This is a genomic window from Endozoicomonas sp. 4G, assembly GCF_023822025.1.
In the GTDB taxonomy this organism is placed as follows: Bacteria; Pseudomonadota; Gammaproteobacteria; order Pseudomonadales; family Endozoicomonadaceae; genus Endozoicomonas_A.
In genome coordinates this window covers 2668934-2726604 of sequence record NZ_CP082909.1, presented here as the reverse complement: position 1 = coordinate 2726604, position 57671 = coordinate 2668934, and the positions used below count along the sequence as shown (strand labels likewise).

Here is a 57671-nt window from a genome sequence, read left to right as displayed (position 1 = left end):
GTCGGGCTTCAGAGGGCGTCTTTTTGTCCGGTCCCCCCGGTTCTACGATATAAGTGACTTGAATGCCCAGGTCGGCTTTGGCCCCCGGAATAAGCAGTGTGTGAAGTCCGGTATCTTGATCCCTGACCAGGGTATATTGTAAACCAGTGTCTTCTAAACCAGTGTCTTCTAAACCAGTGTCTTCTAAACCAGTCTCTTCTAAACCAGTCTCTTCTAAACCAGTCTCTATGCGCAGGGCAACAATGTAGTCATCAGGGGTCAGGCTGGGTAATTCATATCGACCATTTTTTGATGATATAGAAAGGTTCGCCAGTGTTTGGTTGCTGGCTAATGTCAACTCCTGGTCAGGCCCCGGCAACCGGTCAGGCGTAAGGACTTTGCCGTTGCGAATCTGTTCATAATCAAGATTGATCTCCCAGATATCGCCCTCAGCAGTCACATAAGTATCCATTGCCCTGCGGCGATACATCAAGGACGGAGGTTTCTCGGTATTAAAAATCTTATAGTCGAAACAATGTCGCTTCTGATCTTTATAGTTTATGCACCGATCTAATATCGAACCTCCACGCCATTGTGCTTGAGGGCTGTATTGTCCAGAATCGCCAGCCTTATGGGGCAGCTGACTACTGATCTGATGCCAAAACGCTTGCCCGCGTTGAACGTCATGGGCGTTCCACGCCTGTATCTGCTTATCAGCCTCCTTAAGATAAGGCTGGTAAGCCGACATTCTCAGCGTTTGTTCCTGTTCTTTCGTCAGGGGAAATACACTATTAGCTTCCACTTCCGGACGGCCAAACACTTGAGTAAACCAGCGTTGTTGCCAGCGTCGGTATAGTGTTTGGGTGAGAATATGGTTCGACTTATCTGGCTCCAGGGCAAGACCGGATGCCTGCCATTGGCTCTGAGCTACTCTTTTGATGATTTCCGCCTTGGCTTCCTCCTGATCCGGACGATCCTTAACACGAATTTCATGGTTTTTTTCATCAATACTGTCGAAATGGCTGCGTCGTATCGACCAGGGACGATCCATGCCGGATACTGTTTGGTTCAACCAATGGCACAGTTCAGGATCAAAGGCTCCTCTATTTATGGCAGGAGTCGATGAATCGAGCAGTTTCTCCAGTGATGTTTCGGCGGCCATCAGATAGAGCCGATAGTGCTGATTGAAACATTGATGAAGGCTTTCTTCGCCATTGATAACCGCCCTGGCGACATTTTGTAAATCAAGGCTGGTGGGCAGTAACGGCAGTTTTTTCCGTTCCAGGTCAGCCCTCAATTCACAATGCAGCCGGGTCAGCTGTTCAGCCAGGCTTTTCCCATTCGGGGTCTTGGCCAACACTTTTTCAGCAATGGCCTGCAACTCTGTCGGGTTGTACTGGCGGATGGGCAAATGTCGAAAACGCCCTTTCAGTGCTGGTGACAAGGGTTTTCGCCCGCTGTATTCCGGTGGGTTGATGGTGGCAAACAGGTGAAAACCCGGATGGGCATCACCGGCCAGACTATTGTTTAACTCACCTTCCAGATGCTGGCTGTTGATCAGGTTCAGTTCTGAAATGACGACGATGCCGCCTTTGGTTTTTGCCTTCTGGATTGTTTTACACACTTCGTCCCAGGAGCAATCACAGGCATTCAGGTAAAAGACTTTCGGCATGGATTCCTGCCGTTCATCAGCCTCCTGTCTGATACTTTTAATCATCAGGTCCAGCGTGACATCCTTACCTCGTCCGGCGGGGCCTTCAATCAGTGTCGCCTGTCGTCCGCCGTGTTTTGTATCGTGATGATAAGCCTGCTGGGCACGGCTTAAATCCTGCCCAATCCTTTGCGCCAGCTCACAGACGGCTGAGCCGGAGGTATCAAAGTCAGGCCGGTTGCCTTTGGTGACTGCTCTGAAGGTCTCCTGAATAGCGGGCAGGGCATGGTTATGCACTTTGTCTCTCAGGGTGTTGTCTGGCTCATAACGGACAGCAAACCAGATATTCAGTGCGGACAGGGCATCCTGATGAAACTCGCTGACTTCGGGTCCCAGCAGATCCTGAAAACTTTGTTGGATCAAACCGTCCATTTGCCCGCAGGTCACCTTGTCACCGGGGGATAACGAACGATCCAGGTACCAACCCACCCAACTGCAGATATCCGTTAAATCCCTTGGGGTAAACTCATGTTCGGGTAACAGTTCCTGATAATGTTGCCAGAGTGTCATCACACTGTTGGTGGCACTGCGGGCAATGTCGTTTATTTGCGGCTCTCCTAGTTGAGACTCCGGCAGCTGACGTTGTTGTAATTGTTGTAACTGATTGACCAGAGCCGGTGTCACAACCATGTCCCTGAGGAATGCCTGATCTAACCGTGGGTAGTAAGCCCTGGGCAGTTTCTCTTTCAGGGTGGGATCCAGCTGGCGTCCGGCGTAATGATCCGGGTTACCGGTAAGAATCACCCGATGTTTTTTGCTGATCGGGACAGGATGGCCATCCACATAGATGCAGGGTTCCGGTTCCCATAAACCATTCAAAGACGCCAGCAAGCCGGTTTGAGCCAGGTTGGCTTCATCCAGCACCAGTGTGACGAATTCTCCATCTTTGTCGTGTGAAGTGTTGGCCCATTTCATCAGCATTCGGTCTTGCTGCTCCATAGAGCGGTCACCATCGGCCTGCTGCTTCCATTGCCAGCGTTTCATCAGGGTTTGTTCGCTGTCAGAAGGTCCGAGTGAAATGACCGCAGCCAATCCTGAAGCCCTTGCCATTTTGGCAGAGAAGTAACTCTTCCCGGTGCCGGTTTCCCCTTGCAGGAAGATAACGGGAGAGTCTGCAAGCCGGTCATGGAGTCGGGATAACCGACGGCTTTCACGATCCTGCTGGCTTATTTCACCGTGATAAAGATCGTGAGCCAGTGCTGACAAAGGCTCATCAGCGGAACCCGTCCATACCAGTGATTCAGACAGTCGATGTTTTATACGTTCAATGCCTTCTGTTTGAGAATTCGCTGTTCTGGCGATGTAAAAACAATCGCTGGCCAGCGTGTGAAGGGCATCGTATCGGATCTGCCCCAATGGCGAAGCTAACTGCCAGCCAGAAGCTAATGCATCCTGCAAACGCTTAACCTGCCTGACTGGCCTGATGGCTAAGGATTGACAGAACTCTGTTGCCGCCGGATCGACTCCCAGCTGAGAGGCCATTGCCTGTCGTTGTGCTTCAGGGCTGTGGGCCACGATCATGGCACAGAGCCTGTCCAGAATTTCGTCTTCATTCCACGGTAGCAATGGGTTTTTATAGGACAGTTGTAGTTTTCCGTTAAAGAACGCCGGGTCAAAGGCTCTGGCCAGTGGCCACAGGTGCTTCTTCACACACTTTCTGTCCCATCGCGGGAAGCTGTTGATGGTGGCCGTTAAACGATCCTGGTCTACCGAAGGGGGTTGATCTGGCTTTTCATAAGCATCCGGCAGTAACTGCCAACAAGCCATTTTCATAAAATCATGCACCGACGGATTTTGTCGGGTGCCATGGATAAACACGCTATTGATGGCCTTGCGCCAGTGGCGGGGTAAAAGTTGCGGGGACTGGTCAACCTGCTGTGCCCGCAGGGCAGTCAGTACCAGGTTATTCAACAACCCTTCGGTCAGTTCAGGCAAGGGGTTACAAAGGTGGGTAGGTACGGTTTTAAACGCCTGGTAAAGTTTATTAACTGCCTGTTCTGGCAGTTCAGTCCGGGGGATATCATGCTTGTCGCCACTGATATCCCAGAGATCAATCTCGGGACACGGGTTACCTTTGGCGACTATCGAACGCCACACTGGCGAGGTGCTTTTTCCGGATTCAGGCCAGAGTATTGTCACCTGGGCTTGTGGGTAGGCCTGTAATTGACCATTCACTGGCAAAGGTTGACCCACCGCCAGAGGTTCCAGAAGTTGTGCAAGCGTTGGATTGGTTTCCAGTCCCTGCAATACCACGGGCTCGCCAGCGGTTAATGCTGTCTGCAACCTGCTCTGACTTCGTCCAAAATGCGCCTTTTGTTCCGAGGTGATATAGATATTATCAAATAGCTGATTGAGACTGGTCTGTTCGTTGATCTGGATAACCAGAGGTGCTTGATGCTGATTGATCCAGTAACTGGCCTGGGCTGGTTGCTGATAAGTGAAGACATGAAAGGCAGAGTCATTTCTGACCGACAAAGGAAGTTCATCGTTTTCTGCCAATCTCAGGACTTGGGGCTGTTGTTGCGAACAAGCCACTTGCAGTCGGGGCTCCAGACCGGTGGTTTCGCGAATAATTTGCAGTGAACCCAGCAAATGAAACCAGAGCGCCTCAGAGAGGGGAGAGGTTACGGTGACGACACCCCCCGCCTGAATTTGTTCCAGCAGACTGGTGTTAGGAACTGCATAGCCTTCCGGGGCAATGGCAATCGGGTTCAGCCATTGGCTGATATTACTCTCGTTGATGATGATCGGGTTTTGCCCTTTATCAGGCCCTTTGTCACTGGCGCGGCACAGGGTTTGAAACAGTGAATGAAGCTCATCCTCCGCCACCGGCATTTGATAAAACTGAACATCGTCGGGTAACGGACAGAGCTTTCCGTTGCTTTCAAAGCAGTGTTGCGCCAGCATCTGGCGAATCGTCTGTTCAAAGGCCAGGTCCTGCCAGTCGGCGCCTTTCAGAATCACCCGTTGTCCGGCCCTCACTAATTCAAGCCTGCCGGGAATGTGCCGGATTCGCCCCTGTTGATCGACACCGGGGCTGCCCAGCAGCAATTGTCGCCAGTTGCTGTGCAGGTGGCAGTCAATAACAAGGGTATTACCGTCGTCCATAGCACTTTCGGCAGGGGGGAGTTCAGCCAGTAATGGTGGAACCTCATCCGTATCCATCGACGGGGCGTTGTGGGTCTGTGCGTCAAACTGCCAGGTATTGTCCGGTCGATTAATGCGCCGCCAGAAATCAGCACCGGGGGCATCTTCACGCTGGCCAACCGATGTCAGCTGATCAGGGGCTGCCAAAACCAACAGTGAAACATGCTCGCCCAGAGGGCGTTTCTCTTGGCTGACTTTGTCGTATAAACAGGGGTTATCGGGATCCAGCAGATCGTTAAATTTCGGCAGCTCCTCGCCGGTGAGCTTGCGGATATCGATCACCATGGTCAATGGCTGTGAGCCTTCAAACAGCTTGCCTGAACTGAGCGTATGGCGACCCTCTTGGGAAATACTCAACCGGCTTAACAGGTTGGCCTGTGAGAGGTCATCGGGGTGGGAAATAACCGTGACATCCTGATGCTCATCGCAGGTGCGGGCCGCTAAAAGCTGTCGAACCTCATCATCACTGGCGACAAAACGGAAATCGAAAGCATGAGATGACTTTTGGCACGAGGTGTCTGTTGAGGATACTGTTCTTGGTTTGCCAGGGGGTGTCACTGAAGGTGGCGATATCCTCAGCCTGGACACTGCTTGAGAGCAGGCTTTTATTTTCTTTGAATCCCTATTTAGTGATAAATCCAGCCTTGCTCTCTTAGCTGGTGCACTCTTGGCTGGCACACCATCACTGTCAGGCATGTCACGCTTAACAAGGGGTTCGTTTATGTTTCCACCAACCTTACCATCCATAGTCAATCTCTCTCCTGTTATCTGAAGGACTGCATTGAAATTGTTTAATGGTATGACCTTCAGAAAGGAGGAAAGTTCTAGACACCCAACAAAGTTCTAGGCACCCAACGACTCAGACATCGAATTCAAATTCACGCTACCCAAAAACTCTTCGAAAATTTCTGTTATATCATCGGATGTGAGTATCAGGGCATTACTGGCGCCGAGTGCCTGTCGTAAGTCTGCATTGCTAACAGATTCCTCAAATAAATTAGAGCTACCTGTCATACCAGACAACAGGGCACACAGCTCTTCTGGCGAAGAGGGATCATGAGCGCCATAATTGCCAAAATAGTTGGTTTGCCAGGATTTTGCATCAGCCCAACAATAGGTTAAGCCACCGCCTTGCGAGTGTGTCAATTCATACAGATAATGACTGAAGGCCAGTAGAATCGCTCGCTCGCATTTGTTTCTTAAATCATCCAAACGTGTTTGCTCCTCATCTGACATCTCAATAGACTTCTTGGCGGATTGGCTTTCGGCTTGGAACCTCTTAGTTTGTTCCTTTAATTGCAGCAGCACTTCTGTTTGATTTGAGGAGGCACCGGATGCATCGAATGCATACAGCTGGTCGAAGGCCTTAAAGATTATTTGCTCAGTTTGGAACCGTTCTTGTTTTTTGATTGCCGAATATTGGTTAATTTTTTCTAATAACTGGTTCATTTCCGGACTATTCTCAGCTATTTGTTGAAACAGGACTTCGGTTTTATCGTCAAGACTTGTCTGACTAGGGGCAACGTTAGGGTACCTCAGGAGAATCACCGGACGGTGGTTCGCCTTGCTTGCGGTTAACTGCACAAAGGCAGGATTGCGCACCAGCAGCCGTTCTATATTGGGAACGCCATCAGGTTGGTCCGTCCAGGAGGGCTGTAAAGATGTCTCGGCAACTTTACCATTGAGAGATGACGAAACCCCACCATGACTATGAGTGATGCAGGTACGGATATCATCATTTTGCTTTCGAAAGCCTTTATAATACGACTGCCATTCTCGGTTATTTTTTCCCCTGAACAAAAGTGTCTGGTACCACTGTTTCAGGCGATAGCTGGCTTCAACCCTGAGTTCATCAATGTCTCCCAGACTCAGCAATCTCTGATGAAGCAGCATAGCCTGGTTAGGATATTTCTTATCCTCTGGCGGTAGGTCCAGCCAACCCAATTCCATGGTTTCACGGAAAAATTGAATCACTGCCGGTTTGTTTGAGTCACCGCCCTTAAATAATAACTGCTTCCATATATCCATCATTAAAGACAACCACTGGTGAGGAGTTGCTCCGACCTGACCCATCATTTTTGAATGGAGTGACTTGAGTCGTTCAGTGACCTGTTCGTTATCACTGTTAGACAATATGTGTTTGATGGCTTGGGACATCGGTTTAGATGCCTCCTTTAAATAGCCCGATGCTTCTCGCCCCAGCGACTCCATTATTGAGATGCCCATGGAAAAACCGGTAAAATCTTTTCTCTCCCAAAGATTCCTCATGACACTCGAGATACTTGGATTCTCTGCTGCCGATTCGCTATTTGTATCAAGCACTTTGTTCAGCCTCTCCAGGCTCATACCACAGGCTTTAGCCAGAACTTGTTGTTGTGCTGAATCGGCATCTTGCAGGAGGTCTTTCAGGAGTCCCCTGGTTTTCTTCAACACAGTGCTGGAATCCCTTCCCTTCCTGGTAGGCTGGAAGGCAGACAGGATTTCTGTTGTCTGCACAGCGGCCCCTCCCAAATCCACCGACTTCCAGGTTTGCCCGCCATCTTCGGAATACTCGGCAAAACTGTGGGTAAAGCTGTTTATTTCCCGACATGGAATCCCGAAGTATTGACAAAAAGCGACAAAAACAGGCACACGATGACGGCAGCTACCCTGCCGCTGTGTTACCAGGAAGCGAAAGAAATTTTCACTATTCTCCGGCTGAGTCTTACCGGAAAACTGTTCGCAATAGTCCGTGATCGCCTGAATTCGTTGTGTCGTGTCTTCGGCGTCCAGTATGTCCTGCAAAGGCTCTTGTATTTCGGAGGGTTGGTCTTCAATCCTGCTGAACAGTTCCCCCAGTACCTTTTTTGCACCTTGTGAACAGCGGCTTCTATAAGGTGTTGATGGTTCTGGTCGGGCTTCTTCAGAGGGGCTCTTTTTGTCCGGTTCCCCGGGTTCTACGATATAAGCGAATTGAATGCTCTGGTCGGGTTTGGCTTCTGGAATAAATAGTGTGTGAAGCCCGGTATATTGATCCCTGACCAGGGTATATTCCAAACCAGTGTCTTTTAAATCAGTGTCTTCTAAACCAGTGTCTTCTGAATCATTGTATTCTGAATCATTGTATTCTGAATCATTGTATTCTGAATCATTGTATTCTGAATCATTGTATTCTGAATCATTGTATTCTGAATCATTGTATTCTGAATCAGTGCCTTCTAAATCAGTGCCTTCTGAATCAGTGTCTTCTAAATCAGTGTCTTCCAAACCAGTATCTATGCGCAGGGCAACGATGTAGTCATCAGGGGTCAGGCTGGGTAATTCATATTGACCATTTTTTGAGGCTATAGAAATAGTCGCCAGTGTTTGGTTGCTGGCTAATGTCAATTCCTGGTCAGGCCCCGGCAACTGGTCAGGCATAAGGATTTCGCCCCTGCGAATCTGTTCGTCATTAAGATTGATCTCCTGGATATCCCCCTTGGCAGTCACATAAATATCCATTGCCTCGAGGCGATACATGCTGGACGAAGGGTTCTCGGTATTAAAAGCCTTATAGTCGGTACATTCTAACTGCCCCTGAGCCTCATAGTTTGTGCACCGATCCAATGTCGAACCTCCACGCCACTCTGCTTCTGATATGTCCCGTTCAGAATCGTCAACCCAATGGATCTGCTGACCACTGATCTGATACCAAAACCCGGGCCACGAATGAACGACATTGGCTTTCCATGTGCTTATCTGCTGATCAGCTTCTTGAAAATAAGGCTGGTTAGCCGGTATTTCCAGTGTTTGTTGTTCTTCTTCTGTCAGGGGAAAGACGCTGTCAGGATCCACGCCCGTCGAACCAAACTCACGAGCAAACCAGCGTTGTTGCCAGAGTCGATAAAGTGTTTGGGTGAGAATATCGTCCGACTCATCTGGCTCCAGGGCAAGACCGGATGCCTGCCATTGGCTCTGAGCCACTTGCTTGATGATTTCCGCTTTGGCTTCCTCCTGATCTGGACGATCCTTAATACGAATTTCATGGTTTTTTTCATCAATACTGTCGAAATGGCTGCGTCGTATCGACCAGGGACGATCTATGCCGGATACCGTTTGGTTCAACCAATGGCACAGTCCAGGATCAAAGGCTCCTCTATCTGTGGCAAGAGTCGATGAACCGGACAGTTTTTCCACCGATGTTTTGGCAGCCATCAGATAAAGCCGGTAGTGCTGATTGAAACATTGATGAAGGCTTTCTTCGCCATTGATAACTGCCCTGGCGACATTTTGTAAATCAAGGCTGGTGGGCAGTAACGGCAGTTTTTTCCGTTCCAGGTCAGCCCTCAATTCACAATGCAGCTGGGTCAGCTGTTCAGCCAGGCTTTTCCCATTCGGGGTCTCGGCCAACACTTTCTCAGCAATGGCCTGCAACTCTGTCGGGTTGTACTGGCGGATGGGCAAATGTCGAAAACGCCCTTTCAGCGCCGGTGAAAAAGGTTTTCGCCCGCTGTATTCTGGTGGGTTGATGGTGGCAAACAGATGAAAACCCGGATGGGCATCACCGGCCAGACTATCGTTTAACTCACCTTCCAGATGCTGGCTGTGGATCAGGTTCAGTTCTGAAATGACGACGATGCCGCCTTTGGCTTTTGCCTCCTGGATTGTTTTACACACTTCGTCCCAAGAGCAGTCACTGGCATTCAGGTAAAAGACTTCCGGCATGGATTCCTGCCGTTTCTCAGCCTCCTTTCTGATACTTTTAATCATCAGGTCCAGCGTGACATCCTTACCTCGTCCGGCGGGGCCTTCAATCAGTGTCGCCTGTCGTCCGCCGTGTTTTGTATCGTGATGATAAGCCTGCTGGGCACGGCTTAAATCCTGTCCAATTCTTTGCGCCAGCTCACAGACGGCTGAGCCGGAGGTATCAAAGTCAGGCCGGTTGCCTTTGGTGACTGCTCTGAAGGTCTCCTGAATAGCGGGCAGGGTATAGTTATGCACTTTGTCTCTCAGGGTGTTGTCCGTTTCATAGCGGACAGCAAACCAGATATTCAGTGCGGACAGGGCATCCTGATGAAACTCGCTGACTTCGGGCCCCAGCAGATCCTGAAAACTTTGTTGGATCAAACCGTCCATTTGCCCGCAGGTCACCTTGTTACCGGGGGATAACGAACGATCCAGATACCAACCCACCCAACTGCAGATATCCGTTAAATCCCTTGGGGTAAACTCATGTTCGGGTAACAGTTCCTGATAATGTTGCCAGAGTGTCATCACACTGTTGGTGGCACTGCGGGCAATGTCGTTTATTTGCAGCTCTCCTGGTTGAGACTCCGGCAGCTGACGTTGTTGTAATTGTTGTAACTGATTAACCAGAGCCGGTGTCACCACCATGTCCCTGAGGAATGCCTGATCTAACCGTGGGTAGTAAGCCCTGGGCAGTTTCTCTTTCAGGGTCGGGTCCAACTGGCGTCCGGCGTAATGATCCGGGTTACCGGTAAGAATCACCCGATGTTTTTTGCTGACCAGGACAGGATGACCATCCACATAGATGCAGGGTTCCGGTTCCCATAAACCATTCAAAGACGCCAGCAATCCGGTTTGGGTCAGGTTGGCTTCATCCAGCACCAGGGTGACGAATTCTCCATCTTTGTCGTGTGAAGTGTTGGCCCATTTCATTAGCATCCGGTCTTGCTGCTCCATAGAGCGGTCACCATCGGCCTGCTGCTTCCATTGCCAGCGTTTCATCAGGGTTTGTTCAGTGTCAGAAGGGCCAAGGGAAATCACCTCTGCCGGTCCTGAAGCCTTTGCCATTTTGTCGGAAAAGTAGCTTTTCCCGGTGCCGGTTTCCCCTTGCAGGAAGATAACGGGAGAGTCTGCAAGCCGGTCATGGAGTCGGGATAACCGACGGCTTTCACGATCCTGCTGGTTTATTTCACCGTGATAAAGATCGTGAGCCAGTGCTGACAAAGGCTCATTAGCGGAACCCGTCCATGCCAGTGATTCAGACAGTTGATGTTTTATACGTTCAATGCCTTCTGTTTGAGAATTTGCTGTTCTGGCGATGTAAAAACAATCGCTGGCCAGCGTGTGAAGGGCATCGTATCGGATCTGCCCCAATGGCGAAGCTAACTGCCAGCCAGAAGCTAATGCATCCTGCAAACGCTTAATCTGTCTGACTGGCCTGATGGCCAAGGATTGACAGAACTCTGTTGCCGCCGGATCGACTCCCAGCTGAGAGGCCATTGCCTGTCGTTGTGCTTCAGGGGTGTGGGCCACGATCATGGCACAGAGCCTGTCCAGAATTTCGTCTTCATTCCACGGTAGCAATGGGTTTTTATAGGACAGTTGTAGTTTTCCATTAAAGAATGCCGGGTCAAAGGCTCTGGCCAGTGGCCACAGGTGCTTCTTCACACACTTTCTGTCCCATCGCGGGAAGCTGTTGATGGTGGCCGTTAAACGATCCGGGTCTACCGAAGGGGTTTGATCTGGCTTTTCATGAGGAGCATCCGGCTTTTCATGGGCATCCGGCTTTTCATGAGCATCCGGCAGCAGTTGCCAACAAGCCATTTTCATAAAATCATGCACGGACGGATTTTGTCGGGTGCCATGGATAAACACGCTATTGATGGCCTTGCGCCAGTGGCGGGGTAAAAGTTGGGGGGACTGGTCAACCTGTTGTGCCCGCAGGGCTGCCAGTACCAGGTTATTCAACAACCCTTCGGTCAGTTCAGGCAAGGGGTTACAAAGGTGGGCAGGTACGGTTTTAAACGCCTGGTAAAGTTTATTAACTGCCTGTTCTGGCAGTTCAGTCCGGGGGATATCATACTTGTCGCCACTGAAATCCCAGAGATCAATCTCGGGACACGGGTTACCTTTGGCGACTATCGAACGCCACACTGGCGAGGCGCTTTTTCCAGATTCAGGCCAGAGTATTGTCACCTGGGCTTGTGGGTAGGCCTGTAATTGGCCATTCACTGGCAAAGGTTGACCCACTGCCAGAGGTTCCAGAAGTTGTGCAAGCGTTGGATTAGTTTCCAGTCCCTGCAATACCACTGGCCCGCCAGTGGTTAATGCTGTCTGCAAGCCACTCTGACTTCGTCCAAAATGCGCCTTTTGTTCCGAGGTGATATAGATATCATCAAATAGCTGATTGAGACTGGTCTGTTCGTTGATCTGGATAACCAGAGGTGTTTGCTGCTGATTGATCCAGTAACTGGCCTGGGCTGGTTGCTGATAAGTGAAGACATCAAAGGCAGAGTCATCTCTGACGGACAAAGGGAACTCATTGTTTTCTGCCAATCCCAGGGCCTGGGGCTGCTGATGCGAGTATGCGACTTGCAGTCGGGGCTTCAGACCGGTGGTTTCGCGTATAGTCTGAAGTGAACCCAGCAAATGGTACCAGAGCGCCTCAGAGAGAGGAGAGGTTACGGTGACGACACCCCCCGCCCGAACCTGTTCCAGCAGACTGGTGTTAGGAACTGCATAGCCTTCCGGGGCAATGGCAATCGGGTTCAGCCATTGGCTGATATTACTCTGGTTGATGATGATCGGTTTTTGTGGTGCCTGCCCTTTACCATGCCCTTTGTCACTGGCGCGGCACAGGGTTTGAAACAGTGAATGAAGCTCATCCTCCGCCACCGGCATTTGATAAAACTGAACCTCGTCGGGTAACGGACAGAGCTTTCCGTTGCTTTCAAAGCAGTGTTGCGCCAGCATCTGACGAATTGTCTGTTCAAAGGCTAGGTCCTGCCAGTTGGCGCCTTTCAGAATCACCCGTTGTCCTGCCCTCACTGATTCAAGCCTGCCGGGAATGTGCCGGATTCGCCCCTGTTGATCGACACCGGGGCTGCCCAGCAGCAACTGTCGCCAGTTGCTGTGCAGGTGGCAGTCAATAACAACGGTATTACCGTCGTCCATAGCACTTTCGGCAGGGGGGAGTTCAGCCAGTAATGGTGGAACCTCATCCATATCCATCGACAGGGCATTGCCCGTCTGAGCCTGAAACTGCCAGGTATTGTCCGGTCGATTAATGCGCCGCCAGAAATCAGCACCGGGGGCATCTTCACGCTGGCCAACCGATGTCAGCTGATCAGGGTCTGCCAAAACCAACAGTGAAACATGCTCGCCCAGAGGGCGTTTCTCTTGGCTGACTTTGTCGTATAAACAGGGGTTATCGGGATCCAGCAGATCGTTAAATTTCGGCAGCTCCTCGCCGGTGAGCTTGCGGATATCGATCACCAGGGTCAATGGCTGTGAGCCTTCAAACAGCTTGCCTGAACTCAGCGTATGGCGACCCTCTTGGGAAATACTCAACCGGCTTAACAGGTTGGCCTGTAAGAGGTCATCGGGGTGGGAAATAACCGTGACATCCTGATGCTCATCGCAGATGCGGGCCGCTAAAAGCTGCCGAACCTCATCATCACTGGCAACGAAACGGAAATCGAAAGCATGGGATGACTTCTGGCACGAGATGTCTGTTGAGGATACTGTTCTTGGTTTGCCAGGGGGCGTCACTGAAGATGGCGGTATCTTCAGTTTGGACACTACTTGAGAGCAGGCTTCTACTTTCTTTGCCTTCTCATTTGACGAGAAATCCACCCTTGCTCTCTTGGCTGGTGCTCTCTTGGCTGGCACACCACTATCAGGCATGTCACGCTTAGCAGGGCGGTTGTTTATGTTCCCACCAATCTGACCATCCATAGCCAATCTCTCTCCTGTTATCTGAAGGACTGCATTGAAATTGTTTAATGGTATGACCTTCAGAAAGGGAAAAAGTTCTACACATCCAATGACTCGTAAATCGAGTTCAAATCAACGGTGGCCGCAAACTCGTCGGCTATTTGGATCAGCTGATGGGATTTGAGCACCAGGGCGTTACTGGCGTTATGCGCATGCTTTAAGTAGGCATCTTTAAGATGCTGCTCAAACCCAGCGAGGCCATCAAAGGCAGACATCATCGTATAGAGCTCTTCTGGTGAGGATGGAACATGAGAACCAAATTGACCTTTTGCGGTAAAGCCCCTGATGGCAGCATTGACCCAACAATACGTCAGGTGACCGCCTTTTGAGTTAGCCACTCTATAAAGGTAGTGACTGAAAGCCTGCAGAATCGCCTGCTTGTATTTGTCTTTTAAACCATCCAGAAGATCTTGCTCTATCGATGACAACCGAAGGGACTTTATAATGGGGGCGTAGGTGCTTTTGATATCACGTCTTTTTTCTTCGTCTTCTTGAGCTTGTTCATCAGCAGGCATTGATGAGTCATAGCTTGCACATCCACTGTTATCCTCTAAGTCCTCCAGATCTAATTCCTCCAGACCTGGTGCCTCCAGACCTGATTCCAACAGAGCCTTTCGGTATCGTTCTAACACTGCATTAAAGTTATTGCTTTTTTCTAACAATGGCTTCAGGTTCGGGCTACTCTCACTTTTTCGCTGAAGCAGTTCTGCGACCTTGTCATCAATGACTCCAACGCGGCGGATAGGATTGTTCCCCAGGATAATCAACGGACGGTGACCCGTCTTGGCCGAAGTTAACGTCGGGAACGCAGGATGATTCACCAGTATTCGTTCTACATTCGGAGTACCCTCAGGTTGATCCGTCCAGCCAGCCTGTGATGATTGGCAGATCATTTGCGCTTCAAAGGATTTCGAAAACCCCTCATAGCACTGAGTGACAAACGGGGTGTCCTTTTCTTTCTTTTGGAGTTCTTCATAAGCTAACCGCCATATTTGGCTATTTTTTTCCCTGGACAAAAAATCCTGGTACCACTTTTTCAGGTAATGGTCAGCTTTAACCTGAAGTTCAGCGGACTGCTTCATATTCATCAATAGATTGTGATACATCATGGGAGTTACCCTACTTCTGCCGTCGTAGATCGGCGGTGGATACAGCCAACCCAAATCCAGAACTTCAGAGGCAAGTCGAATAACCGAAAGGTCAGTCAGGGCTTTGCCTTTCAGTATCCTGCATCTCAGTAGCTCCCTTATTAAAACCGACCACTCTTTAGGACTCGCTCCGCCCTGAACAATCAGTTTGGCATGGAGTGACTTGAGTCGTTCAATGAGCTGACCGGTATCACTGTTGGACAGGATGTGTCTGATGGTCTCCAACATCAGTAGATAGCTGTCCCCATCGTCGTTAGTCACAGCAGCACCGATCAATGCTTTCACGTCCTCGCCCAATGCTTCTGTCTCCAGCGACTCGATGATTGAGACGCCCATGGAAAAACCGGTTAAATCGTTTTGCTTCCAAAGATTTATTATTATTTCGGAAATACTCAGATGGGTTTCCAGTCGTGCCATGTTGGTGTCAAAGGTTTTGTTCAGTTTCTCAAGGCTCATACCAAAAGCTTTAGCCAGAGCTTGCTGTTGTGCTGAATCAGCACTTTTCAGGAGATCCTTAATCTTCTTGAGTTCAGTGCTGGTACTCATGACCTTCCTGATGGGCTGGAAGCGGGATGTGGTCTCTGTTATCAGTGAGGGCGGCGCCCCGCCCAAATCGACTGACTCCCAGGTTTGGCCTCCATCCATGGAGTATTCAGCAAAGGTGTGCCGAGCGCTTTCAATTTGTCGGGATGGGATCCCAAAATAACGGCACAAAGCAACAAAAACAGGCGCACGATGACGACAGCTGCCTTGCCGTTGTGTTACCAGAAAATGAAAGAAATTTTTACCACTCTCTGGTTGAGCTTCACCAGAAAACTGTTGGCAATAGTCCGTGACCGCCTGAATGCGTTGCCTGGTGTCATCCGGTTTTTTCATTGTCCGCAAAAGCACTTGTACTTCCGGTGGATACCGGTCATCAATGGTCGTAAACAGTTCGTCCAGTACGGTTTTCATGCCTTCTGAGCAGCGAGCTTGAAAACGTGTTGATCGATCGGATCGGGCTGCTGTAGCCGATTTTCTTTTTCCCGGTTTTCTGGGTTCTACGACATAAGTACAACGAATTCTCTGGTTGGCTTTGGCCTCAGGAATAAACAGTGTGTGAAGCCCGGTATAGGTATCCCTGACCAGGGTAAATGAGCGGAAATGAGGCTTTGTGCGCAGAGCCATGATGCAGTCGTCAGGCTTCAGGCTGGGCAATGCATATCGGCCATTTTCCGGTGACACCTTCAAGCTCGCCAGCGTTTGACCTCTGGCTAATGTGAATTTCTGGCCGTACTCTGGTAGCCGGGCCGGTATGAGGGTTTCGACCTCCTGAATGCCCTTATCGCTCATCTCAATCACTTTGACATCCCCCTTGGTAGTCACAAAGATATCCTTTGCCTTCCAGCGATACATATGAGAGGAAGTCTTCTCCGTATCAAAAATTTTATGATCGTTATATGCCTTCAACGGGCTCTTCTCATAGTCCGTTTTCCGGTCCAATCCCGGAGCCTGTTCTTCATGGTCTTGTGGACTGTATGGTTCAGGAGTGTGATCACCGCCCATAGCTAACGGTTCGTTCATATAATCACCACCCCCACCGTTCACCAGATGACGTATCTGATGCCAGAACCCAGGCCATAATTGAACGACATTGGACTTCCATGTGCTTATCCGCTGTTCAGCCTCCTGAAGATAAGGCTGGGAAGTCGGTAATGCCAAGGTTTGTTTCTCTGCTTCTGTTAGCGGAAAGACGCTGTTGGCAGCCACGCCCGTTTGGCCAAACTCACGATCGAACCAGCGTTGCTGCCAGTATCGGTACAGTGCCTGAGTGAGCCTGTTATCGGACTCGTCTGGCTTCAGGGCAAGACCGGATGCCTGCCACTGGCTCTGAGCCGCCATTTTGATGATTTCTGTTTTGGCTTCCTCTGCTCCCAATTGCGTGTTAATACACATTTCATGATTTTTTTCATCCACACTGTTGCGATGACTGCCTCGTATCAACCACGGGCGATTCATGTTCGGTACTGTTTTGTTAAACCAGCGGATCAGGCCAGCATCCAACGCGCCTTTACCCATGACAAAAGTCGATAACACCGGCATTTCTTCCAACAGTTTTGCCAACGACAGGTCGGCTGCCATCAGATAAAGCCGGTAGTGCTGTTCGAAGCATTGATGCAGTGTGCTTTCGCTAAAATCGCCCCCGCTGATAACAGCCTTCGCGACATTTTGTAAATCAAGGCTGGTCAGCTGTAACGGCAGGTTTTTCCGTTTCAGCTCAGCCCCCAATCGACAATGCAGCTGAGTCAGATTTGCGGCCACCGTTTTCGCTTCTGGGTTCTGTGGCAACACTTGCTCAACAATGGCCAGCAACTCTGTCTGGTTATACTGGCGGATGGGCAAATGTCGAAAACGCCCTTTCAGCGCCGGTGATAAGGGTTTTCGCCCAGTGTACTCAGGCGGGTTGATGGTGGCGAACAGGTGAAAACCCGGATGGGCATCACCGGCCAGGGTTCCGTTTAACGCACCTTCCAGAAGCTGGCTGTCCAGCAGATTCATTTCCGAGATCACCACAATGCCGCCTTTGGCTTTGGCTTTCTCGATCGTTTCCCGCACTGTGTCCCAGGAACAATCACAGGCATTCAGGGGAAAGACTTCCGGCATGGATTCCTGCCGTTGTCCAGCCTGCTTTTTGGCACTTTCAATCACCAGGCTCAGGGTGGCATCTTTGCCCCGTCCAGCCGGGCCTTCAATCAGTGTCGCCTGTCTGCCGTCGTGTTTTCTGATGTGGTGATAAGCCTGCTGGGCACGGCTTAAATCCTGCCCAATCCTTTGCACCAGTTCACAGACGGCGGATCCAGAGGTATCAAAGTCAGGTCGGGTTTTTTCAGTGACTGCTCTGAAGGTCTGCTGAATAGCGGGCAGGGTTTGGTTATGCACTTTGTTTCTCAGGGTGTTGTCCGCCTCGAAACGGACAGCAAACCAGATATCCAGTGCTGTCAGGGCATCCTGATGAGTCTCACTGATTTCCGGACCCAGTACATCCCGAAAACTTTGTTGGATCAAACCGTGTATTTGCTTGCAATCAACCTTGCCACCCAGGGATAGCGAACGATCGAGATACCAACCCACCCAACTGCAGATATCCGTCAGATCCCTGGGAGTGAACTCATGCTCTGGCAGCAGTTCCTGATAAAACTGCCACAGCGCCATCACACCCTCAGTGGCGCCGCGTGCCATTTCGTTTATGTCAGACTCTCTTAGTTGAGAATCCGGCAGATGCCCTTGTAACTGATTCACCAGAGCCGGTTCCACCACCCTGTCCCGCAAGAAAGCCTGGTCCATACGAGGGTAGTAAGCCAGGGGCAGTTTCTCTTTCAAGGCCGAATCGAGCTGGCGTCCGCCGTAATGATTGGGGTTGCCGGTGAGAATTACCCGGTGCTTTGGGCTGACCTCGACAGGATGACCGTTCACGTAGATGCAGGGTTGTGGTTCCCATAAACCATTCAATGACGCCAGCAACCCGGCCTGGGCCAGATTGGCTTCATCCAGCACCAGAGTGAGGTATCCTCCGTCTTCATCGGACCGGGCCCTGGCCCATTCCATCAGCATCCGGTCTTGCTGCACCATAGCGCGGTCGCCATCGGCCTGTTTTTTCCACTGCCAGCGTTTCATCAGGGTCTGTTCGCTGTCAGAAGGGCCAAGGGAAATCACTGCTGCTTCTCCTGAAGCCCTCGCCATCTTCGCTGAAAAGTAACTTTTCCCGGTGCCAGTTTCCCCTTGCAGGAAGATAACGGGAGAGTCCGTAAGCCGGTCATGGAGTCGGGATAATCGACGGTTTTCACGATCCTGCTGATTGATCTTACCGTGATAAAGATCCTCAGCCAGTGCAGCCCAGGGCTTATCACCAGCACCTTGCAATATCAGTGATTCAGACAGTCGCTGTTTTATACGTTCAATGCCTTCTGTTTTAGACGTTGCTGTTCTGGTGATGTGAAAACAATCGGTGGCCAGCCCGTGAATAGCATCGGATCGGGTCTGCCCTGGTGACAAAGTTAACTGCCAGTCAGAAGCCAGGGCATCCTGCAAACGTTTTATCTGTTTTGTTGGTCTGATGGCTAAGGATTGGTAAGGCTCCGCTGTCTGCAGATCAATCTCCAGCTGATAGGCCATTGCCTTTCGTTGTTGTTCAGGCCCATGGGCCACGACCATGGCACAGAACCTGTCCAGAATTTCGTTTTCATCGATCAATGGCAGTGGTGTTTTATAGGACAGTTGTAAGTCTCCATCAAATACTGCCGGGTCAAAGGCTCTGATCAATGGCCACAGGTTCTGCTTCACAAATGTTCTATCCAACCGGGAAGCCCTGTTGATGACAGCCATTAATTGGTCCGGGTCTACCGAGGCGGCTTGATTCGGCTCTTTATAAGCATCCGGCTCTTTATAAGCATCCGGCTCTTTATGAGCATCCGGCAATAACTGCCAACAGGCCACTTTCATAAAATCCCGCACCGTCGGATGCTGCCGGGTGCCATGGGTAATGGTGCTATTAATGGCCTTGCGCCAGTGGTGGGGTAAAAGCTGTAGTGACTTGTCAAGCTGCTGTGCCCGCCGGGCAGCCAATATCAGGTTATTTAACAAGGCTTCGGTGATTTCAGGCAGCGAGCTACAAAGCTCAGCAGGCACGGTTTTAAAAGCTTCGTAAAGTTTATTAAGTGCTTGTTCTGGCAGCTCAGTCCGGGGAATACTATGCCTGTCGGCATTAATACCCCAGAGATCAACCTCAGGACACGGCTCGCCCCTGGCAATCATCGAACAAAATATTGGAGAGGGGCTGTTCGCCGACTCAGGCCAGAGCACAGTGACATGAGCCTGCGGGTAGGTCTGTAATTGGCCATTCACCAACAGAGGTAGCCCGACAATCAGGGGTTCCAATAACTGTTGAAGGGTTGGGTGGCTTTCTAACCCTCGAAATACCACCGGCCTGCCAGTGGTCAATGCCTCCTGCAAGCCACTTGGGCGTCGTCCAAAATGGGCTTTTTGTTCCGAAGTGATACGAATATTATCGAATAGCTGGCTGAAGCGGGTCTGGCTATTGACCTGAATGACCAGAGGGGCTTCCGGGTCATTGTTTGTCGGGTCATTGTTTGTCGGGTCATTGTTTGTCGGGTCATTGTTTGTCGGGTCATTGTTGATCCAATGACTTGCCTGGGCGTGTTGCTGATAAATGGTTGCCTTAAAGGCAGACTGAGTGCTGACATTGGGCAGAGGCTGTTCATCGTTTTCTTGCAACCCCAACGCTTGTGGCTGCTGTTTTGAATGAGCCACCTGAAGCCGGGGCTCCAGGCCGGTTGTTTCGTGAATAGTGTGCAAGGATCCCAGTAAACGAAACCAGACGGCCTCAGTAAGAGGAGACGTTACGGTAACCACACCACCCGCCCGAACCTGTTCCAATAGACAGGTGTTAGGAACTGCATAACCTTCCGGGGCAATGGCAATCGGATTTAGCCATTCGCTGATATTACTCTCGTTGATAATGATCGGGTTTGGTGGTGCCTGCTCTTTATCACCTTCCTGGTCAGAAGGGCAGGGCAGGCTTTGGAACAGTAAACGAAGCTCGTTTTTCTCTACCGGCATTTGATAAAACTGAACATCGTTGGGTAACGGACAGACCTTGCCATTACTCTCAAAACACTGGTGCGCCAGCATCTGTCGAATCGTTTGTTCAAAGGCCAGGTCTTGCCAGTCGGCTCCTTTCAAAATTACCCGTTGTCCGGCTGTTAATGTCTCAAGCCTGCCGGGGAGGTGCTGGATTCGCCCCTGTTCATCGACACCGGGGCTACCGAACAGCAACTGCCGCCAGTTGCTGTGCAGGTGGCAGTCAATAACAAGGGTAGTGTCGTCGTCCATAGTTCTTTCGGCAGGGGAGAGTTCAGTCAGTAACGGTGGAACCTCATCAATATCCATCGACGAGTCATTGTCGCTCTGTGCGTCAAACTGCCAGCTATTGCCCGGTCGATTAATTCGTCGCCAGAAATCAGCACCAAGGGCATCGTCAGACCGGCCAACCGATGCCAACTGTTCAGGGTCTGCCAAAACCAACAGCGAAACATGCTCACCCAGGGGGCGTTTCTTTTGGCGGACTTTGTCGTATAAACAGGGGTTGTCGGGATCCAGCAGATCGTTAAATTTCGGCAGCTCCTCGCCGGTGAGCTTTCGGATATCCATCACCAGGGTCAATGGCTGTGAGCCTTCAAACAGCTTGCCTGAACTCAGCGTACGGTGACCCGCTTCGGAAATACTCAACCGGCTCACCAGGTTAGCCTGTGAGAGGTCACCGGGGTGGGAAATAACAGCGACGTCCTGATGTTTATCGCAGGTCTGGTCAACCAAAAGCTGTCGAACCTCATCATCACTGGCGACAAAACGGAAATCGAAGGCATGGGATGGCTTTTGGCAGAAGGTGTCCGTTGAGGATACGGTTCTCGCTTTGCCGGGGGGCGCTGAAGATGGCGATATATTCAGGTTGGACATGGCTTCAGAGCAGGCTTTTACCTTCTTTGCCTTCCCCTTTGACGATAAATCCGACTTTGTTCTCTTGGCTGGCAGACCACTATCAGGCACATCACCCTGAACAGGGGGGTTGTTTAAGTTCCTACCAATCTGACCATCCATAGTCAATCTCTCTCCTGTCATCTGAAGAACTGCATTGAAATTGTTTAATGCTATGACCTTCAGAAAGGAAGAAAGTTCTGTGGCTAGGAGCCTGACCGAGAATGGCGCCCGTAGCGAGGACGGCAGAAAATTGAGGATAAAAATTCGGTTTTGTGAGGAGAATAGCTAGCTATTTGACGAACAAAAGCGGATTTTTAGACCAATTTGCTGTCGCCGCAGTAGGGCAGCTATTCTCGGTCAGGCTCCTAGTGCACGGTTTCAATGTGATTGACGGGTTCCCTATATAAGTTAAGTGGCACCCAAACTCCGTTCACCCTGAGCGGAGTCGAAGGGTGGTTGGCACGATCTTCATTGTTGGTTCGGAGTCCGCATCCTTCGACTGTGCATCCTGAGCGGAGTCGAAGGGCGCTCAGGATGAACGTAGATTGTTCACATCAAAATAATTGTACTGACGCACTAAAAATCCAACGACTCATAAATCGAATCCAGATTCATGCTGCTGACAAACTCTTTGACAATAGTTGTCATCTCATCGGACCTGAGCACCAGAGCGTTACTGGCTTTGAGTGCCCCTCGTAAGCAGGCATCATCAACATATTCCTCACAATACCCTTTGCCCATTTCAGACATCATGGCATACAGCTCTTCTGGGGAGGATGGGTCATGGGCACCATACTGACATCCAATCCTGATGTGGATACCGCACCAACAATAGGTTAAGCCACCGCCTTTCAAGTGTGTCACTTCATACAGGTAATGGCTGAAGGCCTGTCGAATCGCTTGTCGACATTTCTCTCTTAAATCATTCAAACGGTTTTTCTCCCCAATCTGCTGCAACTCCGGGCTGTTCTCAATTTTTCGTTGAACCAGGGCTTCGACCTTTTCGTTAATCACTCTGCATTTCCAGTCAGGTTCCCACAGGATAATGACCGGACGGTGGTTCGCCTCGCCGGAGTTTAACTGTTGAAACGCCGGCTGGCGCCCCAGCATTCGTTCTATGTTCGGAATGCCCTCGGGTTTGTCCGTCCAGTCGATCCGTACAGATGTGCTTTTAATCTTATCTTGAAGGGATAACGAAAAACCGTCACAACGATGAGTGATGTAGAAAGGATGATTTTTTTGGAAGCTTTTATAAGCCAACCGCCATAGTTGACTATTTGTCTCCCTGGAAAACCATGTCTCGTAGCACTTTTTCAGGCAATGTGTGGTTTCAACCCTCAGTTCATCGACATTTTTCAGACGCAGCAATAGCTCAATATGTCTTCCGAAACTTATAGTGCTGAACTTATAGGTCAGAGGTGGATTCAGCCAACCCGATTTCAGAGCTTCACGGACAAATTCAATAACCGAAGGTTGGTTCAAGTTAATGTCTTCCAGTGTATAAAACATTGAGGTGAACCACAGTTTAGGGTTTGCTCCGGTCTGATCCATCATTTTTGAATAGAGCAACTTGAGTTGTTCAGTGACTTGATCTTTATCACTGCTGGACAAAATATGTTTGACTGCCTCCGACATCAACGTGTGACGGGCAAGTTTATCGTTGTAACGCTTACGTTTATCGTCGTGAGTCAAACCACCAATCAATTGCTGCTCATCATCTCCCAAAAATTTTTTCTCCAATAGCAACGAGACACCCACGGAAAAACTGGCTAAATCTTTTTCCTGCCAAAGCCTCTTTACTATTTCAACAGTAGGCAGATAGGTTGTTGGCAATGCACCGTTTGTTGCAAGGGCTTCGTTCAGTGCCTCAAGAGTCACGCCATAGACTTTAGCCAGAGCCACCTGTTGCGGTAAATCAGCACCTTTCAGGAGATCCCTGATCTTTTTTGACTCAGCACCAGAACCACTGACCTGTCTGGTGGGCTGGAATTCAGGCAGGATTTTTTTTAGTTTGACGGGCGCCCCGCCCAAATCCTGAGACTCCCAGGTTTGGCCGCCATCCAATGAGTACTCTGCAAAGGCGTGATTACGTGTAGAAATTTGCCGACAGGGAATCCCGAAATAACGACACAAAACCACAAAAACAGGCGCACGATGACGACAGCTCCCTTGCCGCTGTTTGACGAGGAATTCAAAGAAAGGTTGATTGCGCTGTGGCATGGCATCACCGGAAAACCCCAGACAGTAGTCCCTGATCGCCCCTATGCGTTGCTTCGTGTTTTCAGCGTTTTTTATTTTCCGCAAAGGTTCCTGTATTTCGAAGGGTTGATGGTCAATGTTATCAAACATGTCGTTCAGTAGTGTTTTCACATGTTCTGAGCAGCGGGTGTCAAACCATGTTGATGGTTCTGGCCGGGCTCGTGTTTCTTTGCCCCGCTTTATGGGTTCTACGACGTAGGCAAGCTTGATATTTTCGGTTGTAGTCTCATGGAGCTGCAGTGAGTGAAGCCCGGTACAGCAGTCCCTGAACAGGGAATGTTCAACATCGGGTGTTACGCGAAAAGCTGTAATATGGTCGTCTTTCGTCAGGCTCGGTAACGGATATCGACCATTATCCACCCTCCATTTCGGTTGCCATTCGAAGGTCGCCAGCGTTTGATCTCTGGCTAATGTCACTAGCTGATGATGGTCTGGTAACTGGGCCGGTATGAGGACTTCGGTTCCCTGTACGGACAGATGACTAATATTGATCTCTTTGATGTCGCCCTGAGCTGTCACATAAATATCCTCTGCCGACCACCGATAATTCTCTGAACAACGGTTAGTCAATTTAAAAAGGATATGTTCTTCTTGTCGTATAGCCTGCCCCTGATAGTTCGTTGACCGGTCAATTGCCGGAATCTGTTTTGCGCGGTCTTGTGGATTGTATTGTTCAGGAGCCTTATCACGAACAGCAGTTAACGCTTTATCCATAGGCTTTTTATCCATAGGCTTTTTATCCATAGGCTTTTTATCCATGGGCTTTGGCTCGTAGTGTTCAGGAGCCTTATCACTGCCAGCAGTCAACGCTTCATTAATAAAATCATCAACCAGGTGCTCCGGCAGCTCACTGAGCTGATGCCAAAACGCAGTCCACCATCGAGCGCCATTGGCGTGCCATGCGCTTATCTGCCGATCAGCTTCATGAAGGTAAGGCCGGTTAGCCGATAATTGCATCGTTTGTTGCTGTTCTTCCGTCATGGGAAAGACGCTATTAGCGTCCACACCGGTCTTGCCAAACCTGTGAGCAAACCAGCGTTGCTGCCAGTATCGGTACAATCCCCCGGTGAGAATACCGTCCGACTCATCCGGTTTCAGGGAAAGACCGGACGACTGCCACTGGGCCTGGGCCACCCTTTTGATGATTTCTGTTTTAGCTTCCTCTGGATTCAGTTGGGCCTCAACACAAATTTCATGGTGTTTTTCATCGGTACTGTTGCGATGACTGCGTCGTATCAACCACGGACGATCCATGCCCGATGTTTCGTTGAACCAACGGCACAGTCCAGAATGAAACGCTCCCTTGCCTATAGCAAGAGCCGATGACCCGGACAGTTGCTCCAGCGATGTTTTAGCAGCCATCAGATAGAGCCGATAGTGCTTATTGAGGCATTGATGAAGGCCTTCTTTGCTGAAATCACGCCCTCTGGCAACAACCCTGGCGACATTTTGTAAATCACAACTGGTCGGCAGTAAAGGCAGCGTTTGCTTTTCTAGCTCACCTCTCAATTCACAATGTATTTGGGTCAGCTGTTCAGCCGCGGATTTCCCCTCCGGGCTTTCTGGTAACACTTTCTCAGCAATGGCCTGCAATTCTGTCGGTTTGTACTGCCGGATCGGCAAATGTCGAAAACGTCCTTTCAGTGCCGGTGATAAGGGTTTTCGTCCGCTGTACTGGGGTGGGTTGATGGTGGCAAACAGATGAAAACCCGGATGGGCGTCACCGGCCAGAATATCGTTTAACTCACCTTCCAGATGCTGGCTGTCGATCAGGTTCATTTCTGAAATCACCACGATGCCGCCTTTATCTTTTGCCTTCTGGATGGTTTTACACACTTCGTCCCAGGAACAATCACAGGCATTCAGGAAGTAGACCTCCGGCATGGATTCTTGCCGGTCCCAGGCCTGCTTTCTGATACTGTCGATCATCAGGTTCAGGGTGACATCCTTACCGCGCCCGGCTGGGCCTTCAATCAGTGTCGCCTGTCTTCCGCCGTGTTTTTTGAAGTGATGGTGAGCCTGCTGAGCGCGGCTTAAATCTTGTCCAATCTGTTGTACCAGTTCACAGACGGCGGATCCGGAGGTATCAAAATCAGGTCGGAATTTGTCGGCGACTGCTCTGAAGGTTTCCTGAATACCAGGCAAGGTATGGCTATGCACTTTGTCTCTCAGGGTGTTGTCTGTCTGGTAATGGGCTGCAAACCAGATATCCAGTGCGGACAGGGCATCCTGATGCGTCTCGCCGATTTCAGGCCCCAGTACATCCCGAAAGCTTTGTTGGATCAAACTGTGTATTTGCTTGCAGTCAACCGTGTCACCGGGGGATAACGAACGATCCAGATACCAGCCTACCCAACTACAGATATCCGTCAGATCTCTGGGAGTGAACTCATGTTCAGGCAACAGTTCCTGATAAAATTGCCAGAGTGCCATCACACTCTTGGTGGCACTGCGTGCAATGTCGTTTATTTCAGAGTCCGTTAGACTCCGTTGTTGTAACTGATTGACCAGAGCCGGTTCCACCACCCTGTCCCTGAGGAAAGCCTGATCTAACCGTGGGTAGTAAGCCCTGGGCAGTTTCTCTTTCAGGGCAGGGTCCAGCTGGCGTCCGGCGTAATCATCCGGGTTACCGGTAAGAATGACCCGGTGTTTTTTGCTGACCGGGACAGGATGACCATCCACATAGATGCAGGGGTTCGGTTCCCATAAACCATTCAATGATGCCAGCAACCCGGTTTGGGTCAGGTTGGCTTCATCCAGCACCAGCGTGAGGTATTCGTCGTCTTTGTCGGATCGGGCTTTGGCCCAATCCATTAGCATTCGTTCTTGCTGCTCCATTGTGCGATCGCCATCGGCTTGTTCCTTCCACTGCCAGCGTTTCATCAAAGTCTGTTCGCTGTCAGAAGGGCCAAGGGACAGCACCGCAGCCGGTCCTGAAGTGTTTGCCATTTTAGCGGAAAAGTAACTTTTCCCAGTGCCGGTTTCTCCCTGGAGGAAGATAACGGGAGAGTCCGTTAGCCGGTCATGGAGTCGGGATAATCGACGGCTTTCACGATCCTCCTGATTGATATTACTGTGATAAAGATCCCCGGCCAGTGTTGACCAGGGCTTATCACCAGCGCACTGCAATACCAGTGATTCAGAGAGTCGATGTTTTATACGTTCAATGCCTTCTGTTTCAGGCTTTGTTGTTTTGGCTATTTGAAAACAATCGGAGGCCAGCGTGTGAAGGGTATCGGATCGGGTCTGCCCCGGTGGCAAAGTTAATTGCCAGCCAGAAGCCAGTGCATCCTGCAAACGTTTAATCTGTCTTGTTGGCCTGATGGCTAAGGATTGGTAGGGCTCGGCTGCCTTCAGATCCACTTGCAACTGGTACGCTATGGCCTGTCGTTGATTTTCAGGCCCATGGGCCACGATTATGGCACAGAGCCTGTCCAGAATTTCGTCTTCATCTGGCAATGGCAGTGGTTTTTCATAGGACAGTTGTAATGATCCATTAAATACTGTCGGGTCAAAGGCTCTGGCCAGTGACCACAGGTTCTGCTTCACAAAGGCTCTGTCCAGCTGGGGAGCCCCGTTAATGATGGCCGTTAATTGATCCGGGTCAACTGAAGTAGCTTGATCTGGCTCTTTATGGGCATCTGGCAATAACTCCCAACAAGCCACTTTCATAAAATCCCGTACCGTCGGATGCTGCCGGGTGCCATGGGTAATGGTGCTATTGATGGCCTTGCGCCAGTGGCGGGGGAGAAGCTGAAGCGACTGGTCTTCCTGCTGTGCCCGCCGGGCAGCCAGTATCAGCTGATTTAACAAGGCGTCGGTCATTTTGGGTAAAGGATGACAAAGGTTGTCAGGTACGGTTTCAAAGGCTTCGTAAAGCTTATCAAGTGCTTGCTCTGGCAGTTCAGCACGGGGAATATCATATCTGTCAGCATTGATAGCCCAGAGATCGAGGTCGGGGCACGGCGTACCCGTGGCGACCATCGAATTGAACAGGGTAGATGGACTTTTCACAGACTCAGGCCAGAGTACGGTCACACGAGCCTGTGGGTAGGCCTGCAAATGACCATTCACTGACAGCGGTTGCCCGACAGCCAGGGGTTCCAGAAGTTGCTGAAGGGTTGGGTTGGTTTCCAGCCCCCGGAGGATCACCGGCTCACCCGTAGTTAATGCCTCCTGCAACTTACTCGGATGTCGTCCAAAATGGGCTTTTTGTTCCGAGGTGATATGGATATCATCAAATAGCTGGCTGAAGCTGGTCTGGTCATTAACCTGAATCACCAGAGGTGCTTGTGGATGTTGATTTACCCAACGACTGGCCTGAGCATGATGCCGATAAGTGACCGTATTAAAAGCGCCGTGACCCCTGACTTTATCCTGCAGGCTGGACAGAACGTGCCCATCATTTTTTGCTAATCCCAGGGCTTTGGGCTGCTGTCTGGTATGAGCCACCTGAAGCCGGGGCGCCAGGCCGGTGGTCTCGCGAATGGTTTGCAGTGAACCCAAGAAACGAAACCAGAGTGCCTCAGTAAGAGGAGAGGTGACGGTAACGGTACCCCCCGCCTGAACCTGTTCCAACAGACGGGTGTTAGGGACAGCATAGCCTTCCGGGGTAATGGCAATGGTGTTCAGCCATTGGCTGATATTACTCTGGTTAATGATGATCGGGTTTCCGGCTGCATTACTGGAAAGTCCTTCCTCATTGGAATCAGACAGGCTTTGGAACAAAGAATGAAGTTCATCCTTCCCAACCGACATCTGATAAAACTGAACATCGTCGGGTAACTGGCAGACCTTGCCATTGCTCTCAAAGCACCGTTGCGCCAGCATCTGTCGAATCGTCTGTTCAAAGGCCAGATCCTGCCAGTCGGCTCCTTTCAAAATCACCCGTTGTCCGGCCCTTAATGTCTCAAGTCTGCCGGGCAGGTGTTGGATTCGCCCCTGTTGATCGACACCGGGGCCGCCTAACAACAACTGTCGCCAGTTGCTGTGCAAGTGGCAGTCAATAACAAGGGTAGTGTCGTCGTCCATAGACCTTTCGGCAGGGGGGAGTTCAGTCAGTAACGGTGGAACCTTGTCAATAGCCATCGATGGGGTATTGCCATCCTGAGCTTCAAACTGCCAGGTATTGTCCGGCCGATTGATTCGGCGCCAGAAGTCAGCACCGGGAGCATTGTCACGCTGGCCAACCGATGTCAGCTGTTCGGGGGCTGCCAAAACCAACAGCGAAACATGCTCGCCCAGGGTGCGTTTCTTCTGGCTGACTTTGTCGTATAAACAGGGATTATCGGGGTCCAGCAGGTCGTTGAATTTGGGCAACTCCTCGCTGGTGAGTTTTCGGATATCCATCACCAGGGTTAATGGCTGTGAGCCTTCAAACAACTTGCCAGCACTCAGCGTATGGCGACCCTCTTCGGAAATGCTCAACCGGCTCACCAGGTTGGGCTGTGAGAGGTCATCGGGGTGGGAAATAACAGCGACATCCTGATGTTCCCGGGCTACTAAAAGCTGTCGAACCTCATCATCACTGGCGACAAAACGGAAATCGAAGGCATGAGATGTCTTTGGGTGCGAGGAGTCCGTTAAGGATACGGTTCTCACTTTTTTACCAGAGGGCGCCAGTGAAGAGGGCGCCAGTGAAGAGGGCGATATCTTCAGGCTGGACATGACTTGGGCGCAGGCTGCTACCTTATTTGCCGTTTCATTTGGTACACCCGGCTTTGTTCTTTTGGGTGGCACAGCACTATCAGGCGTGCCACGCTCACCCATGCGTTTGTTTGTGTTCCCACTAATCTGACCATCCATAGCCAATCTCTCTCCCGTTATCTGAAGAACTGCATTGAAATTGTTTAATGCTATGACCTTCAGAAAGGAGGAAAGTTCTGTGGCTAGTACGTCACCTCAATGAGTTACCACTCGTTCCCATACATCAAACACCCAACGACTCATAAATCGAATCCAGATTCATGCTGCAGACAAACTCTTTGGCAATAGTGGTCATCTCATCGGTTCTGAGCACCAGAGCGTTACTGGCTTTAAGTGCCCCTCGTAAGTAGGCATCATCAATAAATTGCTCAAAAGAAAAGCCGCTAATTTGAGACATCATGGCATAGAGCTCCTCTGGTGAGGATGGGTCATGGGCGCCATAGTTGCCTTTATCCTTGACGCAGGGATTACCCCAACAACAGGTTAAGCCACCGCCTTTCAAGTGTGTGACTTCATACAGGTAATGGCTGAAGGCCTGTTGAATCGTTTGCTGACATTTCGATTTTAAATCAGGCACACGTTTGTTCTCCTCATGCGGCACCCTGAGGGACTTTAGAATAGGTCTGTAGCTTCTTTCGATATCATTCCTTTGTCTCTCGTATTCTTCTCTTCTTTCGGGGTGATTCGATATGAGTTTATCCAATCGTTCCAGAGCATTACGTAATTGTTTGTACGCTGCGTCATATCGCTTGGTTTTTTCCAATATCTGCTGCAACTCCGGGCTGTTCTCAATTTTTCGTTGAATCAGGGCTTCGACCTTTTCTTGAATCACTCGGCATCCCCAGGCAGGATCCCCCAGCATAATGACTGGACGGTGATTAGCATTGCCAGAGTTTAACTGTGGAAACGCCGACTGATGCCCCAGCATTCGCTCTATATTCGGAATGCCCTCAGGTTTGTCCGTCCAGTCGATCCGTATAGATGGGCTGTCAATTTTATTTTGAAGGGATAACGAAAAACCATCATGACGATGAGTGACGAAGAAAGGATGATATTTTTGGAAGCTTTGATAAGTCAACCGCCATATTTGACTATTTGCCCCCCTGGAAAACAATATCTCGTACGACTTTCTCAGGCAATGTGTGGCTTCAACCCTGAGTTCATCGACATCTTTCAGACGCACCAATAGCTGATGATGTTTTTTGACATCTACAATGTCGGTGTTATAGGTCGGAGGTGGATTCAGCCAACCCAATTTCAGAGCGTTACGGGCAAATTCAATAACCGAAGGTTGGGTCAGGTCACTGCCTATCAGTATACGAATCATTGAACTCAACCACTGTTGAGGGCTTGCACCGGCCTGATCAGTCATTTTTGAGTGGAGCAACTTGAGTTGTTCAGTGACCTGATCTTTATCACTGCTGAACAAAATGTGTTTGACCGCCTCCGACATCGGGTAACAGGCACATGGATCATCGTAACTCGCAGCAGCAATCAATTGCATCTCTTCATCGCTCAATGACTCTGTCTGCAATAGCATTGAGACACCCATGGAAAAACTGGCTAAATCTTTTTCCTGCCAAAGCTTCTTTACTATTTCAGCAGTAGTCAGATGGGTTGCTGGCAATGCACCGTTTGTTGCAAGCGTTTTTTTCAGTTCCTCAGGATTCATGCCATAGACTTTAGCCATAGCCTCCAGTTGTGCGGAATCAGCACCTTCCAGGAAAGCCCTGGTCTTTCTTGACTCAGCACCAGAACCACGGACCTTTATGGTGTGCTGGAATTCAGACAGGATTTTTGTTTCTTTAGCAGGCGACCCGCCCAAATCCACGGACTCCCAGCTTTGGCCACCATCTAATGAACACTCTGCAAAGGTGTGAGTACGGTTAGAAATTTTCCGACAGGGAATCCCGAAATAACGACATAAAACCACAAAAACAGGCACACGATGACGACAGCTCCCTTGCCGCTGTTTGACGAGGAATTCAAAGAAAGGTTTATTGGGATCCGGCATGGCATTACCGGAAAACCCTTGACAGTAGTCCTTGATCGCCTCAATGCATTGCCTCGTGTTTTCGGCGTCGTTTATTTTCCGCAAAGGCTCCTGTATTTCGGAGGGTTGATCGTCAATGTTCTCAAACATTTCGTTCAGTAGTGTTTTCACAGCTTCTGAACAGCGGGCGTCAAACCGTGTTGATGGTTCTGGCCGGGCTGGTATTTTTTTGCCCGGTTTTGGTTCTACGATGTAGGAAAGCTTGATATTTCTGGTTGTGGCCTCATGCAGCTGCAGTGAGTGAAGCCCGGTATAGCGGTCCCTGAGCAGGGAAACCCGAGCCTTGGGTTTTACGTCCAGAGCCATAATATGGTCGTCTTTCGTCAGGCTCGGTAACGGATATCGACCATTATCCAATCGCCATTTCGGTTGCCAGTCAAAGGTCGCCAGCGTTTGATCTTCGGCTAATGTCACTACCCGACCATGTTCTGGTAACCGCGCCGGTATGAGGACTTCGGTTCCCTGCATGGACTTATGACTGATATCGATCTCTTTGATATCGCCCTCAGGGGTCACATAAACATCCTTTGCCCACCAGCGATAAATCCCGGAAAAATGGCCAGGCCACTTAAAAAGGATATGATCGTCAATTCGTGGTATAGCCTGCCTCTGATAGCCCGTTGACCGGTCTAATGCCGGAGCCTGTTTTTCGTAGTCTTGTGGATTGTATGGAGCCTTATCATCGCTGGTAGCGGATGTTTCGTGAATGACATCATCAATCAGGTGCTCCGGCAGCTCACTGAGCTGACGCCAAAACGCAGTCCACAATTGCGCCCCGTTGGCGTGCCATGCGCTGATCTGCCGATCAGCCTCATGAAGGTAAGGCCGGTTAGCCGGTAATTGCATCGTTTGTTGCTGTTCTTCCGTCATGGGAAAGACGCTATTAGCGTCCACACCGGTCTTGCCAAACCTATGGGCAAACCAGCGTTGCTGCCAGTATCGGTACAGTCCCCCGGTGAGAATATCGTCCGACTCAGCCGGTTTCAGGGAAAGACCGGATAACTGCCACTGGGCCTGGGCCACTCTCTTGATGATTTCCGCTTTGGCTTCCTCTTTATTCGGACGAGCCTTAATACTAATTTCATGGTTTTTTTCATCAATACTGTCGAGCTGACTGCATCGTATTAACCACGGACGATCCATGCCCGATGTTTCGTTGAACCAACGACACAGTTCAGGCTCAAAGGCTTCTCTACCCACGGCGAGCGCTGAAGGCTCGGGCAGCTTTTCCAGCGATGTTTTGGCGGCCATCAGGTAAAGCCGATAGTGTTTATTCAGGCATTGATGAAGGCCTTCTTTGCTAAAATCACGCCCTCTGACAACCGCCCTGGCGACATTTTGTAAATCAAGGCTGGTCGGCAGTAACGACAGGTCTTGCTTTTCTAGCTCATCCCTCAATCGACAATGCAGCCAGGTCAGCTGTTCAGCCACGTTTTTCCCCTCCGGGCTCTCTGGTAATACTTTCTCAGCAATGGCCTGCAATTCTGTCGGGTTATACCGCCGGATCGGTAAATGTCGAAAACGCCCTTTCAGTGCCGGTGATAAGGGTTTTCGGCCGCTGTAGCGGGGTGGGTTGATGGTGGCAAACAAGTGAAAACCCGGATGGGCGTCACCGGCCAGAATATCGTTTAACTCACCTTCCAGGTGCTGGCTGTCGATCAGGTTCATTTCTGAAATCACCACGATGCCGCCTTTGAGTTTTGCCTTCTGGATTGTTTTACACACTTCGTCCCAGGAACAATCACAGGCATTCAGGAAGTAGACCTCTGGCATGGATTCTTGTCGTTCCTTAGCCTGCTGTTTGACACTTTTGATCATCAGGTTCAGCGTGGCATCTTTACCCCGGCCAGCTGGGCCTTCGATCAGTGTCGCCTGTCTTCCGCCGTGTTTTTTATTGTGATGATAAGCCTGCTGAGTGCGGCTTAAATCCTGTCCAATCTGTTGCACCAGTTCACAGACGGCTGAGCCGGAGGTATCAAAGTCAGGTTGAATTTCTCCGGTGACGGCTCTGAAGGCCTTCTGAATATCAGGCAAGGTATGGTTATGCACTGTGTCTCTCAGGGTGTTGTCAGTCTGGTAATGGACAGCAAACCAGATATCCAGTGCGCACAGGGCATCCTGATACGTCTCGCTGATTTCAGGTCCCAGTACATCCCGAAAACTTTGCTGGATCAAACCATACATTTGTCTGCCGGTTACGGTATCACCTGTAGATAACGAACGATCCAGATACCAGCCTACCCAACTGCAGATATCTGTTAAATCCCTCGGGGTAAACTCATGTTCGGGCAACAGTTCCTGATAAAATTGCCACAGTGCCATCACACTCCCGGTGGCACTGCGTGCAATGTCGTTTATTTGAGACTCACTTAGTTGAGGCTCACTTAGTTGAGGCTCACTTAGTTGAGGCTCACTTAGTTGAGGCTCACTTAGTTGAGACTCCGTCAGATAGTGTTGTTGTAACTGATTAACCAGAGCCGGTTCCACCACCTTGTCCCTGAGAAATGCCTGGTCCAATCGTGGATAGTAAGTCCTGGGGAGTTTCTCTTTCAGGGCCAGGTCCAGCTGGCGTCCGGCGTAATCATCCGGGTTACCGGTAAGAATGACCCGATGTTTTTTGCTGACCTGGACAGGATGACCATCCACATAGATGCAGGGTTTCGGTTCCCATAAACCATTCAGTGATGCCAGCAACCCGGTTTGGGCCAGGTTGGCTTCATCCAGCACCAGAGTGAGGTATTCGCCGTCTTGGTCGTGCGACGTGTTGGCCCACGCCATTAGCATTCGTTCTTGCTGCTCCATTGTGCGATCGCCATCGGCTTGTTCCTTCCACTGCCAGCGTTTCATCAAAGTCTGTTCGCTGTCAGAAGGGCCAAGGGAGAGCACCGCAGCCGGTCCTGAAGTGTTTGCCATTTTGGCGGAAAAGTAACTTTTCCCAGTGCCGGTTTCTCCCTGCAGGAAGATAACGGGAGAGTCTGTAAGCCGGTCATGGAGTCGGGATAATCGACGGCTTTCACGATCCTGCTGATTGATCTTACCGTGATAAAGATCCCCGGCCAGTATTGACCAGGGCTTATCACCAGCTAAAGGCTTATCACCAGCTAAAGGCTTATCACCAGCTAAAGGCTTATCACCAGCTAAAGGCTTATCATCAGAGCCCTGCAAAACCAGTGATTCAGAGAGCCGATGTTTTATACGTTCAATGCCTTCTGTTTCAGGCTTTGTTGTTTTGGCTATTTGAAAACAATCGGAGGCCAGCGTGTGAAGGGTATCGGATCGGGTCTGCCCCGGTGGCAAAGTTAATTGCCAGTCAGAAGCCAGTGCATCCTGCAAACGTTTAATCTGTCTTGTTGGCCTGATGGCTAAGGATTGGTAGGGCTCGGCTGCCTTCAGATCCACTTGCAACTGGTAAGCTATGGCCTGTCGTTGATTTTCAGGCCCATGGGCCACGATTATGGCACAGAGTCTGTCCAGAATTTCGTCTTCATCTGGCAATGGCAGTGGTTTTTCATAGGACAGTTGTAATGATCCATTAAATACTGTCGGGTCAAAGGCTCTGGCCAATGACCACAGGTTCTGCTTGATAAATACTCTGTCCAACCGGGGAGCCCCGTTAATGATGGCCGTTAATTGATCCGGGTCTACCGAGGCGGCTTGATCGTGAGCATCTGGCTCTTTATCAGCATCTGGCAGTAACTCCCAACAAGCCACTTTCATAAAATCCCGCACCGTCGGATGCTGCCGGGTGCCATGGGTAATGGTGCTATTGATGGCCTTGCGCCAGTGGCGGGGGAGAAGCTGAAGCGACTGGTCTTCCTGCTGTGCCCGCCGGGCAGCCAGTATCAGCTGGTTTAACAAGGCATCGGTCATTTTGGGTAAAGGATGACAAAGGTTGTCAGGTACGGTTTCAAAGGCTTCGTAAAGCTTATCAAGCGCTTGCTCTGGCAGTTCAGCGCGGGGAATGTCGTATCTGGCAGCATTGATAGCCCAGAGATCGAGGTCGGGACACGGCGTACCCGTGGCGACCATCGAATTGAACAGGGTAGATGGACTTTTCACTGACTCCGGCCAGAGTACGGTCACATGAGCCTGTGGGTAGGCCTGCAAATGACCATTCACTGACAGCGGTTGCCCGACAGCCAGAGGTTCCAGAAGCTGCTGAAGGGTTGGATTGGTTTCCAGCCCCCGGAGGATCACCGGTTCACCCGTAGTTAATGCTTCCTGCAACTTACTCTGTTGTCGTCCAAAATGGGCCTTTTTTTCCGAGGTGATATGGATATCATCAAATAGCTGGCTGAAGCTGGTCTGGTCATTAACCTGAATCACCAGAGGTGATTGTGGATGTTGATTTACCCAACTATTTACCCAATGACTGGCCTGAGCATGATGCCGATAAGTGACCGTATTAAAAGCGCCGTGACCCCTGACTTTATCCTGCAGGCTGGACAGAACGTGCCCATCATTTTTTGCTAATCCCAGGGCTTTGGGCTGCTGTCTGGTATGAGCCACCTGAAGCCGGGGCGCCAGGCCGGTGGTCTCGCGAATGGTTTGCAGTGAACCCAAGAAACGAAACCAGAGTGCCTCAGTAAGAGGAGAGGTGACGGTAACGGTACCCCCCGCCTGAACCTGTTCCAACAGACGGGTGTTAGGGACAGCATAGCCTTCCGGGGTAATGGCAATGGTGTTCAGCCATTGGCTGATATTACTCTGGTTAATGATGATCGGGTTTCCGGCTGCATTACTGGAAAGTCCTTCCTCATTGGAATCAGACAGGCTTTGGAACAAAGAATGAAGTTCATCCTTCCCAACCGACATCTGATAAAACTGAACATCGTCGGGTAACTGGCAGACCTTGCCATTGCTCTCAAAGCACCGTTGCGCCAGCATCTGTCGAATCGTCTGTTCAAAGGCCAGATCCTGCCAGTCGGCTCCTTTCAAAATCACCCGTTGTCCGGCCCTTAATGTCTCAAGTCTGCCGGGCAGGTGTTGGATTCGCCCCTGTTGATCGACACCGGGGCCGCCTAACAACAACTGTCGCCAGTTGCTGTGCAAATGGCAGTCAATAACAAGGGTAGTGTCGTCGTCCATAGCACTCTCATCCATAACACTTTCGGCAGCGGGGAGTTGGGCCAGTAACGGTGGAACCTTGTCAATAGCCATCGATGGGGTATTGCCAGCCTGAGTTTCAAAGTGCCAGGTATTGTCCGGCCGATTGATTCGGCGCCAGAAATCAGCACCGGGAGCATTGTCACGCTTGCCAACCGATGCCAACTGTTCAGGGGCTGCCAAAACCAACAGCGAAACATGCGCGCCCAGGGGGCGTTTCTTCTGGCTGACTTTGTCGTATAAACAGGGGTTGTCGGGATCCAGCAGATCGTTGAATTTCGGCAACTCCTCGCCGGTGAGCTTTCGGATATCCATCACCAGGGTCAATGGCTGTGAGCCTTCAAACAGCTTGCCAGCACTCAGCGTATGGCGACCATTGTCGGCAATACTCAACCGGCTCACCAGGTTGGCCTGCGAGAGATCATCGGGGTAGGAAATAACAGCGACGTCCTGATGTTTATCGCAGCTCAGGTCAACCAAAAGCTGTCGAACCTCATCATCACTGGCGACAAAACGGAAATCGAAGGGGTAGGGGGCTTTTTGGGGCAGGGAATCGGTTGCGGATACGGTTCTCGCTTTATCAGGGGGCGTCACTGAAGAGGGCGATATCTTCAATCTGGACATGACTTGATCGCAGGCTTCTATCTTCTTTGCCTTTCCATTAGGTTCATCCAGCTTTGCTTTTTTGGGTGGCACAGCACTATCAGGGGTGCGCTCAAACCTGCGTTTGTTTGTGTTCCCACTAATCTGACCATCCATAGCCAAACTCTCTCCCGTTATCTGAAGCACTGCATTGAAATTGTTTAATGCTATGACCCTCAGAACGGAAGAAAGTTCTGTGGCTATTTACCACTCGTTCCCACGCTGGAGCATGGGAACCAGAATTACCTTAGACATCCAATGACTCACAGAGCGAATTTAAATTCACTCTCCTCAAAAACTCATCGGCAATGGTTGTCATCTCATCGGATTTCAGCACCAGGGCATTATTGGCATTGTGTGCCTGTCGCAAGTAGGTATCCCGGACAGATAAGTGAAACGCTAAATCGCTTTGGTATTCAGACATCATGGCAAGCAGCTCTTCTGGTGAAGCTGGATCATGAGCACCGTAGCTATTTTCATCCAAGGTCAATATTCCGGGAGTTTTGACCCAACAATAGGTTAAGCGACCGCCTTTTGAGCGCGTCACTCCATACAGGTAATGACTGAAGGCCTGCAACAGCGCTGCCTCGCTTTGCTTCCTTAAATCCCCCAAAAGGCGTTTCTTGTCCCTTGTAACCGAATTGGGCTTTAATTTGCATTTTTCTGATAATTGCTTCAGGTATGGGGTGCTCTCAACTTTTTGTTGGAACAGGGCTTCGGCCTTTTCATCCATCACTGTTACGCTCCAGAGCGGTCCACTCAAGATAATAACCGGACGCTGGTTGGCCTTACCCGAGCTTAAGTGCGCAAACGCGGGACGGCGCGTCAGCATTCGTTCTACGTTCGGAATACCCTCGGGTACGTCTGTCCAGGTTTTCTCTATAGCTGTGCAGGTTAGTTTCTCTTCAAGGTTCAACGAAAACCCATCATAAGAATCAGTGACGAAAAAGGGACTGTTTTCCTCTTGGTAGTATTCATAAGCCAACCGCCATAAGTGGCTATTTTGTTCCCTGGATAATAACTGCTTATACCACTTTTTCAGGCAGTGACCGGCCTTAACCTTCAGTTCATCGATGCCTTCCAGGCGCAGCAGCAGCTCATGATGTTCTTGGGGGCTAACAAGACTGCCGTAGTCCGGTATTGGATCCAGCCAACCCAGGTTCATGACTTCACTGGCAAACTCAACGACCGGAGGTCTGGTCAGGTCACAAATTTTCAGGGTATTGATTATTGAACGCAACCAATGGCGAGGGCTTCTTAGTCCGGCCTGATTAATGATTTTTGCATGGAGTAATTTGAGTTGTTCAATGGCCTGGTCTTTACCACCGTTGGACAATTGTTGTCTGATGGTTTCTGCCATCGGATCACGTTTGGTGCGAGACAAAAAACCGATCATTTTTGTGTCTCCAGCATCCAATACTTCTGTTTCCACTAACATTGAGACACCCGTGGAAAATCCGATTGAATCTTTTTTGTGCCAGAGTTTTTGTATCATTGTGCTAATGCTTGGATGGGTTTCTGGCAATGCCCTGTTTGTCTCAAGGGTTCTGTTCAGTTTCTCAAGGCTCATACCATTAGCCTCAGCCAGAGCTTGCTGTTGTGCTGAATCAGCCCTTTTCATGAAATCCTTAACCTTCTTTGATGCAGTATCGGGATCACTGCCTATCCTGATGGGCTGAAACGTGGATGAGATTTCTGTTTTTTTGACAGGCGCCCCACCCAAATCCACTGACTGCCAGGTTTGGCCGCCATTCACGGAACACTCAGGAAAGCTGTGGGAAAAACTCTGAATTTGCCGAGACGGGATCCCAAAGTAACGACAAAAAGCAATAAAAACAGGTACACGATGACGACAACGACCCTGCCGCTGTGTTACGAGGAATTTAAAGAAATTTTCACCGTCCTTTGGTTGAGCCTGACCGGAAAACTGTCGGCAATAGTTCGTGATCGCCTCAATTCGCTGCTTCGTGTCTTTAGCGTTCACTATTGCCTGCAAAAGGGCCTGTACTTCGGCTGGGTGTTTAATAGTCTCAAACACTTCTTCTAGTACGTTTTTTATACCTTCTGAACAGTGGCTGTCGAAAAGTGCTGGTGGGGCTACTTTGGCAGGTGTTGCTTTGGGTTCTACGACATAAGCAATTCTAAAAAGCTGCTCGCCTTTGGCCTCAGGAACAAACAGTGTGTGAAGCCCGGTATATCGATCCCTGACCAGCGTATATTGCAAATCCCGCTCTATACACAAGCCCTCAGTCGACAAGGCCTCAATACACAAGGCCTCAATACGGTCGTCAGGCTTCAGGCTGGGCAATGCAAATTGCCCATTCTCAGATGATTCTGTTAAGGTTGCCAGCGTTTGATTGCGGGCTAATGTTACTGTCTGGTCGTGTCCTGGTAACCGCTCAGGTGTGACGATTTCGGCGCCCAAAATGTGCTCATCATTAATAACCTTCTCCAGGATATCCCCCTTGGCAGTCACATCAAAATCTTTTGCCAACCGGCGATACATGCGAGTAGGATGACTGCTCTTAAAGACTTTATAATCTTCATGTTCTGGCCGTTCCACACCTTCATAATTGGTTTCCCGATCCAATACCTCAGCCTCTTGCTGGTGGACTTTCGGATGGCAGGGTTCAGCAGCGTTATCACCGTCAACGCCGTCAACACCGTCAATAGCTATCGCTTCGCTGGTATCATCGCCCGCCCAAAGGCAATGGTTCAGCAGATCTTTCAGCTGTTGCCAGAATGCTGGCGAGCATTGAACGGTACAGTGATTCCATCCTACTATCCGCTGATCAGCCTCCCTGAGATAAGGCTGGCAGGCCGGCATTTTCAGGGTTTGTTCCTCTGCTTGCGTCAGGGGGAATACGGAATTGGCATTCACATTCGTCTGGCCAAACCTGCCAGCAAACCAGCACTGCTGCCAATACCGGTACAGTGCCCGGGTGAGCGAATCGTCCGACGGGTCGGGCTTCAGAGGAAGACCGAAGGCCAGCCATCTTGCCTGGGCCACTCTCTTGATGATTTCCGCTTTGGACTTCTCCTTATCTGGACGATCCTTAATATGAATTTCATGGTTTTTTTCATCAATTCTGTCGAGCTGACTGCACCGTACCAACCATGGACGATCAATGTCTGATACCGTTTGGTTGAACCAACGGCACAGATCAGGCTCAAACGCTCCTCTAACTGTGGCAGGAGTCGATGAGCCGGGTAGTTTCTCCAGCGATGTTTTGGCAGCCATCAGATAAAGCCGATAGTGCTGATTGAAACATTGATGAAGGCTTTTTTGGCTAAGGCTTTTTTGGCTAAGGCTTTTTTGGCTAAGGCTTTTTTGGCCTCTCATGACGGCCCTGACCACATCTTGTAAATCACCACTGGTGGGCCGCAGTGGCAGATTTTTCTTTTCCAGCAGATCCCTCAATTGACAATGCAGTTGGGTCAGCTGTTGAGCCACGGCTTTCCCATTCGGGTTCTCTGGCAGCACTTTCTCAGCAATGGCCTGCAACTCTGTCGGGCTGTACTGGCGGATCGGCAAATGTCGAAAACGTCCTTTCAGTGCTGGTGATAAGGGTTTTCGGCCACTGTACCGGGGTGGGTTGATGGTGGCAAACAGGTGAAAACCCGGATGGGCGTCGCCGGCCAGAATATCGTTTAACTCACCTTCCAGATGCTGGCTGTCGATCAGGTTCAGTTCTGAAATCACCACGATGCCGCCTTTAACTTTTGCCTCCTGGATCGTTTTACACACTTCGTCCCAGGAGCAATCACAGGCATTCAGGAAATAGACTTTCGGCATGGATTCTTGCCGCCCCGTAGCCTGCTCTCTGACACTGTCAATCATCAGGTTCAGCGTGACATCTTTACCCCGGCCAGCGGGGCCTTCAATCAGTGTCGCCTGTCTTCCGCCGTGTTTTGTATCGTGATGATAAGCCTGCTGGGCACGGCTTAAATCCTGCCCAATCCCTTGCACCAGCTCACAGACGGCTGAGCCGGAGGTATCAAACTCAGGTCGGTATTTTTCGCTGACTGCTGTGAAGGCCTGCTGCATATCGTGCAGGGTTTGGTTATGAACTTTGTCGTTCAGGGTGTGGTCTGGCTGGTAATGTTCAGCAAACCAGATGTCCAGGGCCGACAGGGCATCCTGACGAGTCTCGCTGATTTCAAAACCCAGTACATCCCGAAAACTTTGCTGGATCAATCCGCGCAATTGAAAGCAGCCAACACGGTCACTTGCGGATAACGAACGATCCAGATACCAACCCACCCAACTGCATATATCCGTAAGATCCCTGGGGGTAAACTCACGCTCTGGCAACAGTTCCTGATAAAATTGCCACAGTGCCATCACACTTCCGGTGGCACTGCGTGCAACGTCAACTATTTCATGCTTTCTTAGTTGAGAGACCGTCAGATTCCGTTGTTGCAACTGATTGACCAGCGCCGGTTCCACCACCCTGTCCCTGAGGAATGCCTCGTCTAACCGTGGGTAGTAAGCCTTGGGTAGTTTTTCTTTCAGGGCCGGGTCCATTCGGCGTCCGGTGTAATGATCCGGGTTACCGGTAAGAATCACCCGGTGTTTTTCGCTGACCAGGACAGGATAGCCGTTCACATAGATGCAGGGTTCCGGTTCCCATAAACCATTCAGGGACGCCAGTAAGCCGGTTTGGGCCAGGTTGGCTTCATCCAGCACCAGTGTGACGTATTCTCCATCTTTGTCCTGTGAAGTGTTGGCCCATTTCATCAGCATCCGGTTTTGCTGCATCATAGAGCGGTCGCCATCGGCGTGCTGCCGCCACTGCCAGCGTTTCATCAGGGTTTGTTCACTGTCAGAAGGGCCAAGGGACAGCACCGCAGCCGGTCCTGAAGTGTTTGCCATTTTGGCGGAAAAGTAACTTTTCCCGGTGCCGGTTTCTCCCTGCAGGAAGATAACGGGAGAGTCTGCAAGCCGGTCATGGAGTCGGGATAATCGACGGTTTTCACGATCCTGCTGATTGGTCTCGCCGTGATAAAGATCTTCGGTCAGTGCTGACCAGGGCTTATCACCAGCTAAAGGCTTATCACCAGCTAAAGGCTTATCACCAGCTAAAGGCTTATCACCAGCTAAAGGCTTATCACCAGCTAAAGGCTTATCACCAGAGCCCTGCAATACCAATGATTCAGACAGTCGATGTTTTATACGTTTAATGCCGTCTGTTGGAAAAGTTGCTGTTCTGGCCATTTGAAAACAATCGGCGGCCAGCGCGTGAATAGCATCGGATCGGGTCTGCCCTGGTAGCAAAGTTAATTTCCAGCCAGAAGCCAGTGCATCCTGTAAACGTTTAATCTGTCTTGATGGCCTGATGGTTATGGATTGGTAGGGTTCTGCGGTCTTCAGATCGACTTCCAACTGATACGCTATGGCCTGTCGTTTTTTTTTAGGCCAATAAGCCACGATCATAGCGCAGAGTTCGTCCAGAATTTTTTTTTCGTTACACTCGGGAAAGGGCTTTTCGTACGACAGTTGTAATGCTTTATTAAAGGTTGTCGAGTCAAAGGCTCTGGCCAGTGGCCACAGGTTTTGCTTTACAAACGCTCTATCCAACCGGGGAGCCCCGCTAATGATGGCCTTTAATTGATCCGGGTCAACCGAAGCGGCTTGAACCGGCTTTTTACGAGCATCCGGCTTTTTACGAGCATCCGGCTTTTTACGAGCATCCGGCTTTTTACGAGCATCCGGCTTTTTATAGGCATCTGGCAATAACTGCCAACAGGCCACTTTCATAAAATCCCGCACCGTTGGATGCTGACGGGTGCCATGGGTAATGGTGCTATTGATGGCCTTGCGCCAGTGGCGGGGTAAAAGCTGTAGAGATTGGTCCTCCTGCTGTGCCCGCCGGGCAGCCAGTATCAGGTGATTCAACAAGGCTTCGGTCATTTTCGGCAAGGGATCGCACAGGTTGCCAGGTACGGTTTCAAAGGCTTTATAAAGTTGATTAAGCGCCTGTTCTGGCAGTTCAGCCCGGGAGAGTTGATGCTTATCTGCATTGATCTCCCAGAAATCCATTTCAGGACAGGGCTCACCCGTGGCAACCAATGAATTGAACAGGGTCGATGTGCCTTTCACAGACTCAGGCCAGAGTATTGTGACATGGGCCTGCGGGTAGGCCTGCAAATGGCCATTCACCGACAGAGGTTGCCCGACCGCCAGAGGTTCCAGCAGCTGCTGAAGGATTGGATTGGTTTCCAGCCCCCGGAATACGACTGACCTGCCAGCAGTCAATGCCTTCTGCAACCGAGTCTGACGTCGTCCAAAATGAGCCTTTTGTTCCGAGGTGATATGGATATCATCGAATAGCTGGCTGAAAAGAGTCTGGTCATTAATCTGAATGACCAGAGGTGCTTGTGGATAGTGGTTTACCCAACTATTTGTCCAACTGTTTATCCAGCGACTGGCCTGAGTCGGTTGCTGATAAGTGACGGTATTAAAAGTCACTTGACCCTTGGCTTTTTCACATAGGTTGGACAACGGGTGCCCATCGTTTTCTGCCAGTCCCAGAACCTCTGGCTGCTGTCTGGTGTGAGCCACCTGAAGTCGGGGCTTCAGGCCGGTCGTCTCGCTAATAGTGTGCAATGAACCCAGTAAATGAAACCAGAGCGCCTCAGAGAGAGGAGAGGTTACGGTGACGACCCCCCCCGCCCGAACTTGTTCCAACAGAATGGTGTTAGGGACTGCATGGCCTTGCGGGGCAATGGCAATTGGGTTCAGCCATTGGCTGATATTACTCTGGTTGATGATGATCGGGTGTTGTGATGCCTGCTTTTTAGACAGACTTTGGAACAGTGAGCGAAGCTCGTCATTTCCTACCGGCATCCGATAAAACTGAACATCGTCGGGTAACTGGCAGACCTTGCCATTGCTCTCAAAGCTCTTGTGCGCCAGCATCTGTCGAAGCGTCTGTTCAAAGGTCAGGTCTTGCCAGTTGGCTCCTTTTAAAATCACCCGTTGTCCGGCTCTTAATGTCTCAAGCCTGCCGGGGAGGTGCTGGATTCGCCCCTGTTGATCGACACCGGGACCACCCAACAACAACTGTCGCCAGTTGCTGTGCAAGTGGCAGTCAATAACAACAGTCGCATCGTCGTCCAAAGCACTTTCGGCAGAGGGGAGTTCAGTCAGTAATGGTGGAACCCCATCAATATCCATCGACGGGGCATTGTCGGTCTGTGCTGCAAAATGCCAGGTATTGCCCGGTCGATTAATCCGCCGCCAGAAATCAGCACCGGGGGCGTCGTCAGACTGACCAACCGATGCCAACTGTTCAGGGTCTGCCAAAACCAACAGCGAAACATGCTCGCCCAGAGGGCGTTTCTTTTGCCTTACTTTGTCGTATAAACAGGGGTTATCGGGATCCAGCAGATCGTTGAATTTTGGCAGCTCCTCGCCGCTGAGCTTGCGGATATCCATCACCAGGGTCAATGGCTGTGAGCTTTCAAACAGCTTGCCTGAACTCAGCGTATGGCGGCCATCGTCGGCAATACTCAACCGGCTCACCAGGTTAGCCTGTGAGAGATCATCGGGGTGGGAAATAACGGCGACATCCTGATGTTCATCGCAGGTCTGGTCAACCAAAAGCTGTCGAACCTCATCATCATTGGCAACAAAACGGAAATCGAAAGCATGAGCTGACTTTTGGCAGGAGGTGTCCGTTGAGGCTATGGTTCTCGCTTTGTCAGGGGTTCTCGCCTTGTCAGGGGTTCTCGGTTTATCAGGGGACGCTACCGAAGATGGCGGTATCTTCGGCACTGCTTGAGAGCAGGATTCTACCTTTTTTGACTTCCCTGACGATAAATCCAGTTTTGCTCGCTTGGCTGGCTCACCACCAGTGTCACGCCCAACCATGCGTTTGTTTATGTCACCACCAATCTGACCATCCATAGCCAATCTCTCTCCTGTTATCTGAAGGACTGCATTGAAATTGTTTAATGCTATGACCTTCAGTCAGGATGGAAGTTCAGTTTGGATATCCGGTGGCCGTGCTGAAAAGGATCACTGCGTAACCTCGATAAGCGGTTGCAGAAAATGGAGCAGCGCCAGAAAGGTTAGCTTTCTGGCAGGCCGTTTAGTGGGTACCAGTCTTCAGTCATTAATTGATCATAAGACCAGGGACACGTTTCTGGAAAACTGCTGTTGTCCAGTTTTGGACATTTAGGCGGTATGTGACGATTCATTTCCCGAATGGCTCCTTTTTTTCCATCGGGATAAACCTCCACTAAAACATCTTCCACCCGTTGTTTTAGACTGTGATTTTTTCTTAATAATTTATTAATCCCGTCCCTTGCGTTATCAATAGAGTTTAACCATCCGTTGATGACCCTTTCCGTTGCTATTGAATCCCTTAGCACGGATGTTTGATAGTCACATTTAAGCAGGTGGAGTATGAGATTTGTTAGATAATTCTCAAGATTATCGACTTTAGCCTCTATCCCCAACTCCAACTCCTCCAACAAATTATAAAGGTCTAGCTGGTCAAACTGTTTATTAGCCAGTAAACCCACTTGCTCAGACAACCATTTATGATGGTCAGTTTCGTATAAGCTCTTCATCGTTTTACCTCAACTGGATACCCTGTTAAAAAAATACCTCCATGACCCTACCACTGTAGGCAAATAACAGAAAGGACGCAAAATGAATTACCAAAGCACTGACGCCTTTGCCGGGGGCTTTGCCCGTGGCTTTGGGCTGGACTGCCTTAAACTTATTGATTCAGGTCATCCTGCCCTGTGGAAGCCTCGCCAGTACCGGGCACGATCTGCCAGAGTGAAAAAACCTCTCTCAAATCAATATTGTTACTGTCAGGGCGCAAACTGGTCACCTGAAGGGTGCGGCTGCACGGGCTGAAGCAGTAACTTTTAATACGGCCTTCTGTTTGCAAACGGGCTTTTTCCAGCCAGCTCCCGTCTGCCGTCAACCCTAACAGAATCAGGCTATTGCGGCTGCTTGCAGGAATCACTGCCAGAAGGCAGCCTTCTTGATTAAATAGTGCTGCTTTGATGGAAAATTCGAGACGTTGATGGCGCCACTGAACGTCAGGTTCCGTAAATGGCTTACCAACTGATTCAGCAAAAGGCTTGCGTTGATAGATGTCGGTGTATCCTTCAGGATTGTTACAAACAATGGTTTCACCGCTGGGACTGACTCTTTCCAGGGACTCAGCCGGAAATGTCTGGGTCTGGCCCCATATTCCAGACGTTGCCTTACGCCAGATGGTCAGGCTTCTGCCAGTCTTCCTGATCAATTCACAAGGGTCCACAGAAAAATAAATACGATCAGAGCCGAGGGACTCCTGCCGATTAGAGAGTTGCCATTCGTCGTTAGTATTTAATTCCCAGATAGAAAAACTTTTTTTGGTGCTGATCGTCAGAAGCCGACCATCAGGGCTGAATTCAGGTTTAAGAGAGAAAATCTTAGTTGGCTGGTCACAGAATTCGAGGATTCTCTTTTGTTCATACCATTGCCCTTTCGGGTCGTAGGCATAAATCACAACAAAGAAATAATTCCGTTTAACATTACCGGCATCCTCAAACCATGTGGCAAAATGACGGTTATCCGGGCTGAATTTTACTTGTAGATCAAATTCAGAATCGCCCTCTTCCTCGCTATCAGAATCGCTCACTTCCTTGCTACTGGGTGCGAGTTTGTGTTCATTAGCAAGGTCTTCGACATGAATGTCACCCGTTTCTGACCAGGATCCATTGTCTGCCTGACTCATCACCGTAATGTAATGATCGTCATGAACCAGAAGATGTTTGCTGTCGGCACTGAATAGCGGTGTATGATTAAAGTTTGTATTTATCTCGCCTTTATTGACCCACTGTCCATAAGCATTCGGACCGATAATGGCGCCCGTAATCCCCTTTTTAATACAGACCAGTGATCTGGCATCAGGTGACAGGTGCATTTCATCCATACACTTGGTTCTAGCTGTGGGAAAAACATCACCCGTTGTCAGTTGTTGCTCAACCCACCCATTTTTCTTGCGTTCATAAACAGACAGAAAATGCTCTTTGCCAGTGTATTTGTTGGAAAAAGGTCCCGATGGCATAAAACCTTCCCGAACAGGTTGCGGGACAAATAAAATATGGTCGGCGTACTGATCATCATAGCTGACAGATTTGCCGTGTTCGATCACCCCTTCGCTGTTCCACTGACCATGACGATCCGGAGTCAGAATATTACTGTAGTTACCCGCCTGCCTCTCAATGATAATGGGAATATGACCACGCAGATGATGGTCAAAGCGACGAACATTGATGCTGCCAATGGGTTTCAGGGTCAGCGTGGCCGCGTCAATAATCTGCTGGCGCAAATGGTCGGCATAATAAGAGTAAATAGCCGGACCCAGTTGCGCCGGGAAGTGGTGATCAAAAAACAGGGGCAAGGTCCTGAGGTACTCAAGGAGTAAGTGACTGGACTGAATGATTGCCCGGCACGAAGCCTGCCTTTGCCTGGTCTGGGAGAGGAAGTAACGGACCTCTTCCAGGCTGCATGACTTCAGGCGTTCGCGCATTGTCTTTGAGGTTTGCCCAAATTTATTGATTTCTTCGATTGATAGAAAGCTGGCAATTCTGCTGAATAATTCCTGGGGTAGGGGAGCCAACCAGTTGTAGCAAGCCACAGCCGTTGCTGAATCTGTTGTGGATACGGTTCTCGTCTTGTCGGGCGTGGTAATCGGAGCTGGGGATGAACTGAGTTTGGGTGTTACATCAGGCACCTCTACAATTCTTGACGGTGTATCTTGCTCTGACCTTCCTGCTGGTGCGCCACTATAAGCAAAAGGGGCGTTTATTTTTCCATCGATCGGACTGTCCATAGTCAACCTCTACTTCTTATATGAAAGACTGCATTGAAATTGTTTAATGCTATGACCTTCAGACGGGATAAAAGTTCTATGGCTGTCGTAAAACTCTGGTTACCATGCTTTTAGGTCCTGTGGGTGCCAGCGTGGGAAGGAGTGGTATTAATTCAGGTCATCCTGCCCTGTGGAAGCCTCGTCAGTGTACTGGGCACGATCTGCCAGAGTGAAAAAACCTCTCTCAAATCAATGTCGTTACTGTCAGTCCGCAAACTGGTCACCTGAAGGGTGCGGCTGCACGGGCTGAAGCAGTAACTTTCAATACTGCCTTCTGTTTGCAAACGGGCTCTTTCCTGCCAGCTTCCGTCTGCCGTCAAACCTAACAGAATCAGGCTGTTGTGACTGCTTTCAGGAATCACAGCCAGAAGGCAACCTTCTTTATTAAATTGTGCTGTTTTGATGGAAAATTCGAGACGTTGATGGAGCCACTGAACGTCAGGTTCCGTGAATGGCTTACCGACCGATTCAGCAAAAGGCTTGCGTTGATAGATGTCGGTGTGTCCCGCAGGATCGTCACAAACAATGGTTTCACCGCTGGGACTGACTTTTACCAGGGACTCAGCCGGAAAGGTCTGGGTCTGGCCCCACATTCCAGACGTTCCAGACGTTCCAGACGTTGCCTTACGCCAGATTGTCAGGCTGCTGCCACTCCTCCTGATGAATTCACAAGGGTCCACAGAAAAATAAATACTACCAGTGCCGTAGGACTCCTGCCGATCAGAGAGTTGCCATTCGTCGTTAGTATTTAATTCCCAGATAGAAAAGCTTTTTTCGGTGCTGATCGTCAGAAGCCGACCATCAGGACTGAATCTGGGTTTAAGATCAAAATACCGAGTTGGCTGGTCACAGAATTCAAGGATTCTCTTTTGTTCATACCATTGCCCTTTCGGGTCGTAGGCATAAATCACAACAAAGAAATAATTCCGTTGAATAGCAACGTTAGCATCATTTTCGCCAGCATCCTCAAACCATATGGCAAAATGACGATTATCCGGGCTGAATTTTACTTTAAGATCAAATTCAGAATTGCCCTCTTTCTCGCTATCAGAATCGCTTACTTCCTCGCTATCAGAGTCGCTCACTTCCTCGCTACTGGGTTTGAGTTTATGTTCATCAACAAGTTCTTTGACATTAATGTCACCCGTTTCTGACCAGGATCCATTGTCTGCCTGACTCATCACCGTAATGTACGATGCGTCATAAACCAGAAGATGTTTGCTGTCGGCAGTGAACAGCTGTGTATGATTACAGCCTGAATTAATCTTGCCTTTATTGACCCACTGTCCACCAGTATTCGGACCGAGAATGGCGCCCACATACCCCCTGTTAATACAGACCAGTGATTTGGCATCAGGTGACAGGCGCATTTCATGCATAAACTTCTTTCTAGCTTCGGGAAAAACATCACCCGTTGTCAGTTGTTGCTCAACCCACCCATTTTTCTTGCGTTCATAAATAGACAGTAAATGCTCTTTGCCAGTGTGTTGGTAGGAAAAAGGTCCCGATAGCCCAAGACCTAACGGAACAGGTTGCGGGACAAATAAAATATGGTCGGCGTACTGATGATGATAACTGACAGATTCGCCGTGTTCGATCACCGCTTCTCTGGTCCACTGACCATGATGATCCGGAGTCAGAATATTACTGTAGTTACCCATCTGCCTCTCAATGATAATGGGAATATGACCACGCAGATGATGGTCAAAGCGACGAACATTGATGCTGCCTATGGGTTTCAGGATCAGCGCGACCCCGTCAATAACCTGCTGGCGCACATGGTCAGCATAATAAGAGTAAATAGCCGGACCCAGTTGCGCCGGGAAGTGGCGATCAATAAACAGGGGCAAGGTCCTGAGGTACTCAAGGAGTAAATGACTGGACTGAATGATTGCCCGGCACGAAGCCTGCCTTTGCCTGGTCTGGGAGAGGAAATAACGGACCTCTTCCAGGCTGCATGACTTCAGGCGTTCGCGCATTGTCTTTGAGGTTTGCCCAAATTTATTGATTTCTTCGATTGATAGGTAGCTGGCAATTATCTTGAATACTTCTGGGGGTAGGGGAACCAACCGGTTGTAGCAAGTGATAGCCGTTGCTGAGTCCGTTGTGGATACGGTTCTCGTCTTGTCGGGCATGGTAATCGCAGTTGGGGATGGTCTGAGTTTGGACGTTACATCAGGAATCTCTACAATCCTTGACGATGCTTCTTGCTCTGATCCCCCGGCTGGTGCGCCACTGTAGGAAAAGGGGGCGTTTATTGTTCCATCGATCGGACTGTCCATAGTCAATCTCTCTCCTGTCATCCGAAGAATTGCATTGAAATTGTTTAATGCTATGACCTTCAGACGGGATAAAAGTTCTATGGCCAGAAGGTCACTTCAATGAGTTTGATGTGAACAATCCACGTTCATCCTGAGCGGAGTCAGGCTTCGTAATAAAAAAAACTTATGAAATATTTGATCTATTCTTTCCCGCTCAACAACCATGTTCAACAATAATTGAGAGCTAATACATTGAAACAGTTACTTAAGTCTTTATTCTTTTTTCTGACTTTCATAGCTTCAGTGGAAGCACAAATTCTCAGCGGGTTGACGGCATACCCTCTGCCAGACAAAGTCTCCGTTATCACAGGATCACTGGTGGCACTGGGTGTACTGACAATCAGGCAGCAAACCTGGCAACCGCTTCTCTATGATCCGGAAAAAAATAATAAACCGGAGTCGTACAATAATCAGTTTCTTCACGTTTCATCGGATGATCCTTTTATTATCACTGGCCCGGAACCTGTGCCCGACGATCATACCCTTTGTCAGCCCATAGACCCTCCTGAAAACAAGACCTGGCAATGCTTTGGTCTGGAGTCCATAACCAGCGTGGCACTCAACACCAAACAGCCCCTCGACCTGAAAACCCATCCTCAACAAAGTACTGTCCTGCACTATAGCTATGAACCCAAGCTGAAATTTTCGGAATACGATCTGTCCAATTACCAGACTGTTTTAAAAAATCAGCAAGCTGAAATGGAGCGGATTAATAAAATCGCCACCAAAGAAATAGCCATGGGCAGGCTGAAGATCAGGATTGCCGAAGAAACAACAGACGAAGACACTGCCCGAAGGGTGTACATTGCAAAAACCAATGGCATCACCGTCAAAGAGCAAAAAGACATTGAGCAGGAAGCTAAACGACACCGTGAAGATGCCCGTGCCCAGTCAGACGGCTATGCCCCATCGGATATTGATCTTCCTGATGATAGAGTCCTGTGCCTGGCATCAAACGGGAACGCCTGTCGGGAGGTTCTGTCCAAAATAGTGAGCAGCGCAGATTCTGAACCAGACAAAACCAGTGAAAACACCAGCCCCCCATCGCAAGAAGGTGAACAAGACGCTTCAGAAGGACAGGAAGCCGACTCCAGTGAGAATGGAGGTGAAGATGGATCTGCTGCCTCAGCAGCTGTCAGCACAACCGGTGATCTGAAACCTTCTGCTCTGCCTGCCAACCAGAGACCCGATAACTCCATTCAGTACCGGTGTGTCAATCCGGGCTGCCCCTACAGCACCTACGACAATGAGAACAATCTGGATGCCCACAGATTGACCCACCAGCCTGCCAACCAGAGACCCGAAAACCCAACACGGTACCGGTGTTACCATATGGGTTGCAACTACGTCAGCTACTACGGTGCGCGCACACTGAAAACCCACAAACTGACCCACCAGTTTGCTAAACCATAACTAGTGCAGCCAAGCTCTGGTATCCGTACACCCCTCGTTCCCACGCTCTGCGTGGGAATGCATACGTGTGCCGAGCATGTCACACAGCTTGGGGGTGAAAGTCCCCTGTCCAGCCAGATGAGGGCGAAGGACTAGTGAAGCACAAGGTTTGTATCGTGAGATGCAGGCTGAAGGCAGTGTGGAGCAAAACCGCGAGCCGACGAACAGAAATCAGATATGAGGCTGTTTGCGTGAGGACGAGTCAGCGTATGATGACGAAGTCCATACTCATCCGGACATTCAGGCAGTAGATCTGGCGATTGTGCGGCGAAGGCGGTGTGACTTACCTCGGGAGGTCTGTGTGGTGTCTGATATTTCGGACTGAGGTCATCGTAAGGTGACTTGACCGCCACACAGAAGTCAGCAGATGGCATAGTAGCTGGCGTATGTCAGTGAAGGCCTGAACGGTACAGAGTGGTGAGTAGTTTCTGTTATTCGATACACTGGACGCAGACAAATCCAGCAAACACTGGAACTCATGCCAAGTGGTCACGGCGGAACCGGAGGCTGCAAGGCTATGAGAGCTGAGGTCGTGTCGGTATCACAGGATTACGAAAGCCCGGCGGGTGGTACTAGACTGATGGAGCGTATCGCCAACCCCAATAATTTAACAAGAGCCTTTCAGCGAGTTAAACGCAATAAAGGCGCAGCAGGGATCGACCGTATGACAGTGGAAGGGTTGTACACCCATCTACAAGAACATGGTCATGAACTGCGACAATGTCTTTGCAGGGAGAATGGCGTCCTGCTCCCGTAAGGCGAGTACTGATTCCCAAACCGGACGGAGGAGAAAGGCAGTTGGGTATACCAATCGCCTTAGACCGAATGGTGCAGCAAGCGATACAGCAAGTATTGCAGGCCGAGTGGGAACTAAGGTTCTCATCTTTCAGTTACGGGTTCAGGCCGAACCGGTCAGCTCATCAGGCGATTAATCAGGCTCAGTCGTATATCCGAGAAGGATATAACTGGGTTGTGGACATTGACCTGTCGAAATTCTTCGATCGGGTTAACCATGATCGACTGATGGCAAAACTGGCAGTTCACACAGATGACAAGGATGTATTACGTTTAATTCGACGATTCCTACAGTCCGGAGTGATGGAGAACGGGCTGGTAAAACCGCAGACGGAAGGAGTGCCTCAGGGAGGGCCGCTCTCACCTGTGTTGTCTAACATCGTACTGGATGAACTCGATAAAGAGTTAGAAAAGCGTGATTTACGATTTGTACGTTACGCTGATGACTGTCGGGTGTTTGTGCGAAGCAAGAAAGCAGGCGAGAGAGTGATGGCAAGTTTGACTCGTTACATCGAAAGTAAGCTGAAGCTGAAAGTCAACGTTGCGAAAAGTGCAGTTGACAAGGCATGGAGGCGGGCGTTCCTGGGATACAGCTTTACCAGAGATGGCAGGAAGAAGCTGGCAGATAAAACCTGCAAGCGGTTCAGGGACAAGGTCAAACAACTAACCCGCAAAGGCGGGCGGTCACTGGAGCAGAGATTGGAGTCTCTGAATCGCTATTTACGGGGCTGGAAGAACTACTTTCGAGAAGTTGAAACCCGTTCGGAGTTTGAAAACTTTGACTGCTGGATCAGGCGACGATTGAGAAGTTTGCTCTGGTATCAATGGAAGAAAAGTCCGAAGCGATATGCGGAGCTAAGAAGGCGAGGAGTCAGTGAAGAGCTGACGAGGCAGACAGTAGGATCGAGCAAAGGGTACTGGCGGATAAGCCGGAGTCCTGCGCTGCACTTAGCATTGCCGAATAGTTGGTTCGATGAATTAGGTTTGATTAGATTATTGGCTGCTTAACTGACCGAAACGCCCAGTACGGACCCGTATGCTGGGTGTTGTGGGAGGAGCGTAGCTGTGAGGCTACGCCCTATCCCGATCTCCCCTGAAAAGCAGACTCTACACCCTAAGATGTAAACATTGTCCCCATAGACTACACTAAACAACTGTAATTTTGTCGTACGACGTTGATCGCTTGTCATGCAACCCATCCAGCTCCATGATGTTCGATGTGATCAATAGTAACGAGGGTAAAATCATGAAATTAACTATCTCTTTTCTAACTTCACTACTGCTATTTTATTCGTTTTCTTTATTTGCCGATTCTTTCACATTCGACAACCCGGATGAATACGAAATAAAAGTCTATGATGGAGATGTAAAGATATTCGACAATCATAATAAAAATATTTATTTTGGTCGGAACCCTACAAGCAATTACTTTATAGTCAGAGTGGATAACTTCCCAACGCCTATAAATCTGGTATTAAACACCTCTTTAAATGAAAGATTCTATCATGGTTGTAATTATCACTTCTCACTGAGTAAAAAAGATGGATGGGCTTTTGGCGGCGGTAGTTTTCCCTGTTCAAAAGGTCAGGATCATTTAAAAGGTGATGCTCCTTTGTTTACCGTCCTAAACGATTCCAGTGATCCAAGCGACCCAACTCAAAAAGGAGTCGACGTGTACCCAGCCATTGCCGCAGTTAAAGACGGCTTTACCGCTGATAATAAACGAGGATTTCTCTTTCCAGGAGACTCCAGACCGATTACTGAAGACAATATTGTATTAATAAATTTGGGTATAAAACCTGGTTCAAATATACAGATAGGATTTTTTAATCCTTACACTCCTGGCTACATAGCGTGTGGAGATGATGTTATGCCTTTTGATGGTAAATATACATTCACACTCACAAAAGATAAGAAGTGTGTTATTAAAAAAAACACAACTGAGTGAACAGTTGATCTGTTTGGGTTCGATGTTGTTTTTTTGGGTTATGTTAGGGAATTATAATTTTGTCGTGTAATGATGAGTGTTTGTCATGCAAACCGTTCAGTTTTTGGGTCAACTATCCTGACACAGGGGGAAACTCCAACCACACTCGTTCCCACGCTCTGCGTGGGAATGCATACCCACACCTGAGAACGGGCTCTACAACTCGAGATGTCGTATGAGTTCAGCATGGGAGCCACCGTTTTGCCACACGTGGGAACGAACCCAAGAGCTTCAAAAATAGAACAAAGTCAAACGATGTCAACAATCAAGACCTAACCCGTTTTTCCCTAACTTGCCAAAAATGATATCAATGCTATCATTTTTTTACAGGTCGCATAACAAGGTAGAAACATGGCAAATCTGATTGTACGAAATATTGACGATCGAATAGTCGATGCACTGAAAGCCAGGGCTGGTCAGCATGGACGCAGTGCTGAAGCAGAGCACCGTCGTATACTCGAAACAGCTCTATTAAGGCCCCGGAAAAAAACACTGGCCGAGGCACTAAAAAGCATACCCAATGTTGGCAAAGATACAGACTTCGAGCGTATCAATGATAAAGAAGACCGTGATGTATTTAATTGATACCAATGTCATCAGTGAACTGCGTAAGAAAAAAAGAGCCAGTCCGGGTATTATCGATTTTTTTCAAAAAACTGAACAGCAGATGCAACCGATTTACCTTAGCGTTATCACATTGGGTGAGCTGCGGCGCGGCGTTGAAAAAATACGCTACAGGGGTGATCAGTCACAAGCTCAGCAACTGGAGAGCTGGCTTAACAATCTTGTTAAAGACTTCACTCATCGTATTCTGGAGTTTGGTGACACCGAAGCACAACTATGGGGCAGGTTAAGAGTTCCACACCATGAAAATGCAATTGATAAACAAATTGCAGCGACTGCGCTGGCTTACGATTTGATCCTTGTAACCAGAAATACGAATGACTTTTCAGGAACAGGTGTTAAATTGCTGAATCCATTTTTAGAGTAGGGCGGGGTTAGAGGGCGTCAAGAATCAATACCTGACCCCGGTTTCCTCCAGATCTGTGGGCAAGGCCTGAATTTTTAATCCAGTGCACTAAGCCTTGATATCCGGTGCCATTAATAGAGGGAACCCATCAATTACATTGAAACCGTGTACTAGGCTTGTATCGGAACATGATCTGGACAAAGAATGATGCTGACTCCAGCAAGGTCAACGAAATTCAACACTGGTTCTGGAAGATGCTGACCCCTCCTGTGTTCTTTTGATTATGACTAAATAGACAACAATCCATTGTTAGTCTCTGTCAAAAATTGATTGATACGATTCTTGTTATTACTGATCAGGGATTCAATAGCGGGTAGGCGAGCATTACCGATTTTAATATGGATCACTTTAGGAGGTGGCCCGAACCGACTCCAGAAATCTACAAAATCTTTATCCTTCGTCAATATGGCTTGATTGTGTACTTTCGCGTATTCTCAGACCAGCCGATCCGGGGGCCCCTTCACCCAGTGATTCAATTCTTGAGACAGCCTGAGCTCCTTTGTAATCAGCTTCTATTCTTGCGGCCAGTTTGTAGGAGAGGTTTTCGTCAATCAATATCACTATGCAGCATCCCCTTTGGTCAGATTTTGGGCTGCATAAGCCAAGGCCGCTCGTATCTTGGTTTCATTCAGGCTGGGAAAGTCCAATACGATTTCGGCGAAAGACATGCCGGAACTCAGCATTTCAAGAATGCTTTCTACAGTGATCCGGGTGCCTTTTACGCAGGGCTTGCCCGTCATGATTTCAGGGTTGCATACAATCCAGACATTACTATCAATCACGTTGTATCTCCATTTATTGTGATTTTTCGGTAATTTTAGGCGTTGGAGTCGATTTCAACAATGTGGCAAGACATTATGGCAACATTCCGAACGGTATGCTCATTTTATGCTCTCGAATCTATCAATGACACCTAAACTCCGTTCGCTGGATTTGACTCGTTCCCACGCTGGAGTGGAGCATGGGAACCGTGTGCTGTAGCACACAATCAGAATGATAAGGGATGATTAGCCTGAGTGTGTGGAAGCTATGGGAAAGATGGCGGTAGGCACGCCGGAGTCGGTCGTCGGAGGCAAGCTCCAAACCACTTCAAGCGGCTGTCATTAAGAGTGGTGGTCGTGAGCGTTGAGGAAAAGGCGAACAATGAGTCGTCAGGTGTATTTCAGCCGCACGCTGCCAGACGGTTTGTTCATTCATGGTCTAAGCTTGCATCTCTTCCATCGGTTAAACAGGAGCTAAGTGTGTCGGTAACGCTGTTTACAGAACTGAAAAACATAGGCATTGATGAGGAGCTGGCGGCAAAAGTCAGTGCCTCCCTTGACCCTGACCACAATGCCAGCAAGAAAGACGTGCTCATCATGCAAGAGGCCATCTTGCAGCACCAGGCCCGCAGCGATCAAAAAATGGCCGACATGAAAGCCGAGTCAGACGCCCGCTACTATGAACTGAAAGCCGAGTCAGACGCTCGCTACTCCGAACAGAAAGCCGAGTCAGACGCGCGCTACTACGAACTGAAAGTGGAAAACTCCAAGGCATACGCCGAACTGAAAACCGAAATCCACACCACCATCAACCGGCAATACCTCGTCACCTTTGGCAGCGCTCTGCTGACCATTACGTCCGTACTGGCAGTAAACTGGTACTTTAATGTTTGACTCGTTCCCACGCTTTTAGGCCCCGTGGGTCCCAGCGTGGGAATGCATACCCACACCTGAAAACAGACTCTACAACTCGAGATATCGTATGAGTTCAACATGGTAGCCACTGCTCTACCAAACGTGGAAACGACCCAAATGGCCTTAAAAATAAAACAGAGTCAAACGATATCAACAATCAAGACCTGACCCTTTCTTTCCAGCTTTTCCGCACAAACACACTATCCCGAAAAAACGCCACCGGATTCAAAAACAATTTCCGCCAAAAACCACCATGCTTTTTTCTCACACCGGCCTGAAAACGAAACAGACCAGGATATTCCTCAACTGGAAAGCCATTCAACGTTTGTTGCTCCCGTAACCAGCAAGGAAAATCAGAAAGTACCTTATCAGAGTCAAAAACACCGTTTTTTAAAACAGCCAATATCTCAGCATCTGCCTGAAAGCCCGGCAAAGGTTCTGGCAATGTCGCCGTGGCGTCCTTGAGGATCTCGGCAAAACGGGCTTCGTTCTCCTTTCTTTCACGGTGGTATTGTCGAGTCAGTGGCCTTGGCTGCCAC

General features: G+C 49.6%; 18 protein-coding genes (1 of these 18 cut by a window edge). 7 read left to right on the top strand and 11 right to left on the bottom strand.

The genetic code is table 11. The annotated features are described in order from the left end of the window. The 9 genes from K7B67_RS10695 to K7B67_RS10655 all read right to left on the bottom strand — a co-directional run. Nucleotides 1-5584 carry the 5' portion of an AAA family ATPase gene (locus K7B67_RS10695; protein WP_252180319.1) on the bottom strand. The gene continues 2039 nt to the left of window position 1, outside the view, so only the first 5584 of its 7623 coding nucleotides appear in the window; its start codon is at nt 5582-5584; the stop codon falls past the left edge of the window. A 96-nt stretch (nt 5585-5680) separates the two neighbouring features. Further along, entirely contained in the window at nt 5681-13498 is a 7818-nt protein-coding gene (locus K7B67_RS10690; RefSeq protein WP_252180318.1) for an AAA family ATPase, read from the bottom strand. 77 nt (nt 13499-13575) lie between these two features. Beyond that, nucleotides 13576-21339 (bottom strand): AAA family ATPase, encoded by a 7764-nt coding sequence (locus K7B67_RS10685; RefSeq protein ID WP_252180317.1) that lies wholly within the window; start codon nt 21337-21339, stop codon nt 13576-13578. 456 nt (nt 21340-21795) lie between these two features. Further along, nucleotides 21796-29283: an AAA family ATPase gene (locus K7B67_RS10680; protein ID WP_252180316.1), complete on the bottom strand. Its 7488-nt coding sequence runs from the start codon at nt 29281-29283 to the stop codon at nt 21796-21798. A 124-nt stretch (nt 29284-29407) separates the two neighbouring features. After that, a complete protein-coding gene (locus K7B67_RS10675) occupies nt 29408-37102 on the bottom strand; it encodes an AAA family ATPase (RefSeq protein ID WP_252180315.1) in 7695 nt (2564 codons plus the stop codon). A 130-nt stretch (nt 37103-37232) separates the two neighbouring features. Further along, nucleotides 37233-44897, bottom strand: coding sequence for an AAA family ATPase (locus K7B67_RS10670; protein ID WP_252180314.1), 7665 nt, complete (start codon nt 44895-44897; stop codon nt 37233-37235). A 164-nt stretch (nt 44898-45061) separates the two neighbouring features. Beyond that, nucleotides 45062-45565: a DUF29 domain-containing protein gene (locus tag K7B67_RS10665; protein ID WP_252180313.1), complete on the bottom strand. Its 504-nt coding sequence runs from the start codon at nt 45563-45565 to the stop codon at nt 45062-45064. Between the two features lie 152 nt (nt 45566-45717). Further along, nucleotides 45718-47832 carry a hypothetical protein gene (locus K7B67_RS10660; RefSeq protein WP_252180312.1) on the bottom strand — a complete coding sequence of 705 codons (2115 nt, stop codon included), beginning with the start codon at nt 47830-47832 and terminating at the stop codon, nt 45718-45720. Nucleotides 47833-47984: 152 nt separating this feature from the next. Further along, a complete protein-coding gene (locus K7B67_RS10655) occupies nt 47985-50153 on the bottom strand; it encodes an F-box protein (protein ID WP_252180311.1) in 2169 nt (722 codons plus the stop codon). Between the two features lie 231 nt (nt 50154-50384). Here K7B67_RS10655 and K7B67_RS10650 point away from each other — a divergent pair, with 231 nt between their 5' ends. The 6 genes from K7B67_RS10650 (at nt 50385) to K7B67_RS10625 (ending at nt 55417) form a co-directional block, all read left to right on the top strand. Next, nucleotides 50385-51605, top strand: a complete 1221-nt coding sequence (locus K7B67_RS10650) for a hypothetical protein (protein WP_252180310.1) — start codon at nt 50385-50387, stop codon at nt 51603-51605. Between the two features lie 517 nt (nt 51606-52122). After that, the gene (locus tag K7B67_RS10645; protein WP_252176870.1) at nt 52123-52401 is read left to right on the top strand and encodes a hypothetical protein; all 279 of its coding nucleotides are present in this window, start codon (nt 52123-52125) and stop codon (nt 52399-52401) included. Further along, complete coding sequence (gene ltrA, locus K7B67_RS10640) at nt 52365-53447, top strand: group II intron reverse transcriptase/maturase (RefSeq protein ID WP_252176869.1); 1083 nt, start codon at nt 52365-52367, stop codon at nt 53445-53447. Before K7B67_RS10645 ends, ltrA begins: the two co-directional genes overlap by 37 nt. A gap of 238 nt (nt 53448-53685) precedes the next feature. Beyond that, complete coding sequence (locus K7B67_RS10635) at nt 53686-54387, top strand: hypothetical protein (protein WP_252180309.1); 702 nt, start codon at nt 53686-53688, stop codon at nt 54385-54387. Between the two features lie 390 nt (nt 54388-54777). Then, a complete protein-coding gene (locus K7B67_RS10630) occupies nt 54778-55011 on the top strand; it encodes a DNA-binding protein (RefSeq protein ID WP_252180308.1) in 234 nt (77 codons plus the stop codon). After that, nucleotides 54998-55417: a type II toxin-antitoxin system VapC family toxin gene (locus K7B67_RS10625; protein ID WP_252180307.1), complete on the top strand. Its 420-nt coding sequence runs from the start codon at nt 54998-55000 to the stop codon at nt 55415-55417. The genes K7B67_RS10630 and K7B67_RS10625 overlap by 14 nt, the downstream gene beginning before the upstream one ends. Nucleotides 55418-56016: 599 nt before the next feature. On the opposite strand, the gene K7B67_RS10620 is transcribed toward K7B67_RS10625, so the two are convergent. Continuing rightward, a complete protein-coding gene (locus K7B67_RS10620) occupies nt 56017-56238 on the bottom strand; it encodes a DUF433 domain-containing protein (RefSeq protein ID WP_252180306.1) in 222 nt (73 codons plus the stop codon). 459 nt (nt 56239-56697) lie between these two features. Between K7B67_RS10620 and K7B67_RS10615 the strand changes: the two genes are divergently transcribed. Then, nucleotides 56698-57111: a hypothetical protein gene (locus tag K7B67_RS10615; RefSeq protein WP_252180305.1), complete on the top strand. Its 414-nt coding sequence runs from the start codon at nt 56698-56700 to the stop codon at nt 57109-57111. Between the two features lie 178 nt (nt 57112-57289). On the opposite strand, the gene K7B67_RS10610 is transcribed toward K7B67_RS10615, so the two are convergent. Further along, entirely contained in the window at nt 57290-57577 is a 288-nt protein-coding gene (locus K7B67_RS10610; RefSeq protein ID WP_252180304.1) for a hypothetical protein, read from the bottom strand. Nucleotides 57578-57671: the final 94 nt, after the last annotated feature.

Coding starts and splice junctions, on each gene's coding strand:
- K7B67_RS10655 (WP_252180311.1), bottom strand. CDS start 50,153: ATGGACAGTCCGATCGATGGAACAATAAACGCCCCCTTTTCCTACAGT.
- K7B67_RS10660 (WP_252180312.1), bottom strand. CDS start 47,832: ATGGACAGTCCGATCGATGGAAAAATAAACGCCCCTTTTGCTTATAGT.
- ltrA (WP_252176869.1), top strand. CDS start 52,365: ATGTCTTTGCAGGGAGAATGGCGTCCTGCTCCCGTAAGGCGAGTACTG.
- K7B67_RS10665 (WP_252180313.1), bottom strand. CDS start 45,565: ATGAAGAGCTTATACGAAACTGACCATCATAAATGGTTGTCTGAGCAA.
- K7B67_RS10630 (WP_252180308.1), top strand. CDS start 54,778: ATGGCAAATCTGATTGTACGAAATATTGACGATCGAATAGTCGATGCA.
- K7B67_RS10685 (WP_252180317.1), bottom strand. CDS start 21,339: ATGGATGGTCAGATTGGTAGGAACTTAAACAACCCCCCTGTTCAGGGT.
- K7B67_RS10625 (WP_252180307.1), top strand. CDS start 54,998: ATGTATTTAATTGATACCAATGTCATCAGTGAACTGCGTAAGAAAAAA.
- K7B67_RS10635 (WP_252180309.1), top strand. CDS start 53,686: ATGAAATTAACTATCTCTTTTCTAACTTCACTACTGCTATTTTATTCG.
- K7B67_RS10680 (WP_252180316.1), bottom strand. CDS start 29,283: ATGGATGGTCAGATTAGTGGGAACACAAACAAACGCATGGGTGAGCGT.
- K7B67_RS10690 (WP_252180318.1), bottom strand. CDS start 13,498: ATGGATGGTCAGATTGGTGGGAACATAAACAACCGCCCTGCTAAGCGT.
- K7B67_RS10675 (WP_252180315.1), bottom strand. CDS start 37,102: ATGGATGGTCAGATTAGTGGGAACACAAACAAACGCAGGTTTGAGCGC.
- K7B67_RS10645 (WP_252176870.1), top strand. CDS start 52,123: ATGCCAAGTGGTCACGGCGGAACCGGAGGCTGCAAGGCTATGAGAGCT.
- K7B67_RS10670 (WP_252180314.1), bottom strand. CDS start 44,897: ATGGATGGTCAGATTGGTGGTGACATAAACAAACGCATGGTTGGGCGT.